The organism is Vibrio sp. TH_r3 (assembly GCF_033101115.1).
Classification (GTDB): Bacteria; Pseudomonadota; Gammaproteobacteria; order Enterobacterales; family Vibrionaceae; genus Vibrio.
The window spans coordinates 1-57,671 of sequence record NZ_JAWMPW010000012.1; the positions used below are offsets into that span (position 1 = coordinate 1).

At 39.6% G+C, this 57,671-nt stretch carries 52 protein-coding genes (1 of these 52 running past the window's edge); 35 read left to right on the forward strand and 17 right to left on the reverse strand.

All coding sequences use genetic code 11. The features are described 5' to 3' along the window. Positions 1-276: 276 nt before the first annotated feature. The 7 genes from dnaK to tadA all read left to right on the forward strand — a co-directional run bounded on the left by dnaK (position 277) and on the right by tadA (position 6,408). Positions 277-2,196: a molecular chaperone DnaK gene (gene dnaK / locus R3X26_RS11280; RefSeq protein WP_317717417.1), complete on the forward strand. Its 1,920-nt coding sequence runs from the start codon at positions 277-279 to the stop codon at positions 2,194-2,196. A 198-nt stretch (positions 2,197-2,394) separates the two neighbouring features. Next, positions 2,395-3,540, forward strand: coding sequence for a molecular chaperone DnaJ (gene dnaJ, locus R3X26_RS11285; protein ID WP_317717418.1), 1,146 nt, complete (start codon positions 2,395-2,397; stop codon positions 3,538-3,540). 383 nt (positions 3,541-3,923) lie between these two features. Further along, positions 3,924-4,418, forward strand: a complete 495-nt coding sequence (locus R3X26_RS11290; RefSeq protein WP_317717419.1) for a prepilin-type N-terminal cleavage/methylation domain-containing protein — start codon at positions 3,924-3,926, stop codon at positions 4,416-4,418. Next, the gene (locus tag R3X26_RS11295) at positions 4,399-4,953 is read left to right on the forward strand and encodes a PilW family protein (protein WP_317717420.1); all 555 of its coding nucleotides are present in this window, start codon (positions 4,399-4,401) and stop codon (positions 4,951-4,953) included. The genes R3X26_RS11290 and R3X26_RS11295 overlap by 20 nt, the downstream gene beginning before the upstream one ends. A gap of 49 nt (positions 4,954-5,002) precedes the next feature. Continuing rightward, complete coding sequence (locus R3X26_RS11300; protein WP_317717421.1) at positions 5,003-5,431, forward strand: hypothetical protein; 429 nt, start codon at positions 5,003-5,005, stop codon at positions 5,429-5,431. Then, the gene (locus R3X26_RS11305) at positions 5,415-5,798 is read left to right on the forward strand and encodes a prepilin-type N-terminal cleavage/methylation domain-containing protein (RefSeq protein WP_317717422.1); all 384 of its coding nucleotides are present in this window, start codon (positions 5,415-5,417) and stop codon (positions 5,796-5,798) included. Before R3X26_RS11300 ends, R3X26_RS11305 begins: the two co-directional genes overlap by 17 nt. 70 nt (positions 5,799-5,868) lie before the next feature. Beyond that, positions 5,869-6,408 carry a tRNA adenosine(34) deaminase TadA gene (tadA, locus tag R3X26_RS11310; RefSeq protein ID WP_317717423.1) on the forward strand — a complete coding sequence of 180 codons (540 nt, stop codon included), beginning with the start codon at positions 5,869-5,871 and terminating at the stop codon, positions 6,406-6,408. A 302-nt stretch (positions 6,409-6,710) separates the two neighbouring features. Here the strand turns inward: tadA and mltF are convergent, their stop codons facing one another. Further along, positions 6,711-8,276, reverse strand: a complete 1,566-nt coding sequence (mltF, locus tag R3X26_RS11315) for a membrane-bound lytic murein transglycosylase MltF (protein ID WP_317717424.1) — start codon at positions 8,274-8,276, stop codon at positions 6,711-6,713. 399 nt (positions 8,277-8,675) lie between these two features. On the opposite strand from mltF, the gene purL reads away from it, so the two are divergent. Continuing rightward, positions 8,676-12,569, forward strand: coding sequence for a phosphoribosylformylglycinamidine synthase (gene purL, locus R3X26_RS11320; protein WP_317717425.1), 3,894 nt, complete (start codon positions 8,676-8,678; stop codon positions 12,567-12,569). A 181-nt stretch (positions 12,570-12,750) separates the two neighbouring features. Beyond that, positions 12,751-12,987: a DUF3622 domain-containing protein gene (locus R3X26_RS11325; RefSeq protein ID WP_317717426.1), complete on the forward strand. Its 237-nt coding sequence runs from the start codon at positions 12,751-12,753 to the stop codon at positions 12,985-12,987. Positions 12,988-13,177: 190 nt separating this feature from the next. Here the strand turns inward: R3X26_RS11325 and R3X26_RS11330 are convergent, their stop codons facing one another. Beyond that, on the reverse strand, positions 13,178-14,647 hold the full coding sequence (locus tag R3X26_RS11330; RefSeq protein WP_317717427.1) for an aminoacyl-histidine dipeptidase: 1,470 nt from the start codon (positions 14,645-14,647) through the stop codon (positions 13,178-13,180). 1,038 nt (positions 14,648-15,685) lie between these two features. Here R3X26_RS11330 and R3X26_RS11335 point away from each other — a divergent pair. From R3X26_RS11335 to pgpA, 14 genes are all read left to right on the forward strand, one after another. Beyond that, a complete protein-coding gene (locus R3X26_RS11335) occupies positions 15,686-16,975 on the forward strand; it encodes an NCS2 family permease (protein ID WP_317717428.1) in 1,290 nt (429 codons plus the stop codon). A gap of 50 nt (positions 16,976-17,025) precedes the next feature. Beyond that, positions 17,026-17,484 carry a xanthine phosphoribosyltransferase gene (gene gpt, locus R3X26_RS11340; protein WP_317717429.1) on the forward strand — a complete coding sequence of 153 codons (459 nt, stop codon included), beginning with the start codon at positions 17,026-17,028 and terminating at the stop codon, positions 17,482-17,484. Between the two features lie 92 nt (positions 17,485-17,576). After that, positions 17,577-18,818 (forward strand): esterase FrsA, encoded by a 1,242-nt coding sequence (gene frsA / locus R3X26_RS11345; RefSeq protein WP_317717430.1) that lies wholly within the window; start codon positions 17,577-17,579, stop codon positions 18,816-18,818. A gap of 95 nt (positions 18,819-18,913) precedes the next feature. Continuing rightward, positions 18,914-19,318, forward strand: coding sequence for a sigma factor-binding protein Crl (gene crl, locus R3X26_RS11350; RefSeq protein ID WP_317717431.1), 405 nt, complete (start codon positions 18,914-18,916; stop codon positions 19,316-19,318). A gap of 141 nt (positions 19,319-19,459) precedes the next feature. Next, on the forward strand, positions 19,460-20,614 hold the full coding sequence (proB, locus tag R3X26_RS11355) for a glutamate 5-kinase (protein WP_317717432.1): 1,155 nt from the start codon (positions 19,460-19,462) through the stop codon (positions 20,612-20,614). A gap of 9 nt (positions 20,615-20,623) precedes the next feature. After that, complete coding sequence (locus R3X26_RS11360) at positions 20,624-21,874, forward strand: glutamate-5-semialdehyde dehydrogenase (RefSeq protein ID WP_317717433.1); 1,251 nt, start codon at positions 20,624-20,626, stop codon at positions 21,872-21,874. Between the two features lie 47 nt (positions 21,875-21,921). Further along, positions 21,922-22,371, forward strand: a complete 450-nt coding sequence (nrdR, locus tag R3X26_RS11365) for a transcriptional regulator NrdR (protein WP_317717434.1) — start codon at positions 21,922-21,924, stop codon at positions 22,369-22,371. Positions 22,372-22,444: 73 nt separating this feature from the next. Beyond that, a complete protein-coding gene (ribD, locus tag R3X26_RS11370) occupies positions 22,445-23,557 on the forward strand; it encodes a bifunctional diaminohydroxyphosphoribosylaminopyrimidine deaminase/5-amino-6-(5-phosphoribosylamino)uracil reductase RibD (protein WP_317717435.1) in 1,113 nt (370 codons plus the stop codon). A 6-nt stretch (positions 23,558-23,563) separates the two neighbouring features. Further along, on the forward strand, positions 23,564-24,214 hold the full coding sequence (locus R3X26_RS11375; protein ID WP_317717436.1) for a riboflavin synthase: 651 nt from the start codon (positions 23,564-23,566) through the stop codon (positions 24,212-24,214). A gap of 201 nt (positions 24,215-24,415) precedes the next feature. After that, complete coding sequence (gene ribBA / locus R3X26_RS11380; protein ID WP_317717437.1) at positions 24,416-25,528, forward strand: bifunctional 3,4-dihydroxy-2-butanone-4-phosphate synthase/GTP cyclohydrolase II; 1,113 nt, start codon at positions 24,416-24,418, stop codon at positions 25,526-25,528. 188 nt (positions 25,529-25,716) lie between these two features. Then, positions 25,717-26,187 carry a 6,7-dimethyl-8-ribityllumazine synthase gene (gene ribE, locus R3X26_RS11385; RefSeq protein WP_317717513.1) on the forward strand — a complete coding sequence of 157 codons (471 nt, stop codon included), beginning with the start codon at positions 25,717-25,719 and terminating at the stop codon, positions 26,185-26,187. Further along, positions 26,187-26,654 (forward strand): transcription antitermination factor NusB, encoded by a 468-nt coding sequence (nusB, locus tag R3X26_RS11390; RefSeq protein ID WP_317717438.1) that lies wholly within the window; start codon positions 26,187-26,189, stop codon positions 26,652-26,654. The genes ribE and nusB overlap by 1 nt, the downstream gene beginning before the upstream one ends. A gap of 95 nt (positions 26,655-26,749) precedes the next feature. Beyond that, a complete protein-coding gene (gene thiL, locus R3X26_RS11395; RefSeq protein WP_317717439.1) occupies positions 26,750-27,724 on the forward strand; it encodes a thiamine-phosphate kinase in 975 nt (324 codons plus the stop codon). Further along, positions 27,721-28,227: a phosphatidylglycerophosphatase A gene (gene pgpA / locus R3X26_RS11400; protein WP_317717440.1), complete on the forward strand. Its 507-nt coding sequence runs from the start codon at positions 27,721-27,723 to the stop codon at positions 28,225-28,227. Before thiL ends, pgpA begins: the two co-directional genes overlap by 4 nt. Before the next feature lie 185 nt (positions 28,228-28,412). On the opposite strand, the gene dxs is transcribed toward pgpA, so the two are convergent. Genes dxs through xseB form a run of 3 tightly spaced genes read right to left on the reverse strand, consistent with a single transcriptional unit; the run spans position 28,413 to position 31,458 of the window. Beyond that, complete coding sequence (dxs, locus tag R3X26_RS11405; RefSeq protein ID WP_317717441.1) at positions 28,413-30,296, reverse strand: 1-deoxy-D-xylulose-5-phosphate synthase; 1,884 nt, start codon at positions 30,294-30,296, stop codon at positions 28,413-28,415. A gap of 22 nt (positions 30,297-30,318) precedes the next feature. After that, positions 30,319-31,203, reverse strand: coding sequence for a (2E,6E)-farnesyl diphosphate synthase (ispA, locus tag R3X26_RS11410; RefSeq protein ID WP_317717442.1), 885 nt, complete (start codon positions 31,201-31,203; stop codon positions 30,319-30,321). A 3-nt stretch (positions 31,204-31,206) separates the two neighbouring features. Beyond that, a complete protein-coding gene (gene xseB / locus R3X26_RS11415) occupies positions 31,207-31,458 on the reverse strand; it encodes an exodeoxyribonuclease VII small subunit (RefSeq protein WP_317717443.1) in 252 nt (83 codons plus the stop codon). A gap of 458 nt (positions 31,459-31,916) precedes the next feature. Between xseB and pomA the strand changes: the two genes are divergently transcribed. The 6 genes from pomA to rlmM all read left to right on the forward strand — a co-directional run bounded on the left by pomA (position 31,917) and on the right by rlmM (position 38,130). Further along, a complete protein-coding gene (pomA, locus tag R3X26_RS11420) occupies positions 31,917-32,681 on the forward strand; it encodes a flagellar motor protein PomA (RefSeq protein ID WP_317717444.1) in 765 nt (254 codons plus the stop codon). Positions 32,682-32,696: 15 nt separating this feature from the next. Further along, complete coding sequence (locus R3X26_RS11425; RefSeq protein ID WP_317717445.1) at positions 32,697-33,653, forward strand: flagellar motor protein MotB; 957 nt, start codon at positions 32,697-32,699, stop codon at positions 33,651-33,653. 189 nt (positions 33,654-33,842) lie between these two features. Next, positions 33,843-35,291 (forward strand): tRNA uracil 4-sulfurtransferase ThiI, encoded by a 1,449-nt coding sequence (thiI, locus tag R3X26_RS11430; protein ID WP_317717446.1) that lies wholly within the window; start codon positions 33,843-33,845, stop codon positions 35,289-35,291. 421 nt (positions 35,292-35,712) lie between these two features. After that, on the forward strand, positions 35,713-36,621 hold the full coding sequence (locus tag R3X26_RS11435) for a transcriptional regulator GcvA (RefSeq protein WP_317717447.1): 909 nt from the start codon (positions 35,713-35,715) through the stop codon (positions 36,619-36,621). Continuing rightward, on the forward strand, positions 36,614-37,042 hold the full coding sequence (locus R3X26_RS11440) for a DUF423 domain-containing protein (RefSeq protein ID WP_317717448.1): 429 nt from the start codon (positions 36,614-36,616) through the stop codon (positions 37,040-37,042). The genes R3X26_RS11435 and R3X26_RS11440 overlap by 8 nt, the downstream gene beginning before the upstream one ends. After that, positions 37,039-38,130 carry a 23S rRNA (cytidine(2498)-2'-O)-methyltransferase RlmM gene (gene rlmM, locus R3X26_RS11445; protein ID WP_317717449.1) on the forward strand — a complete coding sequence of 364 codons (1,092 nt, stop codon included), beginning with the start codon at positions 37,039-37,041 and terminating at the stop codon, positions 38,128-38,130. The genes R3X26_RS11440 and rlmM overlap by 4 nt, the downstream gene beginning before the upstream one ends. Positions 38,131-38,267: 137 nt before the next feature. Here rlmM and xni read toward each other — a convergent pair whose 3' ends face one another. From xni to queF, 5 genes are all read right to left on the reverse strand, one after another. Continuing rightward, complete coding sequence (gene xni / locus R3X26_RS11450) at positions 38,268-39,041, reverse strand: flap endonuclease Xni (protein ID WP_317717450.1); 774 nt, start codon at positions 39,039-39,041, stop codon at positions 38,268-38,270. Positions 39,042-39,158: 117 nt separating this feature from the next. Beyond that, on the reverse strand, positions 39,159-40,520 hold the full coding sequence (gene ppnN, locus R3X26_RS11455) for a nucleotide 5'-monophosphate nucleosidase PpnN (protein WP_317717451.1): 1,362 nt from the start codon (positions 40,518-40,520) through the stop codon (positions 39,159-39,161). A 159-nt stretch (positions 40,521-40,679) separates the two neighbouring features. Beyond that, positions 40,680-42,254 carry a GGDEF domain-containing protein gene (locus R3X26_RS11460; RefSeq protein ID WP_411572415.1) on the reverse strand — a complete coding sequence of 525 codons (1,575 nt, stop codon included), beginning with the start codon at positions 42,252-42,254 and terminating at the stop codon, positions 40,680-40,682. A gap of 104 nt (positions 42,255-42,358) precedes the next feature. Next, entirely contained in the window at positions 42,359-44,641 is a 2,283-nt protein-coding gene (locus R3X26_RS11465; RefSeq protein WP_317717452.1) for a tetratricopeptide repeat protein, read from the reverse strand. A 147-nt stretch (positions 44,642-44,788) separates the two neighbouring features. After that, a complete protein-coding gene (gene queF / locus R3X26_RS11470; RefSeq protein ID WP_317717453.1) occupies positions 44,789-45,637 on the reverse strand; it encodes an NADPH-dependent 7-cyano-7-deazaguanine reductase QueF in 849 nt (282 codons plus the stop codon). Positions 45,638-45,720: 83 nt separating this feature from the next. Here queF and syd point away from each other — a divergent pair, with 83 nt between their 5' ends. Next, positions 45,721-46,281, forward strand: coding sequence for a SecY-interacting protein (gene syd, locus R3X26_RS11475; RefSeq protein ID WP_317717454.1), 561 nt, complete (start codon positions 45,721-45,723; stop codon positions 46,279-46,281). Between the two features lie 5 nt (positions 46,282-46,286). Then, on the forward strand, positions 46,287-47,063 hold the full coding sequence (locus R3X26_RS11480) for a Zn-ribbon-containing protein (protein ID WP_317717455.1): 777 nt from the start codon (positions 46,287-46,289) through the stop codon (positions 47,061-47,063). A 61-nt stretch (positions 47,064-47,124) separates the two neighbouring features. On the opposite strand, the gene R3X26_RS11485 is transcribed toward R3X26_RS11480, so the two are convergent. From R3X26_RS11485 to R3X26_RS11500, 4 genes are all read right to left on the reverse strand, one after another. Beyond that, the gene (locus tag R3X26_RS11485) at positions 47,125-47,568 is read right to left on the reverse strand and encodes a YaiI/YqxD family protein (RefSeq protein WP_317717456.1); all 444 of its coding nucleotides are present in this window, start codon (positions 47,566-47,568) and stop codon (positions 47,125-47,127) included. Next, positions 47,565-47,888: a hypothetical protein gene (locus R3X26_RS11490; RefSeq protein WP_317717457.1), complete on the reverse strand. Its 324-nt coding sequence runs from the start codon at positions 47,886-47,888 to the stop codon at positions 47,565-47,567. Before R3X26_RS11490 ends, R3X26_RS11485 begins: the two co-directional genes overlap by 4 nt. Before the next feature lie 805 nt (positions 47,889-48,693). Then, positions 48,694-49,002, reverse strand: coding sequence for a DUF3301 domain-containing protein (locus R3X26_RS11495; RefSeq protein ID WP_317717458.1), 309 nt, complete (start codon positions 49,000-49,002; stop codon positions 48,694-48,696). Beyond that, complete coding sequence (locus R3X26_RS11500; protein ID WP_317717459.1) at positions 49,002-50,048, reverse strand: DUF3549 family protein; 1,047 nt, start codon at positions 50,046-50,048, stop codon at positions 49,002-49,004. The genes R3X26_RS11495 and R3X26_RS11500 overlap by 1 nt, the downstream gene beginning before the upstream one ends. On the opposite strand from R3X26_RS11500, the gene R3X26_RS11505 reads away from it, so the two are divergent. Both R3X26_RS11505 and truC read left to right on the forward strand, forming a co-directional pair. Then, positions 50,034-50,441 carry a YqcC family protein gene (locus tag R3X26_RS11505; RefSeq protein ID WP_317717460.1) on the forward strand — a complete coding sequence of 136 codons (408 nt, stop codon included), beginning with the start codon at positions 50,034-50,036 and terminating at the stop codon, positions 50,439-50,441. The genes R3X26_RS11500 and R3X26_RS11505 overlap by 15 nt on opposite strands. Continuing rightward, complete coding sequence (gene truC, locus R3X26_RS11510) at positions 50,441-51,163, forward strand: tRNA pseudouridine(65) synthase TruC (protein ID WP_317717461.1); 723 nt, start codon at positions 50,441-50,443, stop codon at positions 51,161-51,163. The genes R3X26_RS11505 and truC overlap by 1 nt, the downstream gene beginning before the upstream one ends. A gap of 95 nt (positions 51,164-51,258) precedes the next feature. On the opposite strand, the gene R3X26_RS11515 is transcribed toward truC, so the two are convergent. The 3 genes from R3X26_RS11515 to map all read right to left on the reverse strand — a co-directional run bounded on the left by R3X26_RS11515 (position 51,259) and on the right by map (position 55,634). Further along, the gene (locus R3X26_RS11515; RefSeq protein WP_317717462.1) at positions 51,259-51,642 is read right to left on the reverse strand and encodes a DUF3461 family protein; all 384 of its coding nucleotides are present in this window, start codon (positions 51,640-51,642) and stop codon (positions 51,259-51,261) included. Between the two features lie 346 nt (positions 51,643-51,988). Further along, positions 51,989-54,613 carry a bifunctional uridylyltransferase/uridylyl-removing protein GlnD gene (gene glnD / locus R3X26_RS11520; protein ID WP_317717463.1) on the reverse strand — a complete coding sequence of 875 codons (2,625 nt, stop codon included), beginning with the start codon at positions 54,611-54,613 and terminating at the stop codon, positions 51,989-51,991. 160 nt (positions 54,614-54,773) lie between these two features. Continuing rightward, on the reverse strand, positions 54,774-55,634 hold the full coding sequence (gene map, locus R3X26_RS11525) for a type I methionyl aminopeptidase (RefSeq protein ID WP_317717464.1): 861 nt from the start codon (positions 55,632-55,634) through the stop codon (positions 54,774-54,776). A gap of 381 nt (positions 55,635-56,015) precedes the next feature. On the opposite strand from map, the gene rpsB reads away from it, so the two are divergent. Next, positions 56,016-56,750, forward strand: a complete 735-nt coding sequence (gene rpsB / locus R3X26_RS11530) for a 30S ribosomal protein S2 (protein ID WP_317717465.1) — start codon at positions 56,016-56,018, stop codon at positions 56,748-56,750. Between the two features lie 165 nt (positions 56,751-56,915). Continuing rightward, positions 56,916-57,671, forward strand: the 5' portion of a protein-coding gene (tsf, locus tag R3X26_RS11535; RefSeq protein ID WP_317717466.1) for a translation elongation factor Ts. 90 nt of this gene lie beyond the right edge of the window; the window shows 756 of its 846 coding nt (coding positions 1-756); the start codon lies at positions 56,916-56,918; its stop codon lies off the right edge, out of view.

Below are 57,671 nucleotides of genomic sequence, written 5' to 3' on the forward strand. Positions count from 1 at the left end.
CTGCCTGTGGCAGTCCTTTTATTTGGTCAAATAGAAACGTCTGCTTGGGTAGAAACAGAAACAATGGGTGTTATTGACTCATTTATTGGATTGAAACAAGCATAAATAAAGAAAAAAACGAATATTTTGTCTTCTATCCCTTGAAAAGCAATTCCATGCCCTTATTTAAGGGGCAGACACAAAACAAACATTTGGAGATTGGGGTTGAATCCCTGTTCTCCGTCCCCATTTAATGGGTTATAGAAATTGAATAATTGAATTTTCGGAGAGAGTCTGATGGGTAAGATCATTGGTATAGATTTAGGTACTACTAATTCATGTGTTGCTGTATTAGACGGCGACAAACCACGCGTATTAGAAAATGCTGAAGGTGAGCGCACAACGGCTTCCGTTATCGCTTACACAGATGGTGAGACATTAGTAGGTCAACCGGCTAAACGTCAAGCGGTTACAAACCCTCAAAATACAGTATTTGCAATCAAACGTCTGATTGGTCGTCGTTTTGAAGACGAAGAAGTTCAGCGTGATATCAAAATTATGCCATTCAATATTGTGAAGGCTGACAATGGTGATGCTTGGGTTGAAGCGAAAGGCCAAAAAATGGCCGCTCCTCAAATTTCTGCAGAAGTTTTGAAAAAAATGAAAAAAACAGCAGAGGACTTCTTAGGTGAAGAAGTGACTGGTGCTGTTATTACTGTTCCTGCTTATTTCAACGATTCTCAACGTCAAGCAACAAAAGATGCAGGTCGTATTGCTGGTCTAGAAGTGAAACGTATTATCAACGAACCAACTGCTGCTGCGCTAGCTTATGGTTTAGATAAAAAAGGCGGTGACCGCACTATCGCTGTTTATGACCTTGGTGGTGGTACATTTGATATCTCTATCATCGAAATTGATGAAGTTGAAGGTGAGAAAACATTCGAAGTTTTAGCAACGAATGGTGATACTCATCTTGGTGGTGAAGACTTTGATAACCGTATGATCAATTATTTGGTTGATGAGTTTAAAGCAGAGCAAGGTATCGATCTGAAAAACGATCCACTAGCCATGCAACGTGTTAAAGAAGCAGCGGAAAAAGCAAAAATCGAGCTTTCTTCAGCACAACAAACTGACGTTAACCTACCTTATGTGACTGCGGATGCAACCGGTCCTAAGCACATGAACATCAAAGTGACTCGTGCAAAACTTGAGTCATTAGTAGAAGATTTAGTGAAACGTACTCTTGAACCTCTAAAAGTTGCGTTAGCAGATGCTGATTTATCTGTTGGTGACATCAACGATGTTATCTTAGTTGGTGGTCAAACTCGTATGCCTATGGTTCAAGCTAAAGTTGCTGAATTCTTTGGTAAAGAAGCTCGTCGTGACGTTAACCCTGATGAAGCCGTTGCCATTGGTGCAGCCGTTCAAGGTGGTGTTCTAGCTGGTGATGTTAAAGACGTTCTTCTTCTAGATGTTACTCCTCTTTCTCTAGGTATTGAGACTATGGGTGGCGTAATGACTAAGTTGGTTGAGAAAAACACCACAATCCCAACTAAAGCGAACCAAACGTTCTCTACAGCTGAAGATAACCAAAGCGCGGTAACTATCCACGTACTACAAGGTGAGCGTAAGCAAGCAAGCTACAATAAATCTTTAGGTCAATTTAACCTAGAAGGTATTCAAGCTGCACCTCGTGGTATGCCTCAAATCGAAGTAACATTCGACCTTGATGCGGATGGTATTCTACACGTATCGGCAAAAGATAAGTCTACTGGTAAAGAGCAGAAAATTACTATTCAAGCTTCTGGTGGCCTAAGCGATGACGATATCGAAAAAATGGTACAAGAAGCAGAAGCGAACAAAGAAGCTGATAAGAAATTCGAAGAGCTAGTAACAACACGTAACCAAGCGGATCAAATGATTCACGGTACTCGTAAGCAAATCGAAGAAGCTGGTGACGCACTTCCTGCAGAAGAAAAAGATAAAATTGAAGCTGCAATTAAAGAGCTAGAAGAAGTTAAAAATGGCGATGATAAAGAAGCCATTGATGCGAAAGTTCAAGCGCTAATGACTGCTGCTCAAAAACTAATGGAAATCGCTCAGCAACAAGCACAAGCTCAACAAGGCGGTGCAGACGAAGCTGGTCAACAACAAGCTCCTGAAGATGATGTTGTAGACGCAGAGTTCGAAGAAGTGAAAGAAGACGAGAAAAAATAATTGAGTATTGATTGCTATAAGCCCAATTATAAATAGACGGTTTGTAGCGATAAATAAGCAGTTGTTTGGAACGTTATATGTTGCGGGCGTTAGAGTTTTCTCTTTCGCCCGCAAATTTGTAAATAATGATTCGAACTAGATAATGGTTTCATTGCTTTTATCTAGTTCGATTTGCAGCAGATAAACGGTAGTTGAAACATGTCAAAACGTGATTTTTACGAAGTATTGGGCGTAAGCCGTGATGCCTCTGAGCGAGATATTAAGAAGGCGTATAAACGTCTTGCGATGAAATTCCATCCTGATAGAAATCAGGATGACAGTCAGGCTGGCGAAAAGTTTAAAGAAGTAAAAGAAGCGTATGAAGTTCTGACCGATTCTCAGAAAAAAGCCGCTTATGACCAATATGGTCATGCAGCCTTTGAACAAGGCGGTATGGGTGGCGGCTTTGGCGGAGGAGGTCAAGGTGCTGATTTTGGTGATATCTTCGGTGATGTATTTGGTGACATCTTTGGTGGTGGTCGCCGTGGCGGCGGGCAGTCTCGTGCTCAACGTGGTGCCGACCTTCGTTATAATATGGAATTGTCTTTGGAAGATGCCGTTCGTGGCTGTGACAAAGAAATAGAGATTCCTACTTTAGTTGAATGTGAAGTGTGTGATGGTTCTGGTGCGAAAAAAGGCACTAGCGCACAAACTTGTTCTACTTGTAACGGTCATGGCCAAGTGCAAATGCGTCAAGGCTTCTTTGCTGTTCAGCAAACTTGTCCAACATGTAATGGTAAAGGCAAGATAATTAAAGATCCTTGTAACTCATGTCATGGTCAAGGTCGCAAGCAAAAAACTAAAACACTAAACGTGAAGATTCCAGCAGGAGTAGATACAGGCGATCGTATTCGTCTTTCTGGCGAAGGTGAAGCGGGAGAGCATGGAGCACCAGCTGGTGATTTATATGTTCAGGTTCATGTTCGCGAACATAATATCTTCGAGCGTGATGGTAATAATCTTTTCTGTGAAGTACCAGTAAGCTTTACTCAAGCTGCACTTGGTGGTGAAGTTGAGGTTCCGACGCTAGATGGACGAGTTAGCCTTAAAGTTCCAGAAGAAACTCAAACCGGACGCTTATTTAGAATGCGTGGTAAAGGTGTTAAAGGCGTACGTGGTGGCGGTGTAGGTGACCTTATTGTCAAACTTGTTGTTGAGACACCGGTTAAACTGAGTTCACGTCAAAAAGACTTATTGAAAGAATTTGAAGAAACATGTTCTGGCGATGCTGGTAATAAGCATAAACCTAAATCAGAAGGTTTCTTTAATGGGGTCAAAAAATTCTTTGATGATTTGACCAGTTAATATTTCTGATTAATAAAAAGAAAAAGCCACTTTGTTAAGTGGCTTTTTTGTGTCTGGCGTTGGTGATTTTAATTGAACGTGATTAGCCAACCTAGCCTATCTAATTTTATTTTCTTGTTGCGAGCCAGCAGTGATTTGTTTGAGTAAATATAGCAACGTTTGATTATTTGTTTTGAATCTACCCTAAACAAAAATACCCAGTCCGAGGGATTTTATTTTTAGCTGATATGATCGCGGGCATCTATTTCATGACTAGTTAATTTGACCAAATAGTGGATTGGCCCCATTAACTAGTTACCTACGTTAACGAATTGATCGTGTTAATTCGTTGCTTAACATGATTAAGAGTTTTATTTAGTTTATCGAACGGTTCAGGGCATGGTATGCGTCGTGGTTTTACACTAATTGAGTTTGTGGTTGTATTGTCTATCTCTGCAGGGATATTGGCGATTGTGACACCTGATATTCAGGCTTTTTATCAAAACTATCAACTCAGAGCTTTTGCTACTGAATTAAAAAGTTACTTTTCAAGAGTAAGATCAGAAACCGTAACTCGACAGAACGATCTTTGGTTATTTTTTTCGTCTCAGGATCCGTATAGCACAGGCGAGTGGCGTTTGTCGTTGGGTATCAAGAGCGAAATGAACTCAAAAGAGAGCGAATTACTTTTTCTAAAAAATAAGGATATTCAGATGTCATCTACTTGGGAAAAAATTAAGGTGGATGGTAAAACAGGGAGAATATTAGAAAGTGGCCATTTGATCTTTTCTTATAAAGCTTCCGATGGCGCTTCATTAAAACTAATTATGCACAATATCACAGGAAGAGTACGAACCTGTTCAATGGATAAGCCGTTTTATGGTTATGCAGAATGTTGAATTATTAGTGCCGGATAATAACGATAAAGGTTTTACGTTAATTGAGATGCTTATTTCTAGTGTTATTACTGCTTTGGCGCTAACAACGTTGATGTCGGTAATGATTGTTAGCACTGCATCCGCACAAAAAGAGATGAGCTTATTGCTACTGCATAACAGCGTGTCCGAAACCTTGCGCTTTATCCAAGACGATTTGAGAAGAGCAAAGTCAGTAACCTTTTCACTGACAGAACTAAGCTATCTCTACCAAGATGCGGGCGAATACGTTCGTACGACGATTAAAATAGATGACGTTGAACACAAACTTACATATTGTTCAGAAAAAAATCCCACAGCAGCACACTCAACTGTGTGCTATCGATTTTATTCGATGTTTGATCCATCTCAAATGAAAGTGACTCGTTTCACTATCCAACAAAAGGTTATCGATACTGAGAATAACAAAAAATTAATCGAGCTCTCTTTAAGTGTAGAACTTGTAAAACAACAGCAAGTTTTTACTCTGGTTGCGCAAGTTTCGCCGAGAAATAGCTAAATTAGCACCGTAGTAATTGAATAAATGGTAGAGGAATAAGGTGAATTAAATGGCAAGTAAGCAAACCGGGGTAGTGGTACTGATATTGTGTCATTTTTTTCTTGTCGCGGCGTTGAGTCTTGCTCTTGCTGGCAATACTGGCATTTTTGAACTATCAACTAGTATTCAAAACGAAATAAGCTATCGTCAGAAATTTTGGGTGGCAGAAGGAGGGTTAGAATGTGCTTTTTCGTTGTTCTCTGATCAATCGGTTCCTAGTCATGAGCAATTACTTAATCTCAACCTGCCATACTATGTGGCGGAATGTGTTACAGCTTCACTACAAGTGGTATGGGTTCAGCAAAGTTTGCATCACTACAAGATTACAGCAACAGTAGACAATGTATCGCTTTCTAGAGAGTTAGTTGTTACTACCTTCCCAACATACAGTGCGGGATGGAATACAGGCAGTTGGACAGATAATGAACCTGACAATTAGAGGGTTTAGTTTGCTTGAAGTATTGATTTCTATCCTTTTGATTTCTTTTTCTATTATAGGATTAACCACACTACAAATCAGTACTGTTAAACATTCTACCGTGACACAAAATCAGTTACTGGCGCTCTATCTTGCCGAATCTCAGTTAGAGCGAGTTCGCCTTGAATCAGACTGGTTGGTTGATGTTTTAGAGTCGCAGTATAAGGCAAACCGTTCCTCGTTTTCCATAAAGTTAATGACGAGTGAACACCCGGCAAGCTCAAATTTAAAACAAGTCGAAATACAAGTGAGTTGGCAGGAATATTCAGGAAAACAGCGTACGGTTTCATTGGAAAGTAATGTGTATGTCCCCCTTGATACAGAGTAAAAGTCTCCTTTTTCGGGTTCGTCTACGCTACAATGCCGGCAGAATGTGATGGTGATATGAGACTTTGCGATTGAATACTTTACCTTTAGATACTTTACCTTTGGATGCCGACGTGACCACTTTTACTGCTCAAGATGAGGATTTTATGCGCCAAGCTATTGCGCTAGCTCATGAAGCGGAATTGGCAGGAGAAGTTCCAGTTGGGGCGGTTTTGGTCAAAGATGAACAGGTGATTGCCACGGGCTATAATCGGTCTATTTGTGATCACGATGCCTCAGCTCATGCGGAAATTCAGGTAATAAGGAAAGCTGGACAAGTGTTAGGTAATTATCGTCTACTCGATACGACGCTTTATGTCACTCTGGAGCCTTGCCCTATGTGCGCGGGTGCGCTTTTGCACAGTCGAGTTAAGCGGATTGTGTTTGGTGCGCCAGATCTTAAATCGGGTGCTGCAGGAACGGTACTGAATTTATTTGATACCCAAGCGGCTTATCATTACGCTCAGATAGAATCGGGTTTATTAGAACAAGAGTGCCGTTTGCAACTGCAATCTTTCTTTAAACGGAGACGAAAAGAGAAGAAACAGTTAAAGACTAAAGATATGTCGTAAGGTTGCTGATGTTCGGTGTTTGTTTAGCTGAACGTTTCGCAGTGTACGTAGGCTCTATGACGCCAAATTACTTTCTTTTTGTTGTTTGCTAACATTCTCTTACGACGATTTGCTGACGATGTTTTTGTTGCTAGTGTGTTGTTTTTTTTTCTCATTGGTGTCATTAGCCTCTCCCTCTATTGGACTACTATTATTATAGACTATTATTAACTTTTGTTTATAAACAGAGTTTGTTACCAAATGATGAATGAGTGACAAAGAAAAGCAGATAATAGTTTATCTGCTTGTTTATAGCTTGAATATTAATCGTTATTGTTCACAGCTTCTTCTGATGTAATAGTTTGTGTATCTGTTTCTACAGTAGTGTCTTTCTCTTGTGGATTTTTTTGTTGTTCAATTAACTGCTGTGGGTTTTGTTCGTTTATTTCCACGTCGATAGTTTGAATTCCATCAATGTCTAAATCCGCTGAAATAGCGCCTTGTTTATCTACATGGCCAATTATAGATTGATAGTAACGACGGATATTTTCTACGTAATTTTTTGCTTCATCTCCACGGGCGTAGCCATACCTTGTTTTGCTATAAAATTTACGTTGCTTCAATAAAGGTAAACGTTCTTTAACATCTGCCCAAGAGTTAGGATTACCATTTTGTGAACGAGTAAGACGACGAGCATCCATCATATGTCCGTAGCCTAAGTTGTAGGAGGCAAGTGCAAACCAGATTTTTTCGTGTTCGAAAATCGAGTCAGGAACGCGGTCAACAATACCTTGTAAATATTTCACACCACCTTGTATCGATTGTTCTGGATCTAACCGATTTTTCACTCCGACTGATTTTGCAGTAGGTAAGGTAAGCATCATCATACCACGCACGCCAGTAGGGGATGTCGCTTTGGGTTTCCAATGAGATTCTTGGTAGGAAAGCGCCGCGATTAACCTCCAATCAAAATTACCTGCATGTTTTTTAAATAAAGGTTCCCAAGTGGGCAATTTGTTATCTAATGCCCGAATAAAGGCGCGAGTATCAACATAATCAAAACTATCGACATGACCAAAATATTTTTCTTCTAATGTATCTAACTGGCCTGATTGTTTTATTTTACCGAAAAATTCAATTAATAAAGCATATAGGCTTCCATCATCGGTGTTGCGCATATACCAAGAGACAGGTTGGTCTTCTGTTAGTTCTAAAGCTAATGCAATATCTGGGTATAATCGCTGTGCCAGTGATACCTCAACTGAGTCGGCAATGGTGTAAGAAAGTTCACCTGTGGAAACTTGGCGTAACAGATCTTGAACATCAGAATTATTGTTTGTGGTGTATGTTAGTGAAGGATACTCGGCTTTGAGATCTTCTAGTGTTTTAGCAAAATGTGAGTCAGAAATAATGGCCAATTTATCTTCAGGGTGTTCTTGTTGTCGTTCTACAAGATTTTTTACACTTCTCGGTTTCCAAGTCCCCGCCTTATATACTAATTGTTGACTAACATAGTAGTAAGCAGGCGCAGCACGAAAACGGTTTATTCGTTCAGGAGTCTGACTTAATCCAGCCGCAACAATGTCGATTTCGTTATTTTGCAATGCAGGGAATAATTCAGATAAACGATAAGCTGGCTTTATTTCTAATTTTACGCCTAACTCACTAGCAAACAGTTTTGCGAGTTCATAATCTAATCCGGTTGGGCCTTCCGGACCAATATAATAAGCTAATTGATTGTTCAGTGTGCCTACTCGTAACACACCACGCTCCCTGACCTTATCTAACTCACTTTTGGGATCAGAGTCTATTTGACAGGCGGATAAGATAAGTGCCACTACTATCAATAGGGTTGCTTTAATTGGCCTAGAGTTAAAAAAGTTATGCATTAATAACGGGTTCTTTATAAAATGACAGTGTTCTTTATATCAGAGCTAGCAAGTTGAGCAAACTCTGATTAGAGAAAACGCTAACTATTTTGTCAATTTATAGAGCAGGTTTTGAAATTTATCGGTATGAGTTGAGCTTATTTGTTCCGTTGATTTTCTTTTGTGAAGCATAGGCCTTCTTTCTCCCTGCTATGCTTTAGTTAAGGCGTTAATGATAAAAAATGACGCAAACGGTTGCCTTTGGAGTTACGTCACAAAACATTTTCCTCTATAATACGCCCGAAGTTGCGAGGTGGCATTGGTATGATTTTTAATATTTGATATTAACTTATTGAATTTATACCAATATCACCTAAATCATAATATCACCTAAATCAATAGTATAAGAGACCTAAGCATATGAGAATTTTGCGTGGCTCCCCAGCTCTTTCTGAGTTTCGAGTTAACAAGTTATTAGAACTTTGTCGTGAACAAGAACTGCCAATAACCGATATTTACGCAGAGTTTATGCACTTTGCTGATCTAGCGGCTGACTTAACTAGCGAAGAAGTGGCAAAAGTAGAAAAGTTGCTGACTTATGGTCCTACTATTCAAGAGCATGAACCTAGTGGGCAGTTGCTACTGGTGACTCCTCGTCCGGGAACTATTTCGCCGTGGTCTTCAAAAGCGACAGATATCGCACGCAATTGTGGTTTGAGTAAAATTAAGCGCTTAGAACGCGGTAGCGCTTATTATGTTGAATCCTCTTCTGTACTTACTGAAAGCCAACTTGCGCAAGTTAAAGCGTTAATTCATGACCGAATGATGGAAGTCGTTTTCGCCGATCTTGATGATGCAACTAAGCTGTTTTCCGTTGCGGTTCCGGCTCCAGTAGCTAATGTGGATATTCTATCTGGTGGGCAGCAGGCTTTAGAAGAAGCTAACGTCGCACTGGGTTTAGCATTAGCTGACGATGAAATTGATTATTTAGTAGAAAGCTTTACTAAGTTGGGTCGCAATCCAAATGATATTGAGCTTATGATGTTTGCACAAGCAAACTCTGAGCATTGTCGTCATAAAATATTCAATGCCGATTGGACTATTGATGGGGTTGATCAAGAAAAATCCCTATTTAAGATGATCAAAAATACTTATGAAACTAACAGCGAACATGTTTTATCTGCCTATAAAGATAATGCTGCTGTAATGACAGGGTCTCATGTTGGTCGATTTTTCCCTGATCCAGAAACTCGTCAATATACTTACAATCAAGAGCTTGCGCATATCTTGATGAAGGTGGAAACACACAACCACCCAACCGCTATTTCTCCTTGGCCTGGTGCATCTACTGGTTCTGGTGGCGAAATACGTGATGAAGGGGCAACCGGTATTGGTGGTAAACCGAAGGCTGGTTTAGTTGGGTTCTCTGTTTCTAACTTACGTATTCCAGGTTTTGAACAACCTTGGGAAACCGATTTCGGCAAGCCGGGTCGTATTGTTAACGCATTGGATATTATGCTTGAAGGGCCATTAGGTGGTGCGGCATTTAATAATGAATTTGGTCGTCCTAACTTACTTGGTTATTTCCGTACTTATGAAGAGAAAGTGAACTCTCATAATGGGGAAGAAGTGCGTGGTTATCATAAACCAATAATGATTGCGGGTGGTTTAGGTAATATTCGTGACGAACATGTTCAGAAAAAAGAAATCCCAGTTGGTGCAAGTTTAATTGTTTTAGGTGGCCCAGCAATGAACATTGGTCTTGGTGGAGGCGCTGCCTCTTCAATGGCTTCTGGTCAATCTGCGGAAGATTTAGATTTTGCTTCGGTGCAGCGAGAAAACCCTGAAATGGAACGCCGCTGCCAGGAAGTGATCGACCGTTGTTGGCAGATGGGTGAGGACAACCCGATTGCTTTTATCCATGATGTGGGTGCAGGCGGTATTTCTAACGCATTGCCTGAATTGGTTGATGATGGCGAGCGTGGTGGTAAATTTCAATTGCGCAATGTTCCGAATGATGAGCCTGGTATGAGCCCATTAGAAATTTGGTGTAATGAGTCGCAAGAGCGTTATGTACTGGCTGTATCATCAGAAAATATGGCGTGTTTTGATGCGATTTGTAAAAGAGAGCGTGCACCATACGCCGTTGTTGGTGAAGCAACGGAAGAACGCCATTTAACATTGGAAGATTCCTATTTCGACAACACGCCGATTGATATGCCAATGGATATCTTATTAGGTAAAGCGCCGAAAATGCATCGCGATGCAACAACACTTAAAGTGACTAATCCCGCAATGGATACGTCGGATATCGACGTGAATGAAGCGTTAGATCGTGTACTTAGATTACCAACTGTTGCTGAAAAAACGTTCTTAATTACGATAGGCGACCGTTCTGTTACAGGTCTGGTTGCTCGAGACCAAATGGTTGGTCCTTGGCAGATTCCGGTTGCGAACTGTGCGGTAACGGCTGCGAGTTACGATACGTATCATGGTGAAGCTATGTCGATGGGTGAGCGTACTCCTGTCGCATTATTAGATTTTGGCGCGTCTGCTCGATTAGCGGTTGGTGAATCTCTGACTAACATTGCAGCAACCAATATTGGTGACACCAAACATATTAAATTGTCTGCTAACTGGATGTCTCCAGCGGGTCATCCTGGTGAAGATGCTGGTTTATATGAAGCAGTTAAAGCGGTAGGTGAAGAATTATGTCCTGCGCTTGGTTTAACTATCCCGGTTGGTAAAGACTCAATGTCAATGAAAACCAAATGGGAACAAGACGGTGAACAAAAAGAAGTAACGTCGCCATTAAGTCTTGTTATTACAGCGTTTGCTCGTATTGAAGATGTGCGTAAAACCGTCACACCACAACTGCGAACTGATAAAGGTGAAACAAGCCTTATTTACATTGATTTAGGCTGTGGTAAAAACCGCATGGGTGCGACAGCATTTGCGCAAGTTTTCAAACAATTAGGCGATAAACCAGCGGATGTAGATAGTGCCGAGCAGTTAAAAGGCTTCTACGATGCGATTCAATCTTTGGTTGCAGACGATAAAGTCATTGCTTATCACGATAAAGGCGATGGTGGCTTAATTGTTACGTTGGCAGAAATGGCATTTGCCGGTCACTGTGGTTTACGTGCTGATATTGCTTCATTGGGCAGTGATGCGCTTTCTAGCTTGTTCAATGAGGAGCTTGGTGCCGTTATTCAAGTGAAGAACGATGAGGTTGACTCGATTCTTGCTACTTTAGCGTCATTTGGTTTAGCTGAACTGAGCCATGTTATCGGTGACGTAGAGCAATCAGATACGCTGACGATTACTTCTGAACAATCGGTTGTGTTAGAGCGATCTCGTACTGAGCTTCGTACTATTTGGGCTGAAACAACTCACCAAATGCAATCTCTACGTGACAACCCTAAATGTGCTGACCAAGAGTTTGCAGCTAAAGCGGATGATAGCGATTTAGGGCTTAATGTCGACCTTAGCTTCGACGTACATGAAGATGTTGCCGCACCATATATTGTTAAAGGCGCTAAGCCTAAAATGGCGATTCTACGTGAGCAAGGTGTTAACTCTCATGTGGAAATGGCTGCTGCTTTTGATAGAGCTGGTTTCGAAGCGACGGATGTTCACATGAGTGACATTTTAACTGGTCAAGCGGTACTGGATGAATATCACGGCTTAGCAGCATGTGGTGGTTTCTCTTATGGTGATGTATTAGGTGCAGGTGAAGGTTGGGCAAAATCTGTTTTATTCAACAACCAAGCTAGAGATCAATTTGAAGCTTTCTTTACACGCGATAATACTTTCTCGTTAGGTGTGTGTAATGGTTGTCAAATGTTATCGAACTTGCATGACTTAATTCCAGGTGCTGATTTGTGGCCTCGTTTTGTTCGCAATGAATCTGAGCGTTTTGAAGCACGCTTTAGCTTAGTTGAAGTACAGAAATCCGATTCTATTTTCTTTAATGGAATGCAAGGTTCACGTATGCCTATTGCAGTTTCTCATGGAGAAGGGCGTGTAGAAGTTCGTGATGATGCGCATTTATCGGCTCTGGAAAATTCAGGTACCGTAGCAGTGAGATATGTTGATAACTTGGGTAATGCGACTCAACAATATCCAAATAATCCAAATGGTTCACCGAATGCAATCACAGGATTAACGACGACTGATGGACGAGTCACTATTATGATGCCTCACCCAGAGCGTGTTTTCCGTACCGTTGCTAACTCTTGGGCTCCAGATTCATGGGGTGAAGATAGCCCGTGGATGAGAATGTTCCGTAATGCTAGAGTGAATATTGGATAAGAGATAACCTATATAAAATTGATAAAGCCCTTGGATATGCCATATTCAAGGGCTTTTTTCTGATTTGATGTTTATTGGCGGCAGTTTAAGCAATATTGCAGCAATTGTTGCTTCGATATGGTTTAATGCGCGCATTGAAAAGAGTCGAAGCTCTTTTATGTAGAGTGAGTAGGAAACAAATATGAGTACTAATAAAAAATTCAGTTATAAAGTGGTTGAGAAACGTAACGGTTGGGCGGCAGAAATTGTTCGTCAGGTATCGGCTCAACGTACTGCGGTATCAAAACGTAAAATGGGTTTTGAGACAGAAGCAGAGGCTGTAGCTTGGGCAGAACAAGAATTGCCTGCCTTTATCGCATTACAGACTGAACGGAATAAGCGTAAGTCTGCACAACGTAAAAGTGACGACAAAGAATAACTAGCAATAAGAAAAAATAGTAAGAAGAAGCAACAAGCGAGAATTAACAGTTGGTTTATTGATGTCTTGTTCCGCATGAGATAACAGCATCATACTATTTCAAACCTAACAGCAGCCTGTGGTATCAACGACAGGCTGCTGTTAGGTTTTATCAAGTTTGTTTTGGTTATTACTGTTTTATCGGTTTTGGTTATTTTTTGGGGATATTTTGTAAAATCGCCACCATTTGTTCCCAATATAAGGCAACTGTATCAATTTTTACTTTTTCATCAGGTGAATGAGGGAATTTGATGGTTGGACCAAAAGAGAGCATGTCCATTTTAGGGTAAGGTTCTTTGAACAAACCACACTCTAATCCAGCATGAATAACCATAATATTTGGCTTTTTGCCATAAATACCTTCATAGGTATCTCTAAAAATAGCCATTATTTCTGAATCTGGATCGGGCTTCCATCCAGGATATGCGCCACTAAATTCGACTTTTGCCCCTGCTAGTTTCGCGATAGACGTCAGAACACCTTCAACTTGGGTTCGGCCAGTATCAATAAGAGAACGAACTAAACACAGAACTGTGATTTTGTTTTTCTTGGTATTGATAACACCGACGTTAATCGACGTTTCAACCACACCTTCAACGTCATCACTCATACGAATAACACCATTCGGGCAAACATTAAGCGCGTCGATGAATTTAGATTGAGAATCAAGTGTTATCATTTGTAACTTCGTTTCTGCCACTTCGTAATAGGAAAGAATATTGGTTTCTACTTGGCCTAATTCATCACGAAGAACATTAGTAAATTGAATAAACAGTTCATTCAACTGTCCTTCATTGACCATTGGCAGAGCAACCGTGATAAAAGCTTCTCTCGGAATAGCATTGCGTAAGCTACCACCGCGGAATTGCACCAATTGAAGTTCAAGTTCTGCTGCGTGATCGGTTAAAAAGCGCGCGAGTAATTTGTTGGCATTGGCACGACCTGTATGAATATCACAGCCTGAGTGGCCGCCTTTTAACCCTTTTATAGAAAGTTCACGAGTGACATAACCGAGTGGGATCTCTTCTCTTTTTATGTCAAATGTTAATGTGCCATCAATGCCGCCAGCGCAGCCCATGTACACTTCACCTTCTTGCTCGGAATCGGTATTGAGTAGAATGTCTCCTTGTAACCAACCTTCTTCTAAGCCAAATGCGCCTGTCATACCGGCTTCTTCATCTATTGTTAGAAGCACTTCAAGTGGTCCATGTTTTATTTCTTTTGAAGCGAGAACTGCTAAACAAGAAGCCATACCCATGCCGTTATCTGCGCCAAGTGTGGTTCCTTTTGCCGTTACCCATTCGCCATCGATGTAAGGTTTAATTGGATCGGTTTCAAAGTTATGTTTGGTTTCTTCATTTTTTTGCGGAACCATATCGATATGAGCTTGTAGAACAACGCCTTTACGATCTTCCATTCCTGCAGTTGCTGGTTTTTTAATAAAGATATTGCCAGTCTGATCTCTCTTTACATCCAAATTTTGCTCTTGCGCCCAGTTGACAATATATTGAGCCAGCGCTTCTTCATGTTTAGAAGGGTGAGGAATCGAACAAATGGTATCGAAAAACTGCCAGACAGGTTCTGGTGATAGAGAACTGATTTCCGAGTGATGTTTAGACACAGATAACTCCTATTTTTATCCAAAGTCGTTTCTACTTTCTTGTTATTGCAGACTGTACTAATTGCAGACTATAGTAATTGCGGTCTAAAGACACTGAGAACCACTGAGTGTTTTGAATTATCTTCAGTTAATGCTCTTCAAATATCATCAAACGTTGGTGACATAATCAAAGCACGCATCATATCATTCACGCTTTCGTTACAAAAGTGTAATCGGTCTCATCTACAAGGAGAATAATCGGTTTATTAATTCTTGTGCTGAAGGGTTTATGTAATTTTATAACGATAATCTTTAATAATTAATATTAAATGTGATTCAGGTCTCGTTTTAATTGTAATTTTATTTCAGTTTGTTATTATGATCACGTCTTCAGATTTAGAAGATAAATTTGCTCATAGGATGAGCCCGTATATCGCCTCCAAGGAACAGAGAAACTACATTGTGTTTTATTTTAGTTAAGGTGATAGATATGAAAGGTTCAGTTTCTTCAAAGTTTTGGTGTGTACAATCAGTTTATACCCAGAATTTTCAGTATCCAACTAGCTTTGGTTACTAGTTTAACCAGGTTATTGTGATTTGAACGTAAATGTTCGCCCCCAATATTAGAATTTATATCAACTCTATTTTGTTGATGCTTATTCAAGCGCTACTTTTTTAGTAGCGTTTTTTTTATCCTTTCGATGTAATGCATTACATTTATTTGTTTTTAGTGCAATTTGTAATGATTTTCATTTTTACACTATTTTTTTTGTGTTTATTGGCAAAAAATTGCTCTGAAAAGAAAGGTTAATCCCGTTCATAGATAGAAAAACACCAATAATATTCAATGAGTTAATATTAGGTTAATCTCTCATAAAAATAATAAGTTAGGTGTTTTTTTTCTTATTTTAGTTTGTCGGAGTTTTTATGTTTGATCATAAAAAGCAGCTTTATATATTGATCTGGCTGGAAATTGCTTTTTGATGACTTTATAATCTGCGCCATTCGTAGACGCAATCGTTTACTTTATTTTATAAAAAACTATTTTGGAATTTAATTATGCTGGAAAGACTGTTTAAACTCAGTGAGAACAATACAGATGTTCGAACCGAAGTTATTGCGGGCATTACTACCTTTTTAACGATGGCTTATATCATTTTTGTTAACCCCGCCATTTTGTCCGAAACAGGAATGGATAGAGGTTCTGTGTTTGTCGCAACCTGTCTTGCTGCTGCTATTGGTTGCTTTATTATGGGCATTGTGGCTAATTATCCTATTGCTCAAGCGCCAGGTATGGGGTTGAATGCATTCTTCACTTATTCGGTTGTATTTGGAATGGGTTACACGTGGCAGGTTGCATTAGCAGCGGTATTTGTCTCTGGTCTTCTGTTTATTTTATTAAGTATTTTCAAAATTCGCGAATGGATAATTAATTCTATACCAATGTCTTTAAGAACCGGTATCTCCGCAGGTATTGGCTTATTCTTAGCATTTATTGCTTTGCAGGGTTCAGGCATTGTTGGTGATAATCCAGCAACATTGGTCTCGATTGGCTCAGTCACCTCTACTTCTGGCATTTTAGCTGCGGTTGGATTTTTCTTAACTATTGCTTTGGTTCATCGTCGTTTTAAAGCCGCAGTAATGATAGCAATTTTAATTGTAACGGCATTGGGTATCTTGTTAGGTGACGTTGAATACCACGGTGTTTTTTCTATGCCTCCAAGTATTGCTCCTACCTTTATGCAACTAGATTTTAGTGCGATTTTTGAAGTAGGTATGATTTCAGTGGTATTCGCATTTCTTTTTGTAGACTTGTTCGATACCGCAGGAACTTTGGTTGGTGTTGCGACAAAAGCAGAGTTAGTTAAAGAAGATGGTAAATTGCCTCGGCTTAATCGCGCATTGCTCGCAGACTCTACCGCGACATCAGTGGGTGCCTTGCTAGGTACATCTAATACAACCTCTTATATTGAAAGCGTTTCAGGTGTGTCTGCTGGTGGCCGCACTGGATTAACTGCCGTTGTGGTTGGCATTTTGTTCTTACTTGCATTATTCTTCTCGCCATTAGCTGGCATGATCCCCGCTTATGCGACATCTGGTGCTCTGTTTTATGTGGCAATTTTAATGATGTCAGGATTGGTTTCTATTGACTGGCGTGATTTGACCGAAGCGGCTCCAGTAGTTGTTATTTGTCTACTAATGCCTTTTACTTATTCAATTGCAGATGGTATTGCGTTAGGATTTATTGCTTACGCTGCGATCAAGGGTATGAGTGGTAAAGGTCGTGAAGTTCCAGTTAGTGTTTGGGTTCTTGCTGTTGTTTTTGCACTCAAATTTGCTTTCGCTTAATCTTACAATTTTAGATAAGTGCTTTAAGTTCAAACAGGTTAAATATCATTATGAGTAATAAATTTGTCATTACTTGGGACAATATGCAAATGTATTGTCGTCAACTGGCTGCAAAGCAGATGCCTGCTGAACAGTGGAAAGGTATCCTTGGTGTAAGTCGTGGTGGACTTGTTCCTGCGGCAATCTTAGCGAGAGAGTTAGGTATTCGTTATGTCGATACCATTTGTATTGTCAGTTATGATCATGATCACCAACATGAAATGACAGTAGTTAAAGCACCAGAAGGTGATGGAGAAGGTTATCTTATTGTTGATGATCTAGTGGATAGTGGTGATACTGCACGAAAAATTCGTGAAATGTATCCTAAAGCAAAATTCGTTACAGTGAGTGCGAAACCAGCTGGTGCTCATCTTGTTGATGAATATATTGTTGATATTCCGCAGGATACTTGGATTGAGCAACCTTGGGACATGGAAATCGCTTACGTGGACCCAATCTGTAAAAAATAACCGCTTTTATTGAGAAATGTCGAAAATGCTCCTGTATAGGAGCATTTTTTTTTATATCATGGTCGTCATTATGCAGCAAATAAGTAGTGATCATGTCCGATAACCATAAGAACCTTTCCGAAACGCTGTTTAAAAAACATAAACAAGCGACAGAAACGTCTAGCCTGATTCAATATATGCCAAGTAGTGTTGAATTTCTTAAACAGAAAAAACAACAAGAACCGAGTTCTTGGTATCGGGTAATCCGTCGTTATCAATGGATATGGCAGGGGATAGATCCGATAGAGCAAGAAGAGGTATTAGCGAAAATAGCTTCATCTAAGCATTCAAGGACAGATGATGACTGGCTTGATACCGTTATGGGTTTCCATTCCGGAAATTGGGCATACGAGTGGACACAGCTTGGTATGCGTCATCAAAAGAACGCGGCGACGCTAGAGGCGGATGATGCTTCTGATGAATATTTTTATGCCAGCCTTTGTTACAGCATTGCAGGATACCCGCACTTAAAAGGTGATAACCTCTCTATTCAAGCTCAAGCGTTAGCCAAATCCGCTTATGATGAAGCGATGAAAACTAGCCAATATGTTACTCGCCAGTTTGACGTTCCGTTTGAAGGTAAGAAGATTCAAGCAAACTTACATTTGCCCAATACGGATAAACCACAGCCAGTAGTCATGGTGAGTGCTGGTTTAGATGCGCTGCAAACCGATATGTGGCGGGTTTTTAAACAGTATTTGGCTCCGATGGGCATAGGCATGTTAACCATCGATATGCCCTCTATTGGTTCGAACAGCCACTGGCAATTAACCGAAGACTCCTGCAAGCTACATCGAGCTGTATTAAATGAGTTGCCCAATCTCCCTTGGGTTGATCACCGCAACGTTGGCTTGTTGGGCTATCGATTTGGTGGTAATGCCATGCTGAGATTGGCTTTTCTTGAACAAGATAAGATAAAAGCTTGCGTCACAATGGGAGCACCAATACACGATACCTTTTCTTCTGCCGAAAAAGTAAAAAAAATGCCTAGAATGTATTTGGATATTTTGGCCTCACGGCTAGGTAAAAGAGTGGTTGATATTCATAGTTTGTCAGGCCAGATGATGGCTTGGTCATTGAAAGTTCAAGGCTTCTTAACCAGTAAGAGAACGAAGGTTCCTGTGTTGGCTTTATCGTTAGAAGGTGACGTTATCTCTCCTTATTCAGATAATCGTCTCGCCGCTCTTTTTAGTCAGTATGGTAAGTCCAAACAGATTTCCTCTAAATCAATCTCGGCGGGATATGAGCAGTCACTCGATTTAGCAATTAAGTGGTTGGAAAATGAGTTAATTTAATAGCACTGTGTTCCATTTATGTATAGCATGGTTACGTTGCGCAACAACTGGCAATGCGAACTTAAACTAATGTAATTCTATCGATGGAGTATTATATGGTGAACAAGGTAGTTAGCCCAACTCATTTCCGATTATTAACCGCTTTAAGAGCAATAGGTCCTTATCTTAGAGAATCTGAATCAACAGAAAATAGTTATTTGTTTGATTGCTTATCTGTTTGCGTTGATGATAAACAATCACCAGAAATGCGTGAATTTTGGGGGTGGTGGATGGAGCTAGATACCTCGAAAGTCGATGATGCAGTAGATGGCTTTATAGCAAAGTTTAAAATGGGGATGTACGATACAGACGGTAACTGGCAAACGGTTGAACTACCGGAAAGTGCTATTCCAGAAGTGACTCGAACTCAGCAAGAGTTTTTAAAGAAGTTACATAAAGTGTTAGAAGAACGTTTTGATTTGTCTTTTATATTGCATGAACAATCGGTTGAGTTTATATAATTGTTGCTGTTGATTGGTTAAAATAGACTTCCAACAAGTTAAATTGATAAAAAGGCGCATTAATGCGCCTTTTTTACTTGTGCAATTTAAGATGGATTGTTACAACATCTTTATAAATCCTAAATTTATATAGCAAGGCAAATGACAATTACACAAGGTGAAAAAGCGTTGCAACCTAAAACCGCATCTATAAAGAAAACAATAGTCGTGAAGCTTGGTACGAGTGTTCTTACTGGTGGAACTTTAGCATTAGATAAAGCCAATATGGTGGAGTTAGTTCGTCAATGTGCTCATCTTAAACAACATGGCCATTCTGTGGTGATCGTTTCTTCTGGAGCGATTGCAGCAGGTCGTGAGCATTTAGGTTATCCAGCTCTCTCTAATTCAGTGGCCAGCAAACAAATGCTAGCGGCGGTTGGTCAAAGCCAGTTGATTCAACTTTGGGAATCGTTGTTTGCTATTTATGGTTTGAAAATTGGTCAAATGTTACTTACCCGCGCAGATTTAGATGATAGAGAGCGCTTCTTAAATGCCCGCGATATGATCAACACCTTGTTAGATAATGATATTATTCCTGTCGTTAATGAAAATGATGCCGTTGCTACATCTGAGATTAAAGTTGGCGATAATGATAATTTGTCCGCTCTAGTTGGGATTTTGTGTGGCGCTGATAAGTTGTTGTTGTTAACCGACCAACCTGGTTTGTTTACTGCCGATCCTCGAAATAACCCCGATGCAGAACTTATCCGTGAAGTAACCACCATCGATGAGACTTTGAGAAAAATCGCCGGAGGCAGTGGAACAACGTTAGGCACCGGAGGTATGGCTACCAAATTACAAGCGGCCGATATTGCTAGACGGGCAGGAATAGAAGTGATCATTGCTGCTGGTAGTGCGGAAAGTGTTATTGAAACGTCAATCACAGATAAACCTCAAGGAACTAAATTTGTTGCCCTTGCGGAAGCGTTAGAAAACCGCAAACGATGGATTTTAGCCGGGCCTGCAGCATCGGGTGATATTATTATCGACGATGGGGCCGTAAAAGCTGTAGTAGAAAGAGGAAGCAGTTTACTTGCTAAAGGCGTCACAGATGTAGCAGGGCAGTTTGCTAGAGGCGAAGTCGCTAGGATCAAGAATAGTAAAGGTCAACTGGTCGCTAAAGGTATTGTGCGCTATTCAAATAAAGATTTGATAAAAATAATTGGCAAACACAGCAAACAGATTAATGAAATTTTAGGATATGAGTACGGCTCAGAAGTGATTCATAGAGATGACCTCGTGGTCATTCAAGAGTAAGGATAAAACGTGGAACTAATTCAAATGGGACAAGCAGCGAAAACCGCTGCATTTGGTCTTGCAACAGCTTCAACGGCTCAAAAAAACCGTGCACTAGCCATCATGGCCGACGAACTGGAAATGAACGCAAAGACTATTCTTGCTGCCAATGCCAAGGATATTGATAATGGGCGTAATGCGGGTCTGACAGACGCGTTATTAGACCGTTTATTGTTGAATGAAGAACGCTTGTTAGCCATCGCTAACGATGTACGAAACGTGATTAGTTTAAATGATCCCGTTGGAAGTGAAATTGACAGTAAAGTGCTAGAAAATGGCATGTCTTTATCTCGACGTCGTGTCCCTTTAGGTGTAATAGGCGTTATATATGAAGCTCGTCCAAATGTGACCATTGATATTGCGGCCCTGTGTTTAAAAACGGGTAACGCCAGCATTCTTCGTGGTGGTAAAGAGACGTTTTTTTCTAATATGGAACTGGTTAAGGTGATTCAAATTGCACTACAAAAAGCGGAATTACCTGCTGAGTCAGTTCAATACATTGAAAAACCTGATCGTGAGTTGGTGTCTGAGTTGTTGAAACTGGATGATTATGTTGACATGATCATTCCACGTGGTGGTGCCGGGTTACACAAAATGTGCAAAGAAAACAGTACAATACCGGTGATTATTGGTGGTTTCGGCATTAGCCATATTTTTGTTGATGAAAGCGCAGATTTAGATAAATCACTTCTTGTTGTCGAAAATTCAAAAGTACAAAGGCCGTCGGCGTGTAACTCTCTTGATACATTGTTGGTACATGAAAAAATAGCAGATCAATTTTTACCTAAATTGGCAGAGAAATTAAATGGCCGAGTTATGTTGGTAGCGGAAGAAAAAGCTAAAGCTTATCTATCTAATTCGACACAAGTAAGAGACGTGCAAGAAGGTGACTTTGATACCGAATGGTTGAGCTTTACGTTAGGAATCAAAGTTGTTAGCGATGTGGAGCAAGCCATTGACCATATGCGTGTTCATAATGCGAGTCATTCCGATGCAATTATGACTAATAGCTTACAAAATGCGGAATTATTTATTAATTCGGTGGGTTCCGCTGCTGTCTATGTGAACGCTTCTACTCGTTTTACCGATGGTGCTCAATTTGGTTTAGGTGCTGAAGTTGCCGTTTCTACACAAAAACTTCATGCACGAGGTCCTATGGGACTTGAAGAGTTGACGAGTTATAAATGGGTTGGGAAAGCCGATTATTTGGTTCGCCCATAAACGACCGATTATCTGTTTAAGCTGTACTAAAATCATTTGGAGGTGGTATGCATTGTCCATTTTGTTCTGAAAATGACACCAAAGTTATCGACTCTAGGCTGGTTGCCGATGGGCACCAAGTGCGTCGTCGACGTCAGTGCTTAGCTTGTAGTGAACGTTTTACAACATTTGAAAGTGCTGAGTTAGTCATGCCAAAAGTGATTAAATCGAATGGTAATCGAGAGCCATTTAATGAAGATAAAATGATTGGCGGTATTCAAAGGGCGTTAGAAAAACGCCCTGTTAGTGCCGATTCAATAGAACTGGCGATCAGTAATATAAAGTCTAAATTACGAGCAACTGGAGAGCGTGAAGTTCCGAGTGAAATGATTGGTAACTTAGCGATGGAACAACTGAAAGAGCTCGATAAAGTCGCTTATATTCGGTTTGCTTCCGTCTATCGAAGTTTTACTGATATTAAAGAGTTTGGTGAAGAAATTGCTAGGCTTGAAGATTAACTCTTGACTAAAATCATCTTGATCACACCTATATTATCTTGAACGAAATACAATAACTAAAGAAGATCCTATAATGAATCCATCTTTTTCTCCTGTCGACTATCAGATGATGTCTCACGCCATTCAACTGGCAAAGAAAGGGTGTTTTACAACCGCACCGAATCCAAATGTAGGTTGTGTGATTGCTCGTGATGGGCACATTGTAGGATCAGGTTTTCACTATCAAGCAGGTGAGCCTCATGCAGAAGTGTTTGCGTTAAGAGAGGCAAAAGAGAAAGCACAAGGGGCTACGGCTTATGTCACGTTAGAACCTTGTTCTCATTATGGTAGAACGCCTCCCTGTGCCGAAGCATTAGTTAATGCGAAGGTCAGTAAAGTAATTTGTGCTATGCAAGATCCAAATCCGCAAGTGGCCGGTCGTGGCTTTCAGATATTACGAGATGCAGGGATAGAGGTTCAAGTCGGTTTACTTGAAAACGATGCGATGGCATTAAACCCTGCATTTATCAAAAGAATGAAAACTGGTAAGCCATATGTTCAGTTAAAACTTGCAGCGAGCCTGGATGGGCAAACGGCCTTGAAAAACGGTCAAAGTAAGTGGATAACAACCGCACAAGCCAGAAAAGATGTTCAGCATTTTAGAGCGAAGGCAGGCGCTATTTTGTCCACCAGTACCACCGTTATTGCTGACAACGCGTCTCTTAATGTTCGTTGGGAAGATTTACCTGATTCTATTCAAACTGTTTATCCTCCGGATCAAGTCCGACAGCCAGCCCGTGTTATTTTAGAAAATAACTTGTTGTTAACCGATGGACTTAAATTATTTCAATCTACAGGCGAAGTAATAAGGGTTTCTAGCTCAAAAAATGCCGATCTAACTATTGGTCTGAATCAGGATAATAATCTTGATCTCGAGTTACTATTAGATCAACTGGCTAAGCAACATCAAGTGAGTCATCTATGGGTAGAAGCAGGGGCGACTTTAGCCACTAGTTTTATAAAACAAAATTTAGTTGATGAATTAGTTATTTATCTGGCTCCTAAATTGATGGGCTCGGATGGAAGAGGATTTATTAATTTACTTGGCTTAGAGAAAATGAACCAAGTTATCGACTTGAACATTACCGATATACGAATGATCGGTGCTGATATTCGAGTAATCGCGCAAATAAAACAGAAACAGTAGGTAGTTATGTTTACAGGAATAATAGAAGCCGTAGGAGAACTCACCGCTATTACTGCAAAAGGTGAGGATATCTCGATTACTGTTGCATCGGGCAAATTAGATCTTTCTGATGTAAAGGTTGGCGATAGTATTGCAACCAATGGAGTGTGTTTAACGGTGGTATCTCACGATTCGACAAGTTATACCGCAGACCTCTCCGTAGAGACCTTGAATTTAACCGGATTTACCCAATATCAAGTGGGAGATAAGGTTAACCTTGAAAAAGCTATGTTGCCTACAACAAGATTTGGTGGTCATATTGTCTCAGGTCATGTTGACGGCGTCGGCGTTATTTTGGAGCGTAATCCTGTTGGTAGAGCGATTGAGTTTTGGGTCGAAATGCCGAATAACATCACTAAATACGTTGCTTATAAAGGTTCAATTACGGTTGATGGTATTAGTTTAACCGTCAATGCATTACGAAAGAACGCATTTAAAATCACTATTGTTCCTCATACATCCGATGAAACGACCATTGATAACTTTCAGGTTGGCAGGAAAGTTAATTTGGAAGTTGATGTTTTGGCGCGATACATGGAAAGGTTGCTACAAGGAAACTCGCAGCAACAAGAATCGACAATTACCATGGATTTTTTACAACAGAATGGCTTCGCATAGCCTTAATTTAACTGTACGTCGTGCCATTTTTTTAGTGTGATTTACTCAAGCGTGTTTCACACAGAGCAAGTGGCGATAATTTAAGGTTATTCTAGATTTTTTATATAAAACATCTGAATTTTAGTCACTAAATGAGCTTGGTCTAGCAGGCGGTTGAACATGAATGCAACTCTGAGCAAAGAATGAGATAGGACAATAGTAATGGCAATTAGTACACCTAAAGAAATTATTGAAGATATTCGTTTGGGTAAAATGGTTATCCTGATGGATGACGAAGACCGAGAAAATGAAGGCGATATTATTATGGCCGCGGAGCATGTCACGCCTGAAGCCATTAATTTTATGGCGACTTATGGTCGTGGTCTAATTTGTCTTACTATGACCAAAGAGCGGTGTGTAAAATTGGGATTAGCCCCAATGGTGCAAGACAACAATGCTCAGTTTACCACTAACTTTACCGTTTCTATTGAGGCTGCAGAAGGGGTAACAACGGGTATTTCTGCTTCAGATCGTGCTGTTACGGTACAAGCTGCAGTGGCAAAAAACGCCAAAGCTGCTGATTTGGTTCAGCCAGGGCATATTTTCCCATTGACCGCTCAAGAAGGTGGAGTATTAACTCGTGCTGGTCACACAGAAGCCGGTTGTGACCTTGCTCGTTTGGCTGGTTTAGAGCCTGCTTCTGTTATTGTTGAGATTTTAAATGAAGATGGCAGTATGGCGCGCCGCCCAGATTTGGAAGCCTTTTCAGAAAAACACGATATAAAAGTAGGCACCATAGCCGACCTTATTGAGTATCGTAACAACACCGAAACTACTATTGAACGGGTTGCTGAATGCAAGTTACCGACTGAATTTGGTGAGTTTGATCTAGTTACCTACCGCGATACCATTGATAATGAAATTCATTATGCTTTGCGTAAAGGTCCAGTATCTGAAGATGAGCCGTGCTTGGTTCGTGTACATTTACATGATGTCTTTACCGATGTACTTCGTTCAAATAGAAATGCTGATCGTAGTTGGACTCTAGATACCGCTATGAAACGTATTGGTGAAGATGGAGGGGTGTTAGTTATTTTGGGTAATGAAGAATCCCCCGATTTACTAATCCATCGAGTCAAAATGTTTGAACAACAAGATAAAGGAGAGGCTCCCACTATGGCCAAGAAACAAGGTACCTCTCGCCGTGTAGGAATAGGGTCACAAATACTGTCTGACATGGGCATAAGCAAGATGAAATTGTTGTCTTCTTCTGGTAAGCGCTACCATGCACTAGGCGGTTTTGGTCTTGAAGTAGTCGAATATATTAATGAGTAATTGCAACGACAGGACCGCGCTTCATGCTTGACCACTAGTTATTTTTTCTATTTCGAGTGGCCGAGAATTGACTTGCCTCCACATGGAGGCATTTTCTATTAGATATTGCTCACAAAATTGTGCTAGAATCCCGCGATTCTCACAGGATGAATATAGTTGAAGGAAAGTTTATGAAAGTATGCGAGGGTATAAAAGTGATCGAGGGTGGTTTTCCTACTCCAAACGCAAAAATTGCAATTGTAATTTCTCGTTTTAATAGCTTTATTAATGAAAGTTTACTTTCTGGTGCTATCGATACTTTAAAACGTCATGGCCAAGTGTCAGAAGACAACATCACCGTTGTTCGCTGTCCTGGTGCGGTTGAATTGCCTTTAGTTGCTCAAAGAGTAGCTAAGACTGGTAAATTCGATGCTATCGTATCTTTAGGCACAGTTATACGTGGTGGCACACCACATTTCGACTATGTTTGTAGTGAATGTAACAAAGGTTTAGCACAAGTTTCTCTGGAATATAGCCTTCCAGTGGCATTTGGTGTATTAACTGTAGATACCATCGATCAAGCTATTGAGCGCGCCGGAACCAAGGCTGGTAATAAAGGTGCAGAGGCTGCACTAAGCGCACTTGAAATGATCAACGTTCTTTCTGAAATCGATTCCTAATGGGGGCAAGTGTGAAACCAGCCGCACGTCGTAATGCACGTCAATTTGCTTTACAAGCAATATACTCATGGCAAATATCGAAAGATAATGTTGCCGTAATAGAAGAACAGTTTTTAACTGGTGATAAATACGATGATGAAGAGCATCGTGATATAGAGCCTGCATTGGCTGCGCCAGAAACCGACGTCGCTTACTTTCGTGACCTTTTAACTGGTGTTGTACAAGATCACACTAAGTTAGACAGCAAACTTCGCCCATATCTTTCTCGCCCAATGCAAGATTTAGATATGATGGAGTTAGCGCTTTTACGTCTTGCTATGTACGAGATGACTCGACGAGAAGATGTACCATACAAAGTGGTTATCAACGAAGCGATAGAGCTAGCTAAAGTATTTGCTGCGGAAGATAGTCATAAATTTGTCAACGGTGTGTTGGATAAAGCCGCACCGCATGTACGCAAAAAATAAAGTCAGTGCAAACAAAAAGGTCGGCTTAGCTGGCCTTTTTTGTGTCTTAAAATTGTCGAGTTAACCTTTATTATTAACGGCGAGATACAGTAGTTATGTCTGGTGAATTCAATTTAATCAAAAAGTATTTTTCTAACCGTCAAAGTCAACGAAAAGATGTTCAATTATCATTAGGCGATGATTGCGCGATTGTTCGTTCCCCCGAAAGTGTCCGCATTGCTATTAGCACTGATACCTTAGTTGCAGGGACACATTTTCTTGCCGGTGCGAACCCCGCTTGGATCGCACATAAAGCGCTGGCTTCTAATTTAAGTGATTTAGCCGCAATGGGGGCAACACCTGCTTGGATCTCACTTGCATTAACCTTACCTGAACAAGATGATGTGTGGCTGACCTCTTTTTGCGATGCATTTTTTGAATTAGCTGACTATTTTGGTGTTCAACTCATAGGTGGGGATACAACAAAAGGGCCATTAAGCATTACCTTAACGGTACAAGGGTTTGTTCCTGAAACCAAAGCTTTGTGTCGAGATGGCGCAAAATCAGGCGATTGGTTATACGTTACTGGCAATCTTGGTGATAGTAAGGCTGGACTCGATGTTGTTTTAGGTGATGAGCCGAGAAGTAAACCTTACGCAAAAATACTAGAACAGCAACACTATCTTGCTAGGCCAAGAATTTTAGCAGGCCAAGCATTACTGAATGTAGCCTCAAGTTGTATTGATATATCTGATGGCTTAATTGCGGATGTTCAACATATACTTAAACGATCTGGAGTTGGTGCAAGGATTGATATCAGCGCCTTACCTTTATCAAATGAACTATTAGGCTTTTGCAACGACAGAGAAAAGGCACAGAAATATGCATTATCGAGTGGTGAAGAGTATGAGCTCTGTTTTACTGTGCCTGAAGAACATAAAGGCGGTATTGATAGTACTTTAGCTCATATTGGTTGTGCGGTCACTTGTATTGGACAGTTACGGCCAGAAGGCACCTTTGAGCTTATCCGAGACGGTAAACCAGTTGATTGGCAACTTGATGGTTACGATCACTTTAAGGGAAAATCATGAGCAATCCATTAGATTTAATATCATTTAAAAATCCATGGCATCTTTTAGCGACAGGATTTGGTAGTGGTATGTCACCGATTATGCCTGGAACGATGGGGACACTCGCCTCTATTCCATTGTATTTTATGTTAGTTCAATTGCCTTTTTCAATCTATGTCACGTTAGTTATTCTCTCTTGTGTTGTTGGCATTAAAATATGCCAAGCAACCTCTGATGACATGATGGTTCATGATCATGGTGCGATTGTATGGGATGAATTCGCTGGCTTTTGGATCACCATGAGCTTAGTGCCTATGATGAACCTTCCTGCAACAGAATGGCGATGGTTATTGGCTGGTTTTGTTCTTTTCCGTTTCTTCGACATGGTGAAACCGTGGCCGATTAGTTGGCTTGACAAAAGAGTTCATGGTGGACTAGGGATTATGATAGACGATATTGTTGCTGGCGCGATAGCGTGTTTTTGCCTGTTTTTGTTGGGAAAATATCTAGGCTGGATGCATTAACATATCTGCGGTGATTGGCTAGCTTAAGGTATTACTTAATATCAGTACCTTAAATAAAAATGCCGTTGATTTCATACGTCATGAAATCAACGGCATTTTTATTAAATAATCAACCCTAACAATCTTCGCTAGCTATTCGTACGTTAAGTACGAATTGATGCAAACGCATTGTATTTGTTAGGTCATTATTTGGCTATGTATTCACGAATCTTAGCTTCGATACCTACCGCATCTATAGCCAGTTCTGCATGCATCTCTTGCTGAGTTCCTTGAGCAACGAATTTATCTGGTAAACCAATAGTTAATACTGGCTTAATGATTTTATCTTGCATCATAAACTCAACAACGCCAGAGCCTGCACCACCTACAATTGTGTTTTCTTCAACAGTGACAATAATGTCGTGGCTACTGGTTAGTTCTCTGATTAGGTTTTCGTCCAGCGGTTTTACAAAGCGCATATCAGCAACGGTTGCATCAAGTTTTTGGGCCGCGATTAACACACTTTCTAACATAGTACCAAAACTTAAAATAGCCACTTTGGGTTGGTTAGTCTTTTGTTTGCTTTGCCTAACAAGTCGTCCTTTACCTATTTCGATTTCTGTCATTATTGGTTCAATTTCAGCACCAATACTGGTGCCTCTTGGATAACGAACAGCTGATGGGCCTGAGTGTTTATGGCCAGTATAAAGCATTTGTCGGCATTGATTTTCATCACTAGGAGCCATTATTACTAGGTTCGGAATACAGCGAATGAAACTAAGATCGAAAGCACCTTGGTGAGTTTGTCCATCAGCTCCAACAATACCGGCTCTATCAATTGCGAACATAACCGGTAAATTCATGATAGCGACATCATGAATAAGTTGGTCATAACCGCGTTGTAAAAAGGTTGAATAAATCGCCACAATAGGGTGAAAACCTGCAATTGCCATCCCTGTCGCTAAGGTAATAGAGTGCTGTTCGGCGATTGCGACATCAAAATATTGGCTAGGAAATTTCTTGGAAAATTCAACCATGCCAGAGCCTTCACGCATGGCAGGTGTGATTGCCATAAGTTTGGGATCTTGTTCTGCCATGTCACAAAGAAAATCGCCAAAAATTTTGGAAAAACTGGGTTTTGTACCGTTACTTTTAGGTAAGCTAGTTTCTGCTGGATTAAATTTTGGCACACCATGATAACCGATAGGATCTTTTTCTGCTGGTTCATATCCTTTGCCTTTCTTGGTCATAATGTGTAGAAACTGTGGTCCTTTCAGTTCACGCATATTTTTTAGTGTTTTTACTAGCTCGTTAACATCATGTCCGTCAATTGGACCTATATAGTTAAAACCGAGTTCTTCAAACATAGTTCCAGGAACAACCATTCCTTTAAGATGTTCTTCTGTTCTGCGCACCAATTCTTTGATTGGTGGCACACCTGACAACACTTTTTTGCCGCCTTCACGTATCGAAGTGTAAAGGTTGCCAGATAATATTTGTGCTAAGTGGTTGTTCAATGCGCCTACATTTTCAGATATAGACATTTCATTGTCGTTGAGTACAACCAACATATCTGAATGAATATCACCAGCATGATTCATCGCTTCAAACGCCATACCGGCGGTGATCGCACCATCGCCAATCACACTGACGACTTTTCTATTCTTGCCTTCTTTTTCTGCACAAATTGCCAGTCCTAGCGCTGCACTGATAGAGGTCGATGAGTGACCGACGGAAAGAACGTCATATTCACTTTCCTCTCTCCAAGGGAACGGGTGAAGACCGTCTTTTTGTCGTATTGTCGGTAATTTTTCTCTTCGCCCCGTTAATATTTTATGCGGATAAGCTTGGTGACCTACATCCCAGATCAATTGATCAAAAGGTGTGTTATAAACGTAATGTAGTGCAACAGTCAGTTCTACTGTGCCTAAACCTGAGGCTAGATGCCCGCTAGATTGGCTGACTGAATTTAATAAATAGGTACGTAATTCGTCACAAACTTTAGGTAAAATGTCTTTTGGAAGTGAGCGAAGCTCTTCAGGCGTGTCCGCTAGAATTAAAGTGGGATATTTTGATAGATCAAGAGTCATAAAATATTCAGCGCTTATAATGTTAGTTTTTGCGCTCGACAACGTATCGGGCGAACTCTTCGAGTAACTTTGTATTGTATGGGATCGCATCCAAAGCATGAAGTGCTTCTTGTAAAAGAGTTTGCGCTTTCTGTTGAGCGCCTTCTAATCCAAGTAATGAAGGATACGTCGCTTTATTTAAATTTTGGTCAGAACCTTGTGGTTTTCCAAGTGTCTCTGTGTCGCTGATAATGTCTAAAATATCATCTTGCACTTGAAAGGCCAGCCCTACGGCATCAGCGTATTTATTCAGTAAAGGTAGGATCGCTTGTCCTTTTTTACCTGCAGAAAGTGCGCCTAATTGTATCGCGCATTTTAGCAGAGCTCCGGTTTTATTTTTGTGTATCATTTCAAGTTGGTCGAGAGAGACAGATTTGTTTTCAGCACACAGATCTAACGCTTGTCCAAGACACATGCCTTGAGCACCAGAGGCTTTAGCTAATGTTTGAATCATTGCAACTCGTTTACCTTCACCTTGTTTCGACAGTTTACCTTCTGCCAAAATAGTAAAGGCAAGAGTTTGCAATGCATCACCGGCTAAAATAGCCGTTGCTTCATTAAATTGAATATGACAAGTTGCGCGGCCTCGACGAAGTTCATCGTTATCCATAGCAGGGAGATCGTCGTGAATAAGAGAATAAGCATGAATACATTCTATCGCAGAAGCAGGGGTATCGATTTCTTCAATGGTACAGCCAAGCATTTCTCCAGTGATATAAACAAGAAAAGGCCTGACTCTTTTACCACCAAGCAATAAGCCATATTGCATCGCTTGAATAAGTGAGTGATCTTGATGATCTAACTTATCTAACCAAGCATTGAGCTGAAATTGATTTCTTTCCTGATAAGAGGGTAATGCAGCTAGCATAAATTAATCTTCTCTCTGATGCTCATTTTGAAAATCAGACAAAGGAGCGTCGTCATTTTTTTCTAATAATATAGAAACACGTTGCTCTGCTTGAGTGAGCTTTGATTGGCCTTCGCGTGCGAGAGAGATGCCTCGCTCAAAATGTTTTAGCGAATCTTCTAAAGCAAGATCGCCATTTTCTAGCTGTTCTACAATTGAATCGAGCTCTGATAGCGTCGCTTCAAATGTCATATTTTCTGGTTTTTTGGTTGCCATGATAGTTCTGCTTTTTTAAAGATGCACGAAAGTTACGCTACAGAGGTTTAATGGTCAATTGTTAGCATCACAACCGAGCAAATTTATCGTGAGAAAAAGGCATTATCCCCTTTAAGTTAGAGATAATCTATTTTGACTAAAGATAACTTATAACGACATAAGTGCAAGTTTACATAATTTGGCTCAATATCCATATCAAATAAATGCACAAAAATAGTGAAAAAGTCGATGTGAATGGTGTCATTCTGTTTACATATCATCATTATTGGATAATTTATCTACTCTATGAAGAAGACTTACTTGGCAATTTTTATGGTAAGGCTTATCCTGATAATGAAACAATGGTTAGCTCATTGTGATATTTTTCAAATAAATATCTAAAAAATTATTGCAAGCGGCCGATAGTATGTCTATCCCATATTAATTGCATAGAACAGTTTAGCAATAAGAGGTGCTTAGTGGATTTAGCTACATTAATAGGTTTAATCGGTGGTTTCGGCTTTGTTATCATGGCAATGATTATTGGTGGCAGCATTGGCATGTTTCTCGATGTTGTATCAGTTTTGATTGTTGTAGGGGGCGCAACTTGTGTTGTTCTAATGAAATTTACCATGGGACAATTTTTTAGTGCGTTTAAAATTGCAGGCAAGGCCTTCATGTTTAAAACCGATGACCCAGAAGATTTGATTGCCAAGATCGTTGAAATGGCCGATGCCGCTCGTAAAGGTGGTTTTTTAGCGTTAGAAGAGATGGAAATTACCAGTAGTTTTATGCAAAAGGGCATCGATTTACTGGTTGATGGTCATGATGCAGAAGTTGTGCGAGCTGCAATGCAAAAAGATATAGCTTTGACCGATGAAAGGCATGTTCAAGGAAGTGACGCTTTTAGAGCTTATGGTGACGTTGCACCAGCAATGGGGATGATAGGAACTTTGATTGGTTTAGTTGCCATGCTTTCTAATATGGATGACCCTAAATCTATTGGTCCCGCTATGGCGGTTGCCTTGTTGACCACGCTCTATGGTGCCGTATTAGCCAATATGGTGTTTTTCCCTATTGCTGATAAATTAACGTTGCGTCGAGAACAAGAAAAACTTAATCGACGATTAATAATGGATGGGGTACTTGCGATACAAGATGGCCAAAACCCTAGAGTTATCGATGGATATTTGAAAAATTATCTGAACGAGAAAAAACGTGTTCTTGATATCGATAACGAATAAGGAGGATGCTAAGTAATGGATGAAGAAGAAGAATGCAACTGTCCACCTCCGGGGGCTCCGTTATGGATGGCGACCTTTTCAGATTTGATGTCATTGCTAATGTGTTTCTTTGTGCTTTTGCTTTCATTCTCTGAAATGGATGTATTAAAGTTCAAACAAATAGCAGGTTCGATGAAATTTGCTTTTGGTGTACAAAATCGTCTGGAAGTAAAAGATATCCCTAAGGGAACCAGCGTTATTGCTCAGGAATTTCGTCCTGGACGCCCTGAGCCGACGCCTATTGATGTCATAATGCAGCAGACTATTGATATTACGCAGTCGTCGTTAGATTTCCATGAGGGGGAATCAAGTCGCGCTGGAGGTAATAATAGAGAAGACGGACAAAAAACCGGTGGTGAGTCACCTGAAACATCAACTAAATTGAATCCTAACTCTCAATCACCAACGCAATCAGAAGCGAAAGCACAAGATGAAGCTTTAGCTAAAGAGATAGAAGCATTAGAAGAGAATATCAAGAAAGCGTTAGATAGAGAGATAGATCAAGGCGCAATTTCGGTTGAAAACTTAGGTCAAGAGATCGTTATTCGTATAAGAGAAAAAGGTGCGTTCCCTGCTGGTTCGGCGTTCTTACAACCTAAATTTAGACCTTTAGTTAGGCAAATTGCCGATTTAGTGAAAGATGTACCGGGTATAGTCAGAGTTTCAGGGCACACGGATAACCAAGTTCTCGATTCTGAACTGTATCGTTCAAATTGGGACTTATCCTCTCAAAGAGCGGTCTCTGTTGCGCATGAAATGGAAAAAGTGAAAGGTTTTGATCATGCTAGGCTAAGAGTTCGTGGGATGGCGGATACTGAACCACTTAACGATAATTCAACTTCGGCACTGCGGGCTCAAAACCGTCGAGTTGAGATTGGTATATTGCAAGGTAAGCCGCAATATAGCGACGAAGTGAGTGTAATACAGCCTTAATTTATCTTGTCTTAAGTAGCTTTACCGTTCGGTGAAGTAAAAAGCGAACTCAGGTTCGCTTTTTTATTGTCTTTATTTTCAGCAAAATCGTGTATAATCTCGCGCCTTAGTTTTCCTGCTTTTTTCTAGAATTGTGGATCGTCTTCTATAAATCAGCAAACCAGTACCTTTTAATTAGTGAAACCATCTATGAAATTTATTGTTAAGCCCCATCCAGAGATTTTTGTTAAAAGTGAATCTGTTCGTAAACGTTTCACTCGTATTTTGGAATGTAATCTGCGAATTATCATCCAACGTAGAACAAAATCTGTAGCCGTTTTCAATCGTCGTGATCACATTGAAGTGACAGCTAAAAGTGATGAATATTATCAAGAAGTTTTGACGATACTTACGCACACTCCAGGTATCCATCATGTATTGGAAGTTCAGCAATCTGAATTTACCGATATGCATGATATCTACGAGCAGGTGCGCGAACTTAGTGGTAAGTTAATTGAAAATAAAACCTTTGTGGTTCGTGCTAAACGTAGAGGAAAACATGACTTTACTTCTATTGAGTTAGAACGTTATGTTGGTGGTGGTTTAAATCAAGCTATTGAAAGCTCTAAAGTTAAATTAAAGAACCCAGATGTAACGGTTAATATTGAAGTAACTAACGAGTTATTGAATCAGGTTATTGCTCGTTTCAAAGGATTAGGCGGTTTTCCTCTTGGTACTCAAGAAGACGTCTTGAGCTTGATTTCTGGTGGCTTTGATTCTGGTGTGTCGAGTTATTTACATATAAAACGAGGTTCTAAAGTCCACTATTGTTTCTTTAATTTAGGTGGCCCAGCGCATGAAATAGGCGTTAAGCAAGTTGCCCATTATTTATGGAATAAATATGGATCTTCTGCCAAAGTTAAGTTCATTTCTGTTGATTTTGAACCGGTTGTCGCTGAAATTTTAGAAAAAGTAGATGATGGCCAAATGGGGGTCATCCTTAAACGTATGTTTATGCGTGCTGGTGGCATGTTGGCAGAAAAATTCGGTATTCAAGCTTTGGTTACTGGTGAAGCCCTTGGTCAAGTGTCTAGTCAGACCCTAACCAACTTGCGTCATATTGACGGTGTAACGGATACGCTTATCTTACGCCCACTAATCAATTGGGATAAAGAAGATATCATTGATGTTGCGCGAGCTATTGGAACGGAAGACTTTGCTAAAGTTATGCCTGAATATTGTGGCGTGATTTCTAAAAGCCCAACGGTTAAAGCGGTAAAAGAAAAGCTAGAAAAAGAAGAACAAAATTTTAATTTTTCGATTCTTGATGATGTAGTTTATAACGCTCGTATGATGGATATCCGAGATATCGAAAAAGAAAGCCAGCAGCAAGTTCCAGAAGTTGAGTCAGTTGCCGCAGTAGACACTGATGCTATTGTGCTTGATATTCGCAGCCCCGATGAAGAAGATGATCGTCCATTGTTGATTGATGATGTTGAGGTTGTTCATTTGCCTTTTTATAAGCTTGCGACGAAATTTGGTGATTTAGACCAGTCTAAGAATTATTTGCTTTACTGTGACCGAGGTGTAATGAGTCGCTTACAAGCACTGTATCTTAAAGATCAGGGTTTCGATAATGTGAAGGTATATCGACCTTAGTTGTTTAGTGAGCTTTAAATTGAAAATATAAAAAAGCCAACCTGAGTGTTGGTTTTTTTATACCTATCTAAAATAAGTGCGAATTTCTAAAATAAGTGCGAATTTATAGCAAAAAAAAGCACCGCCAAACTAGGCAGTGCAACAATTAATATTTTGACAGACAGGTCAAATTAAAACAAGATGGTTGGTTTTTCATCAATTTGATTAATGAAAAACCTAGGCAATTCTTACCTAACTCGAAATCGAGATTTGCAAACACAACATCGCAATAAATAGCCAATTGGTATATAAACCAAGCCGTTTAGGCTAATTCTGCGAACAGGAATATAGAATTTATCTCGCGATCAAGCAATGGACATTTTATAATGTTTCAGATAATAAAAACTAATGCATTGATAGCCCCCAAATTCTAAGGTGTAGTATGTCCAGAAGATTGCCTCCGCTGAACTCTTTAAAAGTATTTGAAGCTGCCGCTAGGCACTTGAGTTTTACGCGGGCAGCCGAAGAACTGTTTGTTACTCAAGCCGCCGTTAGCCATCAAATTAAAACCATAGAAGACTTTTTAGGGTTAAAGTTGTTTCGAAGACGTAACCGCTCGTTATTATTAACGGAAGAGGGTCAAAGTTATTTTCTCGATATAAAAGATATTTTTAATTCTATAGCGGAAGCCACTGACAAGGTGTTAGAAAAGAGTGAGAAAGGTACTTTGACGATTAGCTTACCGCCTAGCTTTGCGATCCAATGGTTAGTTCCTCGACTGGCTGATTTTAATCAACAAGAACCAGATATTGATGTTCGAATTAAAGCGGTTGATTCCGATGATAACTTTTTAACGGATGACGTTGATGTTGCCATCTATTACGGCAGAGGCGTGTGGCCTGGGTTAAGAATTGATAAACTGTACCAAGAATACTTAATCCCCTTATGCTCACCAAGTTTGCTGCTATCAAGTAAGCCTCTGACATGCTTAGCCGATTTAAAATGGCATACCTTACTGCATGATACATCTCGTAAAGAGTGGAAGCAGTTTGTCAAACAAAATGCTATAGCGGGTGTTAATGTCAATCATGGCCCTATTTTTAGCCATTCAACTATGGTTTTACAAGCTGCGATTCATGGACAAGGTGTTGCTTTGGGTAATAATGTGTTGGCGCAACCTGAATTAGAAGCGGGGCGGTTAGTTTCTCCTTTTAATGAAGTGCTCTTGAGTAAGAATTCGTTTTATGTTGTGTGTCATGAAAGCCAAGCGGATACCGGTAGAATAGCTACGTTTCGTGATTGGATGATAGCCAAAGCAGTAAGTGAACAAGAGGAGTTGCGAGATGAATAAACCGAGAAACTATAATGTGGCTAAAAAATCAAACAAGTTGTTGATCGTTGCAGGTATATTGGGGTTTACTTTTGTGGCATTCGGTGCATTTGCTGCGCATGGGTTGAAAGCGTTTTTGTCCGAGTATCAAACCTCGATTTTTGAAACTGGAGTACAATATCAAGCGTTTCATACTCTAGCGATTATTGGCTGCGCTATTTTGTTAAAGATTAAATCTAACCAAAAAGTGCAGAAAGGGCTTTTCAGAGCGTCAATTTGCTTTATCATCGGCATCCTTTGTTTTAGTGGCAGTTTATACGCACTGGCTATTACAGGAATAAAATGGTTTGGTCCTATCACTCCAATTGGTGGTGTGATGTTGTTAACTGGCTGGGTTTTGTTTATCTACTCAGCAATGCATTTAAACGAGGTTACTCAGTGAAACAGATTATGCTTTATTGCCGCTCAGGCTTTGAAAAAGAGTGCGCAGGCGAAATTCAAGATAAGGCGAATCAATTAGAAGTTTTTGGTTTTCCTCGAATGAAAAGAAATCAAGGGTACGTTATTTTCGAATGTTACCAACAAGGTGACGCTGATAAGTTATTGAAAAAAATTGATTTTCAATCGTTGATATTTGCTCGTCAAATGTTTGCTGTCGCTGCAGAGTTTGTTGATTTACCAAGTGATGATCGCATCTCTCCAATTCTAACTGAGCTAGATAGCATTGATGCATTGCCTACATGTGGTGACATTAGAATAGAAACACCGGATACGAATGAAGCGAAAGAGCTACTTAAGTTCTGTCGTAAGTTTACCGTTCCTTTGCGTCAAGCAATGCGAGGTAAAGGATTATTGTATAAAAAAGAGAATGCAAAAAAGCCGGTTTTACATATTTGCTTTATTGCTCCTGGACATTGTTTTGTTGGCTACTCTTATCCTGATAATAATTCGGCCTTTTTTATGGGTATCCCTAGACTCAAGTTTCCGTCTGATGCGCCTAGTCGTTCTACCCTTAAACTTGAAGAAGCGTTTCACGTTTTTATTCCTAAGGAAGAATGGGATACTCGTTTAGCTCCAGGTATGTGGGCGGTCGATTTAGGCGCTTGTCCTGGAGGTTGGACTTATCAACTGGTTAAGCGTTCTATGTTCGTTCATGCGATTGATAACGGCATGATGGCTGACAGTTTAATGGAAACAGGCCAAGTTAAGCATCATATGGAAGACGGCTTTAAGTTTGAACCGCAAAAGAAAAATGTCACTTGGTTAGTGTGCGACATGATAGAAAAACCTTCTCGTGTGGCGCAACTCATGGGTGAATGGATTATTCGTGGTTTGGCGAAGGAGGCAATTTTTAACCTTAAACTGCCAATGAAAGGTCGATACGACGAAGTGTTAGAAGATATCGAAAACTTGAAATATTTTCTTAAAGAGCATGAGGTAAAGTACCGACTTCAAGCCAAGCACCTTTACCATGATAGAGAGGAAATTACGGTTCATATTCAATGCTTATCGAATATTTCCCCAAGATAATGACGACGTACTGTTAGTTATTTATTATTAAATACAGTGTAATAATCAATTTGGCTTAGTCGTAGCCTATAACGTTGCGGCTCGGTTAGAACCTGTTAGCTAGATGAGTATCAGTAGCTTTGCTTGAGTAAGTATATTTAATCAAGCGGTTGGTAGCGAATATCTTGCAGGTTAAACCCTAATTCAACATCGGTTTTAAGTGAAGTAATGCTTTTGCATGTTCTAGCTAATTCAATGTGTTGTGTGAATTTTTTACGATACTTTTCTGCTAATTCATCTGAACGATAGGCTTCCTCAATATTATTAAATTTATTGAGGATCTCTTTAGCTGCTTTAGGTCCAATACCCGGTATCCCTGATACTTGGCTGGAACTGATACCGGTGAGTCCCCAATAATCTGATAATTGATCTGGTTTAACTCCAAATTCGTTTTCGACAAAGCTTGCATCTAACCATCGGTGTTGGAAGTAATCTCTTATTTGTAGGGTTGGAGCCAATAGTTGGCAATACCCTTTATCTGTTGAGATTATGGTGACTTTTTCATCATGTTGAGCCACCTTAACCGCTAAGGTGGCGACTAAGTCATCTGCTTCATCTCCTTCTGATAATAAGGAGTCGATTCCTATTTGCCACCATGCTTCCTGAATGTTGTCCAAACCGTTTTTAAGTGGCTCAGGCATAGGTTTACGGTTCTGTTTGTAGGTTGGTAATAGCTCAGCTCGCCAACCACGGTCTTGTAAGTGGTGATCAAAAACCGCGATAATATGAGTGGGTTCTGATTCTGACACAATACGATTGAGTGTTCTTTTAGTGGTTTCAATGGTTCGATTTATGTCATTCGGATCTGGCTGAGCAGAGTGAACTCGCCGTATTAGGTTGAGCGCATCAATGATCACTAAATGTATAGACATAGTTTTCCAGTAGAATAAGGGCTTATTTATAAGCCCTTATTCTACTCAATTTAATCTGCTAAGTAACCTTTGATAGTCTTTCTGTTTGTTCTGGAACGCTACTCTTTTTATTACTTACTAACTAGTACTGGCGATGGTGTAGCATGGAATGTATTCCGAACCTGGCAACTTCATCCTTTGCTGAGTAACAAAGTCGTTCAGTAGCCTATCCATTTTCTCCATCAGTTCTGTATCGCCATTAATAATAAAACGTCCATGCTTTTCGATCTCTTTAATACCCTCTGCTTTAACGTTACCAGCTACGATACCTGAAAACGCTTTACGCAAATTCGATGCAAGCAGCTCTGGTGCCTGATTTAAATGTAAATCAAGGTTAGCCATGTTTACGTGTGTCGGTTCAAAAGGTTTCTGAAATTCAGGTGATATGGTTAACGACCAATTGTAGCTGTAAGCGTCTTCTTTAGCTTTCCTGTGCTCTCGCACACTTGGTATCGATTCTTTTATTATTTGCGCCGTTTTGGCTGGATCATCAATCACAATTTGATAATGTTTTTGTGCTTGTTCGCCTAATGTATCGCCAATAAATTTGTCGATAGAACGAAAGTAAGCTTCACTCTCTTTAGGACCAGTAAGCACTATTGGCATAGGTTGATCGGCATTATCTGGATGCATCATTATACCTAATATATAAAGCAATTCTTCTGCGGTTCCCGGACCACCTGGGAAAATGACAATCCCGTGCCCCATTCGCACAAACGCCTCTAATCGCTTTTCTATATCCGGCATGATAATAAGTTCGTTGACGATGGGGTTTGGTGGCTCTGCTGCTATAATTGAAGGCTCAGTTAGACCAATGTATCGCGCGGTAGTATGCCTTTGTTTTGCATGGCCAATCGCGGCACCTTTCATTGGGCCTTCCATTGCACCCGGACCACATCCTGTGCATATGTTAAGTTTTCTTAAACCTAATTCATAACCCACTTCTCGTGTGTATTGGTATTCGACAGGGTTGATTGAATGCCCTCCCCAACAAACGACTAAATTGGGTTCGACTTTAGGGTGTAATGCCCCTGAGTTTCTTAAAATAGCAAAGACAAAGTTAGTGATATGTTCAGGGTCGTTGCGGTGTTCTTGATGAATTTGTGCAACATGCATGTTGACGTAAATGATATCCCGTAGGACAGAGAATAGGTGTTCTTGAATTCCTGTGATGATGGTGCCGTCAACAAACGCTTCTTCTGGTGGGTCGGTGAGCTCTAGCTTTATGCCACGCTCTCTGCTAAGAACATCAACATTGAAAGATTGATGTTTATCCAGTAATTCCTGTGAATTATCAGTGTGACTGCCCGAATTTAAAACAGCTAATGTGCAATTTCGATAAAGTTGATAAAGGTCACTTGAGGCTTCATTTTTAAGGCGTTTGACTTCTAGTTGAGAAAGTAAGTCCATGCTACCTGTTGGACTGATACGTGTAATCATAGGCTTCTCCTTGGGATTGAAAATATTATTATTTAGAGAATTGTCCTTAGTATAATTGTGGTTTAACTTATTGAACATTAAGGATTATAGTCTTAACTTTATACGCCAAATTTAGTTAAGTACAAGAGAAAGGGGGACTTTTTTATCAGCAAGGAGAGGCTATTTGATAGTAATTTGGTTTTTGCCTTTGTGTTTAGTTTGATTTAATAAAAGGCTGAGTCTGTTTAATACTTCTTCTGGTGTGTCTGTATCGCGTATTGTTGTGCAAGCTGAGCTCACAGTGATACTAATGTTTTGTTCTTTAAATCTAAATGGCAGTTTGCTGATATTTAGTTGTATTTTTTCAATGAGATGGGTTGATTCTTTAAGTTCGACGTCAGGAACGATTAGCGCAAATTCTTCCCCTGAAAAACGAGCGACGATATCTATATCGCGCGCTTCTTTGGTTATTGTACGTGCGATGATTTTTAGCGCTTTATCTCCGGCAGTGTAACCAAAGCTATCGTTGAGCGCTCTAAAGTTATCGATATCAAACAAAATTATACAAATATCATTTTGGGCACGGATCCATTTATGATATTCGAGTTCAAGCCGTTCTAGAAAAGCAGTACGGTTGAAAACGTTGGTTAACGGATCAATTAAGATGCGTTTTGCTTGTTCATCAAGTCGTCGGCGATGTTCTTGAGTTAACTCATATAGTCCTTCCATTTGCCGATTGTTATGTTGCATTCTTTCTATAAGAGCATTTTCTCTTTGTTCGTTATGTTTGAGACGTTCGGTCAACATAGCAATTTGCGCAAGTAACGGTTTAACGGCTGATTTAGCGCTTTCTAAATCGACGGCTTTATCTAACGCGGTTTGACTATGCGTTGAAATATCCAATAACTCAGAGGTGATTTGTTTTTTATGGTTAGCGTAAGAGAGTGTTTGATCGACACTTTGTGTTGATCGCTTTATTACTTTGTCGAGTGACACATTAAGTTGATTCAAAAACTTCTCTGACGTTTTTCTTTCGTAATGTGTACCTTCAATCACTAATTTTAAAATTTGTAATGTTAGTTCAATGAGCGCTTCTGCCCCAATCCCAACTAATAGTTTTATTCTAATATCATTGAGTAAATCACCTGATTCACCATCAAAATCTAGCTCGCTTATCAAGTGTTGTAACTCTTCGGCTAGCTTGTTGAGTAGTTCTTGATTTATTTCTGGTTGGTTGGTTAATGTATGAGCACTGTTAGAGGTGACGATTTTTATGGATTTTTCGTATATATCAAGTAATCGAGTTGCTTGGTCTAGTTGGTTTTGATTTTTAAGTGATGGAAATGTCAGTAAATTTCTGAGGTCGCGTTTGATTTGGGCTGGGAGCCCTGGTATTCGTTGTAGCGTTTCGCCACTGTGCCTTACTCTTTCATCTAGCTGAGTTTTCTGTTTTTCCATCGTATTTGTATTCAGTTTAAGCATGCGTTCTAAAATGGCTAATCGAGGTATAAGCTTTGATACATCTTGCTGCTGCTGAAATGCCGCTTTCAAAGATGAAACGGCATTATCAAGCTCCTCATTGTACCCCATACATGCGGTACTTAGATTAGTCACAACTCGTTTTAAGACCTTAGCTTCTCTAGTATGCCTAAATGAAGCGTCTCGGTGCTTAACTATTGTCTGCTCTAATTGTAGTTTAAATTGATCGATCTGTTTGAGAATTTCTTGTCGATCCGCTAGGTTAATTTCACTCATAAATTAAGTAAATGGCGCACAATAGTCCCTGAATTAATAGTACAAAATGATAATAACAAATTTTTACCGTTGATCATTCTATTTATTGGCTAACGAGTCACTATTTAGTCAATTAGACTTAATTTTATGATGTTGTCCTCAATTTTAGTCGACGAATCAATTTTAATTAGTCCTTTTTCAATGGCTATTAAGCAAGAACTTCGAATATTGCCACTGGCAAAACTTGCGGCAGGTGCATTATCGATCGCTCTTAATGACACCCATTGATTACCACCGTGCTGTTGATGTTGTAATCTTGCTAAGTTCGATGCCATTAATAATATATCTATTAATTCTTTATCATTAATAGCGGTATAGGCCTTGGGTAAAAACGGATAATCTGCAATTCCAGCTCTAATGGTTCTATCTAGTTTCATCTGAGGTTTAAATTCAATGACCCATTGATTAATTTGTTCAAATAGTTCGCTTGTTGTTTTATTGGGGTTGGTATTAGGTTCTACATATAAAAACATACCATCAGAAAAATGGTAAAGTCTCACTGAGCTTTGCAGTTTGTCTTTAATAAAACTACCGAACTCAGCCTCAAGTTGCAGACCTGCGTTATAACCTTTTTGCAAATAAGTTGTTCTTACAAATGATAAATCGACCATGATAAAACGTAGCTTATCATGTAAAGGTTCTTTAATAAGGTCACCAGACTTCCATTGCTCAAAATTGGCGCTGCTTTGTTCTAAAGAGGAGGGCAACTTTACGTTTAATAATCTGAAATTACGTAAGCCAGATCTAGGGTGTGTGTAGTGTTCATTATATAGTGTAGTTAGTTGATTTCGCATCTTATTGTTGACCATTCCACGTCGAACAAATAGAGCGAATATTACGAGGGTTAATACAAAAAATACGATTGTTGCATATTTCGCTCGTATCTGTTCTTCGTTGCTTAACGCTAACAATTTAGTCTGGTTTTTATAGTGTAAAGATTGTTCAATGAATAGTTTTTGTTCTTTAAAATCATTTTCTGAAATAGTTAATAATTTTTTCTGCTTATTAGTAATGAGCTTATTATATTGTTTACCGTATTTATATGCAGCAGTGTAGTTTTCAATATTCTCATTAGATTTAGTTAAAAGTAGATAAGCTTGCAGTTGAATATCAGGGGCGTTTATTTTTTGACCGATTAACAGAGCGTCGTTGGCTAATATTATACTTTTTTCAAAATTGGATTTGAAAAGCTCAAGTTCAGAACTGAGTAAATATGATTCTGCTTGCAGTTGATTTATATGAGTGTAGTTCAGTAATGTGTTTGCTCTTTGTAGATATTGTTCGGCGAGCGCGTAATTATAAAGTTGCAAATAGGTCTTAGATAAGTCCAGTCTTAATTTAATAACGCTTTTAATATCACGATTGATATTTTCTGAATCGAGTATATTGAAATAATACACTAGCGCTAAGTTATACTTTCCTTGAGCGTAGTAGATATCTGCCATCTTTTTAAGAATAGAATCTAATATGCTTGAATTTTCATAATTGTCGTAAAAGTCGGCAGCTTGTGATAAATGTTCTAGTGCTTTATCTAATACTGATTTATCTATAAACAGGTCGGCCATTACGCGATTTATTTTTGCTAATAATGCTGGTTTATCTTTTTCAATTGCAGACCAATAACCAGAGAGTAACTGATATAACGCTTGATTATAATTTTTGGTGGTTAAGTAGTATTTCCCCAACGTGAGTTGATAATTGATAAAAATCTCTGTTTGCTCGTACATGTTTAGGTAGTTGAATGCTTGCTCAAAGTAATCTTGAACTTGAGCATCATTTTTTTCATATGCGGCTATTTCAGCTTTAAACATTAATAAGCGATACTTTAATTGAGTTGCTAAAATAGTGTTTTCTTTTTCACTCAGTTGTTTTTCTATTTTGGAGATTGTCGTTTCAATTTTGCTTTTGTCATGAGTTAGTCGCCACAAAAATTCTACTTTTAGTAATTGAGTATTGATCTTCTGATGAGGAAGGTGGTAAGTGCTTGCTAACGCGATCGCTTGGTCTATGTTAGTTAGAGCTCCTCGGTAATCGGCTAAAAGGTATTTGGCTTTAGCAATGACTTGCAACGCCTTGATACTTGAATTTGGTGTCCGTAATGTCGCGTCAGTTTCATCACGAGATGCATGGGATTGTATTGATGCATCTCCTTGGGCTGTTAATGTTCTACTGGCGAGATATTGCTGAGCTACTTTCATTGAACGTTCCGGCGCTATTTCAACCAACTTTTCGGCATCTTCTAGAAGAGCCGAAGTGCTTTCATTAGCGACAGATAAAGAAGAAAATATAGCCGTAAAAAAACACAACACGAGTGAAGTATTGAACTTAAAGAAAACATTTTTTGACATTATATTGCTTTAAACCTCATCATATTGCTTTAAATTCCATTATATACTTCAAACTCCATTGTACTTTTAAGTCAGGTTATATGGTTTTAGCTTCAATTTATATTGTTTCAGATAAAATTTTTTAGGCAAATGTATTGCGAGCAAAAGTTATTGCCGAGCCATGCGATAATTGTTTATTGGCTTACTATTTTTGGATGAACGATAAGGGTTAATGTCTAATCCTCCACGCCTTGTGTAACGTGCGTAAACAGTAAGGGAAGTTGGTTGGCAAAAATGGGATATATCCATATAAATTCGTTCAACACACTGTTCATGGAATTCATTGTGTTCTCTAAATGAAATAATATATCTAAGTAGCGCTTCTTCATTTATTCGTTTACCTGAATACCTTATTTCGATACTTCCCCAATCAGGTTGATTAGTAATTAAACAGTTTGATTTTAATAGATGACTATGAATTACATTATCTGTAACTAATTCCTCGTTGGTGGAATTTTCAAGCAAAGTTGGGTCGAACTGATAGTTATCTATTTCAATATCTTGTGTATCAATACAGTTACCCTGCATATCCACAATATTTTCAGCAGAAAATTTAGCTAGTGAATGCAATATAACTTCTACTGGTTCTCCAGCACAGAGAGCAAGATCATTTTCCATCGTTGTTCTTACTTGTTCCCAACTAGAAAAACGCGTTTGATTAAGGCTATTAAGATAAAGCTTAAAAGATTTGGATTCAATTAAGTTAGGGCTAGTGACTGGAATGGATACATCGCCAATAGCAACTTGTGGTACGCCCTTGTCGTTTAACCAAGACAACTCATACAGTGTCCATATATCACAACCATAAAATGGTAGATCAGCGGTAAGATTTAAATCTTGTCGGTTTAGACTTCTTGCTACTGGTTGTAACAAGTTTGCATCATAGTGCTGTTGGTATTGTGTTGTTTTACCCAAGGTTAAACCAGCAAGCTCAGTTGCATTTGAATATTTGCTCATATTACGTATCAATATCGATTAGAATAGTTAAGATTCTACTTAATCGCGTATACGCTGTCATTATTTCAAACTTAGGAGGTTACATGACACTCTCTGTAACAGAGGCTTTACACCGTTTTTCTCTACATTATCAACAAACTTGGCAAGATGCCTTTGGTCACTTACCGCATAATGAAGAATTATTTGGATTAGTGTCGCCGTGTGTCGAAAAAACTGAGCAAGAAGTGGTGTATTGGCAGTCTGTACCGCGTGAAGTCATGGCCGATTTTACTAATATTGAAAATGGAATAGAAATAGGGATACATGAAGATATAAAAGCCTTCTATGGCAGTCAATTTTGCGCTGATATGCAAGCGAGTTGGCAAAGTAAACCTTTTACTTTGTTGCAAATTTGGAGTGATGACGATTTTGAGCGTTTACAAGAGAATATTTTAGGTCATTTGGTTACTCAACGGAGGTTAAAGCTTAAACCAACGGTTTTTATTGGCACAACTGATGCTGAATTAGATGTTATATCTGTTTGTAACATTACAGGAGCGGTTATTTTGGAAAGATTGGGTACCAATAAACGTGACATTTTGGCCGAGGATCTTGCTTCTTTTTTACAAGAGATTGAACCACAAATCTCTGGGCAAGAGGTATAGAGGGTATGTATGGAGTTGAATTACAATTTGATTGCTTTGCTAATACAACGATTTCCGCTGTCGATAAAGGCATTAATAGTTTATTGGAAGCATTAAGGTATAACGGTCAAATTTTAGGCCGAGAATTTCCTATCGTTATGGGGGAAGGGGTGTTTTCGGTACGAGTAGTGTGTCCTGAAGAAGATAGTCTTCATCCTGATAATCACTCAAATTTCGTTATACATTGTATTGCTCAGCTAGCCGATGTTTGTCTTCTCGCACCTAAAGTTCGTATTTTGGGTCAAGATATTAATTCAGAACAAGCCGCGCAAGATAACAAATCAAGTTGGCAAGTGCTTTATACTACGTATGTACACACGTGTTCGCCACTTCGCTGTGGTGATACATTGTTGCCTATTCCTCTATACCGTAATGCAGCGACATTTAATGGCGATCATAAAGCGGTGATAAAATGGCAAACGGAATGGCAAGCGTGTGATGAAATTCAAATGGCAGGAGGTTGTAAAGCGGAACATGCAGCATTAACAGAAATTACTCATTTAGAGAGTGATCTTTCTCGCCGTGGCTGGGATTTAAGAGGACGAATTGAGTTTTTAAGCAAAATACCGACATATTATTATTTGTATCGAGTTGGTGGAGAGAGTTTAGCGGCTGAAAAAGAACGGAAGTGTCCAAAATGTGGTGGGGAATGGTTGTTGAACGAACCACTGCATGATGTGTTCTATTTTAAATGTGATGATTGCCGTCTTGTTTCAAACATAAGCTGGGATCATTTGAAGTGAGTAAAAGTATAATAAGCGAATAAGTCGATATCATCGCTTATTATATAGTGAATTGGCTCACTTAACGTTTGGCTAGAAAACGATCTAGGTGATTAGCAAACTCTCTTCGGTCGGTCTGACTTAGACTACTCGGGCCGCCAGTTTGTACTCCACTAGAACGCATGGTATCCATAAAGTCACGAATATTGAGGCGAGCTTTTATGGTGTCCTTGGTATAAAGCTCACCTCTAGGGCTTAATGCGTGAGCGCTTTTTGTGATTACTTCATCTGCAAGTGGAATGTCAGCGGTGATAATTAGGTCGCCTTTTTCTGCTAAGCGTACAATTTCGTTATCAGCAACATCAAAGCCACTCTCTACTTGAATGCAACGAATATTGATTCGTGATGGCACCGGAATTCGGTGATTAGCGACAAATATACACTCGACTCCTGTTCTTTCGGCAGCCCTAAATAATGTTTCTCGAATGACCTTAGGACAAGCATCTGCATCTACCCAAATTTTCATTGATTCGCCTCAATTGTATTGAATCGTATAGTTAGGTTGTTTAATTCTTGATTCAGTTCATTTAATTGGCTTGTCAGATCAGAAACCTGTGTTTCTAATTGCTCTATTCGTTTTTCCGTATTTTGCTCTGCTGTGCTTGCTATTTCTATCTTCGGAACGGTTTTATTTCCTTTCCAACTTTTTATTGCGGCAATTATTGCTGGCATAGGAACACTGGTAGTGAGCTGAGCTTTGACTAAGGCTACTGTAGGGTTTTTACCTGATGCATGAATTTTTTGCATGGCTAATTCTAACTCAGTAGAGACATCTTTAGTTAACATTGAATACTCCGATACTGTTTTGCTCACTATCCTACTGTTTCCTGATGGAGTTATCTAGCACCCAGTTTGGTTAGTTTTGTTTTAGATATGTTAGTGTTGTTTAATAAAAGTTAATTCTAATAAGCATAAGTTACTACTCAGGTTACAACATTGATTAACTATTATACTGCCTGTATATAGCCTGCATAAAATTGAATGATATTTCATAATAAGTGCATAGCCAATCAAGAAACTGCTTGTGAGATATCTCTTACAAGTGTGTAAGATAAAGCGATTGTTTTTGAGTTAAATTGTACTGTAGTTGTTATTAACCTTATGTTTTTTATATGTTTGTTTTAATTTTAAACACTTTATTTGAATATAAATAGTAAATAGTGACTTGTTCCCAAATTAAAAAATAGTAATCTTACCTGCGTCGACAAGGAGTCGATGAGTAACAACCAAGGATTTGGTTATCTTCAGGATGAAGAGTGATTACGAGGATTGTAATCTAAAAGGATGCTAGGACATTGCAGGATGCAACGTTAGTAGGATGCTAACGGCAAGGATATGCGATGGACACCTGAAAGGATCAGGCTAGGAACAACATCAGGATGATGACAAGGACACCGCTCAAGGATCAAGTGATGTTCGCTAACGAGGAATGTTAGCAGTTAGGATGACATAGGACACCGCTAGGATGGCGATGCAAAGGATAAGCTGAAGGATTTAGCACTATTACGGATGATGCATGGAGCATTTAAGTAGCTGGATTGCTGCAAGTAAGACTATAGCCCCGATACGAAAGTATCGGGGCTTTTCTTATTTATTCGTTTGGTATCCTATATGGTGGAATATTGAAGCGTACAGGCCTAAAACCACGCATGATTAAATTAGCTTGGTAGCAGTCATCGCCCAGCGCAGAAAATTCAAATAGATAAGCGGAGTGCCATTTCAACTTTCCTTCTGGGGTTTTTATTCTGTGAGCACCAAACGAGACACTTAATAACTGTAAATTGAGTTGTTCGCATCGGTTTGCTATCGCTGATTTTGCTAACTCTGATTGTCTTCTCTGTTGCCAGAATAGAAAAAAACCAAAAGCCAGACCTAGAATTGCCAGTAAATCAGCGATCATTATGTTGCCTTTGATTTAGTTGATTGTTGTAATTTAAGCAATGCGCTCGCCAGTTCATCGGACGGATTACTATGTAATAATGGTAATAATATTAAGCGTAGCGCAGGTAACATGACTAAGTCTGAAAATATTTGATTGAACAGTTCTTGGTTACCGGTTTGTGCCAACCTTAATAAGTAGTGTTCGGCTATAGTCGGATCTTGTAATACTTGCCAAGAACGTCCAGCAATGCCAATTAGAACCTCTTGATGACTTAACTTAGCGCTAGATAGTATGGTTTTAACCAGTGAATACAAATGGTCAGTACTTCCACCTGCTAATGCTCGTACTTGGGCTGAGAGCAAGAATAAATCAGGTGTTGTTGATTCACACTCTTTTTGTGCCAGTTCATAAATCGTCGTCGATAATTTTCCTGGTAAAGAGGTATGCTCGAGTACGCCTAATAAAGCGTATTGGGGTTCGTTTGGAATATGCCGAATAGCTTTGCGAACGATTACCCCATTTTGCTCTTGATTGAGACGAGTACAAATATCAGCAATGCCTTGTAATCCAACAGTTTGCCAGTTAGCCCAGCCCATATCACCCGTAAAGTAGTGTTGAGCATGTTCATAATATTGGCTGGTGGGCATATCTAGTAAAAAGCGGATTTGGCTGTGGAATACGGCCATTTTGTCTTCTGATGGTTTGAACGTGTACGGATTATTTGCCAGGGTTTGTTGTTGTTCTTGGCTAAGCTGTCCTCCTAGCCTTGTCCCCATTGCTTCTACAACATATTTTATAAAGTTACCAATATCAGATTGCTTAAGTAAGCCTCTTTCATCCAGAGGAAACTTTAAAAACCAGATCCACGGTTGTCTTTCTGCGTTCCAATAACTAATTGCTATATTAGCTTGTCGCTGAAGTGGGTAAGGGTAGGGTTGTTGGCCCAGTTCAACACTGGCAAACAGTGTTTGTTCAACCGGTAGAATACGTCTCCCTAAGTCAAAAATTTTGTATTCACAGCCGCTATTTTTTAACAAATGAGTTAGGGTTTGGATGTTGTCCATTTTATTAATTACTCTATTGGTCTTTGCTTAATAAATGGTACTCTTAGGCCAAATTTCAAGGTGGTAGCACGTATTAATCTTATGATGGATGATTTTCCTCTTATTATTTTATTACAAGACGTAGAAACATGTTTGCGTGATCTGTGTTTATGGGATGATGAGGCACCAGATGAAAGCGCATTACAAAGCAAAATGCCTTTTGCTTTAGATACATTACAGCCAGAGCAGTGGTTGCAATGGGTATTTATTCCTAAAATGAGAGATTTGTTAGAAATGGATCAAGTTCCTTACGGCTTTTCTATTTCGCCTTACTTTGAACAAGTCTGGCAATCGGAAAAAGACAAATCTGGTTTAATTTTACTGTTAAACAAAATCGATCAGGAGTGCCTGTAGTGTTGGAAATATTATTTCAAGATGACTATATTATCGCCGTTAATAAGCCCGCGGGTATGTTAGTGCATCGTTCTTGGTTAGATAAACATGAAACTCAATTTGTTATGCAAACCTTGAGAGATCAAATAGGCCAACATGTTTTCCCTTTGCATCGCTTAGATAGACCCACATCGGGCGTACTTGTGTTTGCTTTATCCAGTGCAACGGCTTCTAAAATGATGCCTATGTTTGCCAACCATGAGATGACTAAAACTTATCATGCGATTGTCAGAGGTTGGATAGAAGAGGGAGCGACATTAGATTACCCACTCAAACAAGAGTTAGATAAGATTGCAGATAAATTTGCCAAAACCGATAAAGAGCCACAACAAGCAATAACCGAATATAACCCGTTAGCAAAAGTTGAAGTACCATATTCGACAGGACCTTTTCCAACCAGTCGCTATAGCCTAATAGAAATGAAACCAAAAACGGGACGAAAACACCAATTGCGCCGCCATATGGCGCATCTTAGGCACCCTATTATAGGCGATACTTCGCATGGTGACGGTAAACATAATCGACTTTTCCGTGAAAATTATCAAGCGTGCAGGTTGCTTTTGCATGCTTCAGAGTTGCAGTTCGTGCATCCATTTACCGAACAGTCGGTTTGCATTAAAGCTGATTTGGATGAAGTATGGCATCAATTGATTAGACAATTTCAGTGGACGAATGAAATTTGAGTCTTTTTGTTCGATTTGAATAGGCTTATTTGCCATGGTAAAAAAAAGGCCCAAGTCGTTAATACTTGAGCCTTTTTGAATGTCTGTAATTTTGCTTATTTGAGCTTTTCTAGATCAGCTTCGATTTCATGAATTTTACTTGATACTACTTTTTCTAGATGACGAAGATCGGACAGGATTTTTTCTTTAAGATCTTTGCTCTGCGCTTTAACTGGGCGAGTTATCGTATTGAGTTCATCAATAACGAGGGTCAAATTTCGATTAATTTCAGTAATTTCTCGATATTGATTGGTCCCACCGTCAACCAAGACGTTTTTAATTTGTCTTGGATACTTGAATTTCACACTTTTCGCAAACAGTTCTCCTTTCTGTTTATGAAAATAAATTTTTAACACATCCTTGTGAGCTTCTTGGCGTAAAGAATAGCGCTCTATTTGCTTAGGATCATGAATCCCTAAACCAGTAAGGTTTGGATACATAGCTTACCTCTTGAATAAATAATAGTGTTAAATGTAATGTGTGATATTCCCTATCCACTTGAAGTTGTCGTTATGCTGTTTCGCATTCTCGAACCTTATCACATAGTCAACATATCTAATAGTAACCCTATGTCATAATAACAGTATCGAATGATAAAGTTAGGTTTGGAGCGTTGCTAACGTACGGCTTAATGACGTCTTTCTTCATTGCTAAAAATAATTCAATTATTGAATTAATTGACGCCACTTTAACAGTAAGAAGAGAGACTAGAAAGTTGATTTTTTTTGAGGATATAAAGAGTTGTGGACGAGATCGCGATTCACGATCTCGCCACAGGATAATGTGCTACTTTTCTGCCAGTTCAGAAACATTTTTAACTATAGTTTCTCGTAATATATCTTGTTCTGGTTCTGTTAAAGATTGGCCACTAGATGAGGTAATAAAAAACAGATCTTCTGCGCGTTCCCCAATGGTGGCTATTTTTGCGCCATGAAGATTAATGTTTAGCTCAGAAAATGACTCTCCTACTGTTGCCAGAAGGCCAGGAATATCTAATGCTACGAACTCCATTAGGGTTTTTTTACCGGTTTTTGTTGGTATAAAATCGACCCGAGTTTTTACATGGAAATGTTTAAGTTGTGCAGGTGCTCGCCTAACTCTCAATTTTTTCTGTGTAGCATCTTTAAGTGGCTCGGCGATACTATCAATAATGGTGCTATGGAACTCTTCTTGAATAGGCTCACCATTTTGATCAAGTACCATAAATGTATCTAGAACAAAGCCATCTTTACTACTCATTATTTGAGCGTCATGAACGTTTAGGTTACGTCTATCAATTTCAGCTACTACATTGGCAAAGAGAGCGGGTTGATCTTTGCAATAGATAAAGATTTCAGTTCCGCCTCTAGTGGCTTTTTTACTCATAAGAACAAGTGGAGCTTCTATGTCTTCATGATTCAGTAAATGAGTGCTGTGCCAAGCGATTTGTTTATGGGTATGACGTAAGAAATAATCTGCTTTAAATCGCTGCCAAAGTAGTTCAATCTCCCGTGCCGAAAATCCTTCTTTTCGAAGTAATGCAGAGGCCATTTGTTGGTTGTGACGGATTCTATCACGCACATCCACTGGGTTTTCAAGCCCTCGACGCAATGCTCGTTGAGTAGAGTGATAAAGCTCGGCTAGCAGAGTACGTTTCCAACTATTCCATAATTCGGGGTTGGTTGCACAAAGATCGGCCACAGTTAAGCAGACTAAGTAATCGAGATACTCTTCATCTCTTACTACTTTTGCAAACTCGGCAATAACATCTGGATCGTAAATATCTCGTCTTTGCGCGGTAACGGACATTAATAAATGGTTTTTGACTAACCACGAAACCAATTTGGCTTCAGGTTTTGATAGATCATGTTCAATACAAAAATCGTAGGCTTCAACCGCACCTATTTCAGAGTGATCACCGCCACGACCTTTACCTATATCGTGAAATACTGCGGCAATAATTAACAACTCTTTTTTCTGTATTCGTGGAAAAACTTCACAGCATATTGGATGCTTATTATGATTGTCTGGGTTTGAGAAGGAATGGATATGTTTCAAAAGGCGAATACTGTGTTCATCGACCGTATAGACATGAAAAAGGTCGAATTGCATTTGACCGACAATTTGGCTCCATTGTGGAATGTAAGCGGCAATAACCCCGAGTCGGTGCATTAAGGGAAAGGCACTTAAAAGGGAGTTTGGATGTCGGCACAAAGTCAAAAACTTTTCTCTTGCGGCTGGAATCGTATGCAAAAACTTATTGAGACGACGTCTTGCTGTACGCAGCTGCCTTAGTGTAGCAGGAGCGACGCCTTCGATAGTCGAATCATTGGCTATATGGATGAACATATCCAAAATTGTCTCGGGTCTGGCCTGAAATAACGCGGGTTTTTTGGCTTCAATTAAAGCGCCTCGGCGTTGGAAATCATCATCAATATCTTCAGCATCGAGTTCTTCACCGTTGTTTATGATGGCTTGCTCAAATAACTTAATCAGCATTTTATTCAGTTCGGCAACTCGGCGTAGCGTCCGATAGAACTCCTTCATCATGGTTTCTATCGGAACATTGTGTTCTCCAGTAAATCCTAGGTGCTGAGCAACATGAGCTTGATGGGCAAAAGTGAGTCGATTGTCATATCGCTTGAGTTCCATATGCAGAGCAAATCGAATGCGCCATAAATAGTCTTGGCATTCAACCAGTTCACGGTATTCTGCATCCGTTAGAAAACCGTATTTACTCATTTCGAGTAAAGAGGTTGCGCCGAAGTGTCTCCGAGCGATCCAACTTAAGGTATGGATATCTCGCAAGCCCCCGGGGCTCGATTTGATATCTGGTTCAAGATTGTATGTCGTATCGTGGTAGCGTGCATGTCTCTCTTTTTGTTCGGTTATTTTTTGTTGGCAAAAATCAACACTTGGCCAAAAGCTTTCCGATAACACTAATAATTTGAGTTTCAGGAACGTATCTTCACAACCACAAAGTAAACGCGCCTCTTGTAGATTGGTTGCCACCGTTAGATCACTACTGCCCACTTCAGAGCACTGCTTTATAGTCCGTACAGCATGACCAACTTCCAACTTAAGATCCCATAAGAAAGTGATAAATTCACTAATTTTACTTCCAAGTTCTTTAGGCAATTCTTTTTCTGACAGAATAAGAATATCAATATCCGATAAAGGATGAAGTTCGCTTCTACCATAACCGCCAACGGCGACTAGGCTAAGATGGTCCATTTCTGAAAAGCCATAAAATGTCCAAAGTCTTTGTAACAGTTGGTCCATGTATTCAGAGCGAGCAAAAACTAAATCAGTGACAGGCTGATGATCTAAAAATTGTTTGTTTTGATATTCTGACAATAAATCAAGTTGATTCTTGATGTCGCTTGGTGTGAGTTGAGAATCTGTAAATTTCAGAGGCGATAAATAAGGCATTCCTTGCCGTCCGTACTAAACTAATATGCTGCCAATGTACCAGTACCTTATAGAGTTTAAAAGTCTGAAACTAAAAAATCCTCGCTATCAATTACAATTGTTACCGAGGATTTTAAATGCAGACGTGATTCAGCTTAGTTAATTATATTCTCTATCGAGCTTAGTTAACCATCACTCTTGGGATAGTCTCTTCTTGGCGAAGAGTCAGTACCTCACATCCTGTTTCAGTGACTAAAATGGTATGTTCCCATTGTGCCGAATTTTTGCCATCGCCAGTGTAAACCGTCCAATCATCTTCGGAATCCACACTACAACCAAACTTACCTGCATTGATCATTGGTTCAATAGTAAAGATCATGCCTGGTTTAAGGACTCTACGGTCATTGTTTTTATAATGCACAACTTGTGGTTCTTCATGGAATTCATCACCAATACCGTGGCCACAAAAATCTTTAACAATAGAAAAACGCGGTGTCACACCTTTAATATACTTTTGTATTGTGGTGCCGATGTCACCAATAGTATTGCCCGGTTTCACTTTGCGCATGGCAGCGTATAGGGATTCTTGTGCGACCATACAAAGACGTTTATTAACTGGATCAACATTGCCAACCAGAAACATTTTTGAGGTGTCGCCGTGATAACCTTGTGGGCGAGTTTCTAATGAAGCAGATTTGTCATTCGGGATGATCACCGTAATATCAACGTTGATGATATCCCCATCTTTCAACACGCCAGGTTTTGGTTTGCCGGTAGAACCTATTGCATCTTCCGTTGCTGGAATACCATGACATACAATGTGGTTTACAGAAGTACAAATAGATTTTGGAAAACCATGATAATCGAGTGGAGCAGGGTAAGCTCCGTTTTCTATAATGAATTTGTAGCAGATTTGATCAAGCTCTTCGGTGGTTACACCTGGCTTAATAAATGGCTCAATCATTTCAAGAACTTCAGCGGCAAGTTTACCCGCGACTCTCATTTTTTCGATTTCTTCGGCAGTTTTGATTTTAATTGTCATCTATCTATTCTCTAATTCTGTTCGCACACTTACGGCTTTATTGCAGCGTATTCTACCAGTGAGCAGGTTAAGTGCAATTGAATTCCGTTATCATTTACACTTGAGATCGAAGATGACACCAATAAAATTCAACTATTAGAGGCCAATTTTTCTAGCTTTTTACCCTGTTTTTATGGTATAAAGCGCGCCGGAGTCTGGAACTGTTCTCTTTGACTGCATTGTAGTCAGCGATGCTTTTTTAGCTCCACTTACTTTTATCTTTAAATCACACACGTACCGACACATGTTCCGGGGTGCTTTGTTGTTATCTAATTCGAGATAATAATTATAAGTCGGATGCATGGGGTATGTGGAGGCCTAACCCCGTAAGAGGAATTTAAAATGGCAACTGTATCAATGCGCGATATGCTTAAAGCTGGTGTTCACTTTGGTCACCAAACTCGTTACTGGAACCCAAAAATGAAACCATTCATCTTTGGCGCTCGTAACAAAGTTCATATCATCAACTTAGAAAAAACGGTACCTATGTTCAACGAAGCTCTAGCTGAAATTGCTAAAGTTGGCGAGAAAAAAGGTAAAGTTCTTTTTGTTGGTACTAAACGCGCTGCATCTGAAGCTGTTAAAGAAGCTGCTATCAACAGCAACCAATACTATGTTAACAACCGCTGGTTAGGCGGCATGCTAACAAACTACAAAACGGTTCGTCAGTCTATTAAACGTCTTAAAGAACTTGAAGCTCAAGCTCAAGATGGTACGTTTGAAAAACTAACTAAGAAAGAAGCTCTAATGCGTACTCGCGAAATGGAGAAGCTAGAGAAATCACTTGGTGGTATCAAAGACATGGGCGGTTTACCTGACGCATTATTCGTAATTGATGCGGATCACGAGCACATCGCAGTTAAAGAAGCTAACAACCTTGGTATCCCAGTATACGCTGTTGTTGATACTAACTCTGACCCAGATGGTGTTGATTACATTATTCCTGGTAACGACGATGCAATCCGTGCGGTACAGCTTTACCTAAACGCTGCTGCTGACGCTGTGAAAGAAGGTCGTAACCAAGACGCTGTTGTTGCTGCTGGTGAAAAAGACGGTTTCGTAGAAGAAGCTGAATAATAGCGGCTTCTGACGTTAAACTTAGTTTTTGTTAAGCGTGATTTTATACATGTATTTCATTTGTGAAACACGAAATATACATTAACTAAGTTATAGTTAGCATCAGGGGCCACTTATTTAGGCCCCTGATTTGTATCTTATCCTGAATAAACTGAGGAATAGAGAATGGCAACTGTAACTGCTGCTCTAGTTAAAGAACTTCGCGAGCGTACTGGCGCTGGCATGATGGAATGTAAAAAAGCGCTTGTTGAAGCGGACGCTGATATTGAACTAGCGATCGAAAACATGCGTAAAAGTGGCGCTGCAAAAGCCGCTAAGAAAGCAGGCAATGTAGCTGCTGAAGGTACAATTATCATCAAACAAGCTGATGGTGTTGCTGCTCTTCTAGAAGTTAACTGTCAAACTGACTTTGTAGCAAAAGATGGTAACTTTTTAGCGTTCGCTAATGAAGTTGCTGATGCGGCTGTTGCTGAGCGTTTAGACGCCGCTGCTCTTCAAGCTAAATTTGAAGATACTCGCATTGCTCTTGTTGCTAAAATTGGTGAAAACATCAGTATCCGTCGCGTAGAGTACATTGAAGGTGCTCAACTTGCTTCTTACCGTCACGGTGAGCGCATCGGTGTTGTTGTTTCAGGTTCTGCTGATGAAGAGACGCTTAAGCATGTTGCTATGCATGTAGCTGCTTCTAAACCAGAATTTGTTAACCCTGAAGACGTGCCTGCTGACGTTGTTGAAAAAGAGAAAGCGGTTCAAGTTGAAATCGCGATGAACGAAGGCAAACCAGAAGCTATTGCTGAAAAAATGGTTATTGGCCGTATGAAGAAGTTCACCGGTGAAATCTCTTTGACTGGTCAAGCATTCATTATGGAACCTAAGAAAACAGTGGGCGACATGCTGAAAGAAAAAGGTGCTTCAGTTACT

Bases quoted from the DNA above. Each gene is read 5' to 3' on its own strand.
- ribBA (WP_317717437.1), top strand. From the start codon at position 24,416: ATGGCAATTAGTACACCTAAAGAAATTATTGAAGATATTCGTTTGGGT.
- thiL (WP_317717439.1), top strand. From the start codon at position 26,750: ATGTCTGGTGAATTCAATTTAATCAAAAAGTATTTTTCTAACCGTCAA.
- queF (WP_317717453.1), bottom strand. From the start codon at position 45,637: ATGAGCAAATATTCAAATGCAACTGAGCTTGCTGGTTTAACCTTGGGT.
- R3X26_RS11480 (WP_317717455.1), top strand. From the start codon at position 46,287: ATGTATGGAGTTGAATTACAATTTGATTGCTTTGCTAATACAACGATT.
- R3X26_RS11435 (WP_317717447.1), top strand. From the start codon at position 35,713: ATGTCCAGAAGATTGCCTCCGCTGAACTCTTTAAAAGTATTTGAAGCT.
- R3X26_RS11335 (WP_317717428.1), top strand. From the start codon at position 15,686: ATGCTGGAAAGACTGTTTAAACTCAGTGAGAACAATACAGATGTTCGA.
- R3X26_RS11460 (WP_411572415.1), bottom strand. From the start codon at position 42,254: ATGAGTGAAATTAACCTAGCGGATCGACAAGAAATTCTCAAACAGATC.
- dnaK (WP_317717417.1), top strand. From the start codon at position 277: ATGGGTAAGATCATTGGTATAGATTTAGGTACTACTAATTCATGTGTT.
- glnD (WP_317717463.1), bottom strand. From the start codon at position 54,613: ATGCCTTATTTATCGCCTCTGAAATTTACAGATTCTCAACTCACACCA.
- frsA (WP_317717430.1), top strand. From the start codon at position 17,577: ATGTCCGATAACCATAAGAACCTTTCCGAAACGCTGTTTAAAAAACAT.
- thiI (WP_317717446.1), top strand. From the start codon at position 33,843: ATGAAATTTATTGTTAAGCCCCATCCAGAGATTTTTGTTAAAAGTGAA.
- dxs (WP_317717441.1), bottom strand. From the start codon at position 30,296: ATGACTCTTGATCTATCAAAATATCCCACTTTAATTCTAGCGGACACG.
- R3X26_RS11325 (WP_317717426.1), top strand. From the start codon at position 12,751: ATGAGTACTAATAAAAAATTCAGTTATAAAGTGGTTGAGAAACGTAAC.
- crl (WP_317717431.1), top strand. From the start codon at position 18,914: ATGGTGAACAAGGTAGTTAGCCCAACTCATTTCCGATTATTAACCGCT.
- R3X26_RS11490 (WP_317717457.1), bottom strand. From the start codon at position 47,888: ATGTTAACTAAAGATGTCTCTACTGAGTTAGAATTAGCCATGCAAAAA.
- gpt (WP_317717429.1), top strand. From the start codon at position 17,026: ATGAGTAATAAATTTGTCATTACTTGGGACAATATGCAAATGTATTGT.
- pgpA (WP_317717440.1), top strand. From the start codon at position 27,721: ATGAGCAATCCATTAGATTTAATATCATTTAAAAATCCATGGCATCTT.
- R3X26_RS11290 (WP_317717419.1), top strand. From the start codon at position 3,924: ATGCGTCGTGGTTTTACACTAATTGAGTTTGTGGTTGTATTGTCTATC.
- ribD (WP_317717435.1), top strand. From the start codon at position 22,445: ATGAATCCATCTTTTTCTCCTGTCGACTATCAGATGATGTCTCACGCC.
- R3X26_RS11300 (WP_317717421.1), top strand. From the start codon at position 5,003: ATGGCAAGTAAGCAAACCGGGGTAGTGGTACTGATATTGTGTCATTTT.
- R3X26_RS11485 (WP_317717456.1), bottom strand. From the start codon at position 47,568: ATGAAAATTTGGGTAGATGCAGATGCTTGTCCTAAGGTCATTCGAGAA.
- rpsB (WP_317717465.1), top strand. From the start codon at position 56,016: ATGGCAACTGTATCAATGCGCGATATGCTTAAAGCTGGTGTTCACTTT.
- R3X26_RS11515 (WP_317717462.1), bottom strand. From the start codon at position 51,642: ATGTATCCAAACCTTACTGGTTTAGGGATTCATGATCCTAAGCAAATA.
- R3X26_RS11495 (WP_317717458.1), bottom strand. From the start codon at position 49,002: ATGATCGCTGATTTACTGGCAATTCTAGGTCTGGCTTTTGGTTTTTTT.
- R3X26_RS11295 (WP_317717420.1), top strand. From the start codon at position 4,399: ATGGTTATGCAGAATGTTGAATTATTAGTGCCGGATAATAACGATAAA.
- xseB (WP_317717443.1), bottom strand. From the start codon at position 31,458: ATGGCAACCAAAAAACCAGAAAATATGACATTTGAAGCGACGCTATCA.
- xni (WP_317717450.1), bottom strand. From the start codon at position 39,041: ATGTCTATACATTTAGTGATCATTGATGCGCTCAACCTAATACGGCGA.
- R3X26_RS11305 (WP_317717422.1), top strand. From the start codon at position 5,415: ATGAACCTGACAATTAGAGGGTTTAGTTTGCTTGAAGTATTGATTTCT.
- nusB (WP_317717438.1), top strand. From the start codon at position 26,187: ATGGGGGCAAGTGTGAAACCAGCCGCACGTCGTAATGCACGTCAATTT.
- ppnN (WP_317717451.1), bottom strand. From the start codon at position 40,520: ATGATTACACGTATCAGTCCAACAGGTAGCATGGACTTACTTTCTCAA.
- purL (WP_317717425.1), top strand. From the start codon at position 8,676: ATGAGAATTTTGCGTGGCTCCCCAGCTCTTTCTGAGTTTCGAGTTAAC.
- R3X26_RS11375 (WP_317717436.1), top strand. From the start codon at position 23,564: ATGTTTACAGGAATAATAGAAGCCGTAGGAGAACTCACCGCTATTACT.
- R3X26_RS11500 (WP_317717459.1), bottom strand. From the start codon at position 50,048: ATGGACAACATCCAAACCCTAACTCATTTGTTAAAAAATAGCGGCTGT.
- mltF (WP_317717424.1), bottom strand. From the start codon at position 8,276: ATGCATAACTTTTTTAACTCTAGGCCAATTAAAGCAACCCTATTGATA.
- R3X26_RS11440 (WP_317717448.1), top strand. From the start codon at position 36,614: ATGAATAAACCGAGAAACTATAATGTGGCTAAAAAATCAAACAAGTTG.
- nrdR (WP_317717434.1), top strand. From the start codon at position 21,922: ATGCATTGTCCATTTTGTTCTGAAAATGACACCAAAGTTATCGACTCT.
- R3X26_RS11425 (WP_317717445.1), top strand. From the start codon at position 32,697: ATGGATGAAGAAGAAGAATGCAACTGTCCACCTCCGGGGGCTCCGTTA.
- syd (WP_317717454.1), top strand. From the start codon at position 45,721: ATGACACTCTCTGTAACAGAGGCTTTACACCGTTTTTCTCTACATTAT.
- R3X26_RS11465 (WP_317717452.1), bottom strand. From the start codon at position 44,641: ATGTCAAAAAATGTTTTCTTTAAGTTCAATACTTCACTCGTGTTGTGT.
- proB (WP_317717432.1), top strand. From the start codon at position 19,460: ATGACAATTACACAAGGTGAAAAAGCGTTGCAACCTAAAACCGCATCT.
- ispA (WP_317717442.1), bottom strand. From the start codon at position 31,203: ATGCTAGCTGCATTACCCTCTTATCAGGAAAGAAATCAATTTCAGCTC.
- map (WP_317717464.1), bottom strand. From the start codon at position 55,634: ATGACAATTAAAATCAAAACTGCCGAAGAAATCGAAAAAATGAGAGTC.
- dnaJ (WP_317717418.1), top strand. From the start codon at position 2,395: ATGTCAAAACGTGATTTTTACGAAGTATTGGGCGTAAGCCGTGATGCC.